The sequence below is a fragment of the Enterobacter sp. ECC-219 genome (assembly GCF_043966805.1).
In the GTDB taxonomy this organism is placed as follows: Bacteria; Pseudomonadota; Gammaproteobacteria; order Enterobacterales; family Enterobacteriaceae; genus Enterobacter; species Enterobacter cloacae_N.
Genome location: NZ_CP143680.1, coordinates 3,659,419 through 3,716,552, shown reverse-complemented (window position 1 = coordinate 3,716,552; position 57,134 = coordinate 3,659,419). Strand labels below are relative to the sequence as shown.

54 protein-coding genes (2 of these 54 only partly in view) are annotated in these 57,134 nt (G+C 55.3%); 35 read left to right on the top strand and 19 right to left on the bottom strand.

What is annotated here, in order from left to right; translation table 11 throughout:
- Together V1603_RS17640 and V1603_RS17635 are read right to left on the bottom strand one after the other, a co-directional pair.
- Positions 1-461: the 5' portion of a branched-chain amino acid ABC transporter permease LivH gene (locus tag V1603_RS17640; protein WP_395313022.1), read on the bottom strand. It extends 454 nt beyond the left edge of the window; the window shows 461 of its 915 coding nt (coding positions 1-461); the start codon lies at positions 459-461; its stop codon lies beyond the left edge, outside the window.
- 99 nt (positions 462-560) lie between these two features.
- Positions 561-1,682 carry a branched-chain amino acid ABC transporter substrate-binding protein gene (locus V1603_RS17635; RefSeq protein ID WP_116339017.1) on the bottom strand — a complete coding sequence of 374 codons (1,122 nt, stop codon included), beginning with the start codon at positions 1,680-1,682 and terminating at the stop codon, positions 561-563.
- A gap of 414 nt (positions 1,683-2,096) precedes the next feature.
- On the opposite strand from V1603_RS17635, the gene V1603_RS17630 reads away from it, so the two are divergent.
- Complete coding sequence (locus tag V1603_RS17630) at positions 2,097-2,765, top strand: YecA family protein (RefSeq protein ID WP_163329846.1); 669 nt, start codon at positions 2,097-2,099, stop codon at positions 2,763-2,765.
- 33 nt (positions 2,766-2,798) lie between these two features.
- Here the strand turns inward: V1603_RS17630 and tyrP are convergent, their stop codons facing one another.
- Positions 2,799-4,010 carry a tyrosine transporter TyrP gene (tyrP, locus tag V1603_RS17625; RefSeq protein ID WP_116339021.1) on the bottom strand — a complete coding sequence of 404 codons (1,212 nt, stop codon included), beginning with the start codon at positions 4,008-4,010 and terminating at the stop codon, positions 2,799-2,801.
- A 230-nt stretch (positions 4,011-4,240) separates the two neighbouring features.
- Here tyrP and V1603_RS17620 point away from each other — a divergent pair, with 230 nt between their 5' ends.
- Positions 4,241-4,582, top strand: coding sequence for a hypothetical protein (locus tag V1603_RS17620; RefSeq protein ID WP_163329848.1), 342 nt, complete (start codon positions 4,241-4,243; stop codon positions 4,580-4,582).
- A gap of 36 nt (positions 4,583-4,618) precedes the next feature.
- On the opposite strand, the gene ftnA is transcribed toward V1603_RS17620, so the two are convergent.
- Together ftnA and yecR are read right to left on the bottom strand one after the other, a co-directional pair.
- Positions 4,619-5,116: a non-heme ferritin gene (gene ftnA / locus V1603_RS17615; RefSeq protein ID WP_028013664.1), complete on the bottom strand. Its 498-nt coding sequence runs from the start codon at positions 5,114-5,116 to the stop codon at positions 4,619-4,621.
- A 203-nt stretch (positions 5,117-5,319) separates the two neighbouring features.
- The gene (gene yecR, locus V1603_RS17610; protein ID WP_116339025.1) at positions 5,320-5,658 is read right to left on the bottom strand and encodes a YecR family lipoprotein; all 339 of its coding nucleotides are present in this window, start codon (positions 5,656-5,658) and stop codon (positions 5,320-5,322) included.
- Positions 5,659-5,915: 257 nt separating this feature from the next.
- Here yecR and V1603_RS17605 point away from each other — a divergent pair, with 257 nt between their 5' ends.
- The 3 genes from V1603_RS17605 to V1603_RS17595 all read left to right on the top strand — a co-directional run bounded on the left by V1603_RS17605 (position 5,916) and on the right by V1603_RS17595 (position 7,116).
- Positions 5,916-6,554 (top strand): RpiB/LacA/LacB family sugar-phosphate isomerase, encoded by a 639-nt coding sequence (locus V1603_RS17605; protein WP_116339027.1) that lies wholly within the window; start codon positions 5,916-5,918, stop codon positions 6,552-6,554.
- A 118-nt stretch (positions 6,555-6,672) separates the two neighbouring features.
- Positions 6,673-6,756, top strand: a complete 84-nt coding sequence (gene azuC, locus V1603_RS17600) for a stress response protein AzuC (protein WP_014884364.1) — start codon at positions 6,673-6,675, stop codon at positions 6,754-6,756.
- A 108-nt stretch (positions 6,757-6,864) separates the two neighbouring features.
- Positions 6,865-7,116: a DUF2766 family protein gene (locus tag V1603_RS17595; RefSeq protein WP_395313021.1), complete on the top strand. Its 252-nt coding sequence runs from the start codon at positions 6,865-6,867 to the stop codon at positions 7,114-7,116.
- A gap of 41 nt (positions 7,117-7,157) precedes the next feature.
- On the opposite strand, the gene V1603_RS17590 is transcribed toward V1603_RS17595, so the two are convergent.
- Together V1603_RS17590 and V1603_RS17585 are read right to left on the bottom strand one after the other, a co-directional pair.
- Positions 7,158-8,501 (bottom strand): anaerobic C4-dicarboxylate transporter, encoded by a 1,344-nt coding sequence (locus V1603_RS17590; RefSeq protein ID WP_395313020.1) that lies wholly within the window; start codon positions 8,499-8,501, stop codon positions 7,158-7,160.
- 165 nt (positions 8,502-8,666) lie between these two features.
- The gene (locus V1603_RS17585) at positions 8,667-9,170 is read right to left on the bottom strand and encodes a non-heme ferritin-like protein (protein WP_116339031.1); all 504 of its coding nucleotides are present in this window, start codon (positions 9,168-9,170) and stop codon (positions 8,667-8,669) included.
- Between the two features lie 787 nt (positions 9,171-9,957).
- Here V1603_RS17585 and araF point away from each other — a divergent pair.
- The 5 genes from araF to otsA all read left to right on the top strand — a co-directional run bounded on the left by araF (position 9,958) and on the right by otsA (position 15,907).
- Positions 9,958-10,947: an arabinose ABC transporter substrate-binding protein AraF gene (gene araF / locus V1603_RS17580; RefSeq protein ID WP_008500409.1), complete on the top strand. Its 990-nt coding sequence runs from the start codon at positions 9,958-9,960 to the stop codon at positions 10,945-10,947.
- A 71-nt stretch (positions 10,948-11,018) separates the two neighbouring features.
- A complete protein-coding gene (gene araG / locus V1603_RS17575; protein ID WP_163329849.1) occupies positions 11,019-12,533 on the top strand; it encodes an L-arabinose ABC transporter ATP-binding protein AraG in 1,515 nt (504 codons plus the stop codon).
- 14 nt (positions 12,534-12,547) lie between these two features.
- Entirely contained in the window at positions 12,548-13,528 is a 981-nt protein-coding gene (araH, locus tag V1603_RS17570) for an arabinose ABC transporter permease AraH (protein WP_032644894.1), read from the top strand.
- Between the two features lie 176 nt (positions 13,529-13,704).
- Positions 13,705-14,508, top strand: a complete 804-nt coding sequence (gene otsB / locus V1603_RS17565) for a trehalose-phosphatase (protein WP_116339037.1) — start codon at positions 13,705-13,707, stop codon at positions 14,506-14,508.
- Entirely contained in the window at positions 14,483-15,907 is a 1,425-nt protein-coding gene (gene otsA / locus V1603_RS17560; protein ID WP_116339039.1) for an alpha,alpha-trehalose-phosphate synthase, read from the top strand. Before otsB ends, otsA begins: the two co-directional genes overlap by 26 nt.
- Positions 15,908-15,923: 16 nt before the next feature.
- On the opposite strand, the gene uspC is transcribed toward otsA, so the two are convergent.
- Entirely contained in the window at positions 15,924-16,352 is a 429-nt protein-coding gene (gene uspC, locus V1603_RS17555) for a universal stress protein UspC (protein ID WP_395313019.1), read from the bottom strand.
- Positions 16,353-17,149: 797 nt separating this feature from the next.
- On the opposite strand from uspC, the gene flhD reads away from it, so the two are divergent.
- The 6 genes from flhD (at position 17,150) to cheW (ending at position 22,579) form a co-directional block, all read left to right on the top strand.
- The gene (gene flhD / locus V1603_RS17550) at positions 17,150-17,500 is read left to right on the top strand and encodes a flagellar transcriptional regulator FlhD (protein ID WP_028013654.1); all 351 of its coding nucleotides are present in this window, start codon (positions 17,150-17,152) and stop codon (positions 17,498-17,500) included.
- Between the two features lie 2 nt (positions 17,501-17,502).
- Positions 17,503-18,081, top strand: coding sequence for a flagellar transcriptional regulator FlhC (gene flhC / locus V1603_RS17545; protein ID WP_013096051.1), 579 nt, complete (start codon positions 17,503-17,505; stop codon positions 18,079-18,081).
- 123 nt (positions 18,082-18,204) lie between these two features.
- A complete protein-coding gene (gene motA, locus V1603_RS17540) occupies positions 18,205-19,092 on the top strand; it encodes a flagellar motor stator protein MotA (protein WP_008500417.1) in 888 nt (295 codons plus the stop codon).
- Entirely contained in the window at positions 19,089-20,018 is a 930-nt protein-coding gene (gene motB, locus V1603_RS17535; RefSeq protein ID WP_061097847.1) for a flagellar motor protein MotB, read from the top strand. Before motA ends, motB begins: the two co-directional genes overlap by 4 nt.
- Before the next feature lie 4 nt (positions 20,019-20,022).
- Positions 20,023-22,056, top strand: coding sequence for a chemotaxis protein CheA (cheA, locus tag V1603_RS17530; RefSeq protein ID WP_166711591.1), 2,034 nt, complete (start codon positions 20,023-20,025; stop codon positions 22,054-22,056).
- A gap of 19 nt (positions 22,057-22,075) precedes the next feature.
- Positions 22,076-22,579, top strand: a complete 504-nt coding sequence (gene cheW / locus V1603_RS17525) for a chemotaxis protein CheW (protein ID WP_014884351.1) — start codon at positions 22,076-22,078, stop codon at positions 22,577-22,579.
- Positions 22,580-22,683: 104 nt separating this feature from the next.
- On the opposite strand, the gene V1603_RS17520 is transcribed toward cheW, so the two are convergent.
- Complete coding sequence (locus V1603_RS17520) at positions 22,684-23,943, bottom strand: dicarboxylate/amino acid:cation symporter (RefSeq protein ID WP_163329853.1); 1,260 nt, start codon at positions 23,941-23,943, stop codon at positions 22,684-22,686.
- Positions 23,944-24,372: 429 nt separating this feature from the next.
- Between V1603_RS17520 and V1603_RS17515 the strand changes: the two genes are divergently transcribed.
- The 11 genes from V1603_RS17515 (at position 24,373) to cheZ (ending at position 35,989) form a co-directional block, all read left to right on the top strand.
- Entirely contained in the window at positions 24,373-24,945 is a 573-nt protein-coding gene (locus tag V1603_RS17515) for a spore coat protein U domain-containing protein (protein ID WP_116339047.1), read from the top strand.
- 12 nt (positions 24,946-24,957) lie between these two features.
- Entirely contained in the window at positions 24,958-25,506 is a 549-nt protein-coding gene (locus V1603_RS17510; RefSeq protein ID WP_166711589.1) for a spore coat U domain-containing protein, read from the top strand.
- 16 nt (positions 25,507-25,522) lie between these two features.
- Positions 25,523-26,281 (top strand): molecular chaperone, encoded by a 759-nt coding sequence (locus tag V1603_RS17505; RefSeq protein ID WP_166711587.1) that lies wholly within the window; start codon positions 25,523-25,525, stop codon positions 26,279-26,281.
- Entirely contained in the window at positions 26,257-28,641 is a 2,385-nt protein-coding gene (locus tag V1603_RS17500; protein WP_302217960.1) for a fimbria/pilus outer membrane usher protein, read from the top strand. The genes V1603_RS17505 and V1603_RS17500 overlap by 25 nt, the downstream gene beginning before the upstream one ends.
- Entirely contained in the window at positions 28,638-29,597 is a 960-nt protein-coding gene (locus tag V1603_RS17495; protein ID WP_302217962.1) for a spore coat U domain-containing protein, read from the top strand. The genes V1603_RS17500 and V1603_RS17495 overlap by 4 nt, the downstream gene beginning before the upstream one ends.
- Before the next feature lie 84 nt (positions 29,598-29,681).
- Entirely contained in the window at positions 29,682-31,349 is a 1,668-nt protein-coding gene (gene tar / locus V1603_RS17490) for a methyl-accepting chemotaxis protein II (protein ID WP_116339057.1), read from the top strand.
- 44 nt (positions 31,350-31,393) lie between these two features.
- Complete coding sequence (tap, locus tag V1603_RS17485) at positions 31,394-32,995, top strand: methyl-accepting chemotaxis protein IV (protein ID WP_395313018.1); 1,602 nt, start codon at positions 31,394-31,396, stop codon at positions 32,993-32,995.
- A gap of 19 nt (positions 32,996-33,014) precedes the next feature.
- Entirely contained in the window at positions 33,015-33,881 is an 867-nt protein-coding gene (cheR, locus tag V1603_RS17480; RefSeq protein WP_163329858.1) for a protein-glutamate O-methyltransferase CheR, read from the top strand.
- Positions 33,878-34,927 carry a chemotaxis response regulator protein-glutamate methylesterase gene (locus tag V1603_RS17475; RefSeq protein ID WP_014884341.1) on the top strand — a complete coding sequence of 350 codons (1,050 nt, stop codon included), beginning with the start codon at positions 33,878-33,880 and terminating at the stop codon, positions 34,925-34,927. Before cheR ends, V1603_RS17475 begins: the two co-directional genes overlap by 4 nt.
- 17 nt (positions 34,928-34,944) lie before the next feature.
- A complete protein-coding gene (gene cheY / locus V1603_RS17470) occupies positions 34,945-35,334 on the top strand; it encodes a chemotaxis response regulator CheY (protein ID WP_008500431.1) in 390 nt (129 codons plus the stop codon).
- 10 nt (positions 35,335-35,344) lie between these two features.
- Positions 35,345-35,989, top strand: a complete 645-nt coding sequence (gene cheZ / locus V1603_RS17465) for a protein phosphatase CheZ (protein WP_047345948.1) — start codon at positions 35,345-35,347, stop codon at positions 35,987-35,989.
- Between the two features lie 46 nt (positions 35,990-36,035).
- Here cheZ and V1603_RS17460 read toward each other — a convergent pair whose 3' ends face one another.
- The 4 genes from V1603_RS17460 to V1603_RS17445 form a co-directional block, all read right to left on the bottom strand.
- Positions 36,036-37,199 carry a fimbrial protein gene (locus tag V1603_RS17460; RefSeq protein ID WP_395313017.1) on the bottom strand — a complete coding sequence of 388 codons (1,164 nt, stop codon included), beginning with the start codon at positions 37,197-37,199 and terminating at the stop codon, positions 36,036-36,038.
- On the bottom strand, positions 37,189-39,744 hold the full coding sequence (locus tag V1603_RS17455) for a fimbria/pilus outer membrane usher protein (RefSeq protein ID WP_395313016.1): 2,556 nt from the start codon (positions 39,742-39,744) through the stop codon (positions 37,189-37,191). Before V1603_RS17455 ends, V1603_RS17460 begins: the two co-directional genes overlap by 11 nt.
- 9 nt (positions 39,745-39,753) lie before the next feature.
- Positions 39,754-40,446 (bottom strand): molecular chaperone, encoded by a 693-nt coding sequence (locus V1603_RS17450; protein ID WP_233003077.1) that lies wholly within the window; start codon positions 40,444-40,446, stop codon positions 39,754-39,756.
- A 127-nt stretch (positions 40,447-40,573) separates the two neighbouring features.
- Entirely contained in the window at positions 40,574-41,149 is a 576-nt protein-coding gene (locus V1603_RS17445; RefSeq protein WP_233003076.1) for a fimbrial protein, read from the bottom strand.
- A 502-nt stretch (positions 41,150-41,651) separates the two neighbouring features.
- On the opposite strand from V1603_RS17445, the gene flhB reads away from it, so the two are divergent.
- From flhB to V1603_RS17420, 5 genes are all read left to right on the top strand, one after another.
- Positions 41,652-42,800, top strand: coding sequence for a flagellar biosynthesis protein FlhB (gene flhB, locus V1603_RS17440; RefSeq protein ID WP_041909432.1), 1,149 nt, complete (start codon positions 41,652-41,654; stop codon positions 42,798-42,800).
- Positions 42,793-44,871: a flagellar biosynthesis protein FlhA gene (gene flhA, locus V1603_RS17435; RefSeq protein WP_395313015.1), complete on the top strand. Its 2,079-nt coding sequence runs from the start codon at positions 42,793-42,795 to the stop codon at positions 44,869-44,871. Before flhB ends, flhA begins: the two co-directional genes overlap by 8 nt.
- Positions 44,871-45,263: a flagellar protein FlhE gene (locus tag V1603_RS17430; RefSeq protein WP_163329859.1), complete on the top strand. Its 393-nt coding sequence runs from the start codon at positions 44,871-44,873 to the stop codon at positions 45,261-45,263. The genes flhA and V1603_RS17430 overlap by 1 nt, the downstream gene beginning before the upstream one ends.
- Positions 45,264-45,525: 262 nt before the next feature.
- Positions 45,526-47,109, top strand: a complete 1,584-nt coding sequence (locus tag V1603_RS17425; protein ID WP_116339067.1) for an MFS transporter — start codon at positions 45,526-45,528, stop codon at positions 47,107-47,109.
- 4 nt (positions 47,110-47,113) lie between these two features.
- The gene (locus V1603_RS17420) at positions 47,114-48,253 is read left to right on the top strand and encodes a glycoside hydrolase family 105 protein (protein ID WP_395313014.1); all 1,140 of its coding nucleotides are present in this window, start codon (positions 47,114-47,116) and stop codon (positions 48,251-48,253) included.
- 35 nt (positions 48,254-48,288) lie between these two features.
- Here the strand turns inward: V1603_RS17420 and argS are convergent, their stop codons facing one another.
- Positions 48,289-50,022, bottom strand: coding sequence for an arginine--tRNA ligase (argS, locus tag V1603_RS17415; protein ID WP_116339071.1), 1,734 nt, complete (start codon positions 50,020-50,022; stop codon positions 48,289-48,291).
- Between the two features lie 239 nt (positions 50,023-50,261).
- Between argS and V1603_RS17410 the strand changes: the two genes are divergently transcribed.
- Complete coding sequence (locus V1603_RS17410) at positions 50,262-50,822, top strand: VOC family protein (protein ID WP_166711575.1); 561 nt, start codon at positions 50,262-50,264, stop codon at positions 50,820-50,822.
- Between the two features lie 77 nt (positions 50,823-50,899).
- Positions 50,900-51,643 carry a copper homeostasis protein CutC gene (gene cutC, locus V1603_RS17405; protein WP_395313013.1) on the top strand — a complete coding sequence of 248 codons (744 nt, stop codon included), beginning with the start codon at positions 50,900-50,902 and terminating at the stop codon, positions 51,641-51,643.
- A 262-nt stretch (positions 51,644-51,905) separates the two neighbouring features.
- Here cutC and cmoB read toward each other — a convergent pair whose 3' ends face one another.
- From cmoB to V1603_RS17380, 5 genes are read right to left on the bottom strand one after another with little or no spacing between them, the layout of a single operon-like run.
- Complete coding sequence (gene cmoB / locus V1603_RS17400) at positions 51,906-52,877, bottom strand: tRNA 5-methoxyuridine(34)/uridine 5-oxyacetic acid(34) synthase CmoB (protein WP_116339079.1); 972 nt, start codon at positions 52,875-52,877, stop codon at positions 51,906-51,908.
- Entirely contained in the window at positions 52,874-53,617 is a 744-nt protein-coding gene (gene cmoA / locus V1603_RS17395; protein ID WP_163329865.1) for a carboxy-S-adenosyl-L-methionine synthase CmoA, read from the bottom strand. Before cmoA ends, cmoB begins: the two co-directional genes overlap by 4 nt.
- Before the next feature lie 40 nt (positions 53,618-53,657).
- On the bottom strand, positions 53,658-54,053 hold the full coding sequence (locus V1603_RS17390) for an MAPEG family protein (protein WP_116339083.1): 396 nt from the start codon (positions 54,051-54,053) through the stop codon (positions 53,658-53,660).
- Positions 54,054-54,104: 51 nt separating this feature from the next.
- Entirely contained in the window at positions 54,105-54,923 is an 819-nt protein-coding gene (locus V1603_RS17385) for a DUF72 domain-containing protein (protein ID WP_395313012.1), read from the bottom strand.
- A complete protein-coding gene (locus tag V1603_RS17380; protein ID WP_166711571.1) occupies positions 54,920-55,486 on the bottom strand; it encodes a hydrolase in 567 nt (188 codons plus the stop codon). The genes V1603_RS17385 and V1603_RS17380 overlap by 4 nt, the downstream gene beginning before the upstream one ends.
- Before the next feature lie 264 nt (positions 55,487-55,750).
- Here V1603_RS17380 and aspS point away from each other — a divergent pair, with 264 nt between their 5' ends.
- Positions 55,751-57,134, top strand: partial view of an aspartate--tRNA ligase gene (gene aspS / locus V1603_RS17375; protein WP_061097871.1) — the 5' portion only. 389 nt of this gene lie beyond the right edge of the window; the window shows 1,384 of its 1,773 coding nt (coding positions 1-1,384); the start codon lies at positions 55,751-55,753; its stop codon lies beyond the right edge, outside the window.

Below are 57,134 nucleotides of genomic sequence, written 5' to 3'. Positions count from 1 at the left end.
ACTTTGGTGTAGGTTATCTGCACGAACCCGTCGCCAAAATGCAGGCGAATCACGCCGTCGAGCATGGTCGGCACCCCTTGCTGGCGCGGTCCCTGGCTCAGTTGGGCATAGTTTTGCAGGATAAGCGACATCCCGATGGCGGAGATAAGCGGCGCCAGTCGCGTGGAGTTGCGCAGCGGCTTGTAGGCGATACGCTCGATAGTCCAGCCGTACACGCCGGTTACCGCGATGGTGAACACCAGCGTACCCAGAATAAGCAGGGGGAATGACTCAAGCCCGAAGAAAGAGAGCAGCGCCAGGCCAATGGCGCAGAGATAGGCGGAAATCATATACACTTCGCCGTGGGCGAAATTGATCATGCCGATAATGCCGTACACCATGGTGTAGCCGATGGCGATCAGGCCGTAGACGGAGCCCAGCGTTAAGCCATTGATTAACTGTTGCAGGAAGAATGTACTCATTTTAGCGCGCTCGTTTTATAGGCTGCGCGAGCCGCGCAGCCTGATGTTTATTACGCGCCGACGGGCAGGCCCGCCGACGTTGAGCGTGACTCCGTCCCGTTACTCGACTTCCTTATATTTTCCCTTGTCGTCCCACTGGTAAACCACGTAGTCAGACACTTTCAGATCGCCTTTGTTGTCCCAGGCTTTTTTGCCCATCACCGTGTCGACGGAATTGGCCTTTAGCCACTCGCTGGCTTTGGCAGAGTCCTTGCCGCCGGTGGCCTTGAAGGCCGCGGCAATGGCCTGTACGGAAGCATAGGAGTAGAGGGTGTAACCTTCCGGCTCGAATTTACCGGCGCGGAATTTCTCGATAACTGCTTTACCGTCCGGGATCAGGCGCGGATCTTTACCGAAGGTCATATAAATGCCGTTGGTGTATTGCGGGCCGCCCGCCGCAGTCACCATCTCTTCGTTAACAATGCAGTCGCCGGAGAAGAATTTCGCCTGCACGCCCTGTTCACGCATCTGGCGAACCAGCGGGCCGGCTTCCGGGTGACAGCCGCCGAAGAACACCACGTCCGGTTTTTGGGCACCGATCTTCGTCACCAGCGCGTTAAAATCTTTTTCACCGCGGGATAACCCCTCATACATCACATCCTTGACCCCGCGTTTCGCCAGCGCCGCTTTGGTAGCGTCTGCCAGCCCCTGTCCATAGGTGTCTTTATCGTGAATGATGACCACGCGTTTGGCTTTCAGCTTGTCGATGATGAAGTCGCTGGCCACCTGGCCCTGCTGGTCGTCGCGGCCGCACATGCGGAACATGTCGCTCATGCCGCGCTCGGTGATCAGCGGATTGGTCGAGCCGGGAGTAATCGCGATGATGCCGGCGTCGCTATACACCTCAGAGGCGGGCATGGTGGAAGAGGAGCAGAAATGGCCGACCACGGCATTGACCTTATCCTGGTCGACTAAGCGGTTGGCGACGGCCACGGCCTGCTTAGGCTCGCAGGCATCATCCCCCTGAACCAGTTTGATCTTCTCACCGTTAATCCCGCCTGCAGCATTAATGTCTTCTGCGGCCTGCGTAGCGCCGTGCCAGTACTGATCGCCATAGGTGGCATTCGGTCCGGTGAACGGCCCGGCCACGCCAATCACAATATCTGCCCGGGCGGAAAACGCCGTCACCAGGCAACCGGCCAACACAAGAGAAAGGGGAGTTCTGATAAATTTCAGCGACATTATTATGTTCCTTAGCAAAGAGGTTTTTGCACCACGGCGTAAGCCTGAACGCCCAGGGCGCAGCCAATCCAAAAACACGAGCAAGAACAAAATGCACTAAACGAACGGCATCCTGCGTGATACGGCGAGGTTTCCATGCGCAGCGTCGCGCGAAGAACAGCAAGCAAAAACGTTGCCAGAATGGTTAACCCCTTGACGGGGATATGACATCTTTGAGTATAGAGTGCCGCGTTATCCCGCCCTGGGGCAGCAGAAGAAATTACAGCGGAGATCACACATCGTTAACAATAAAGCCCATAAGTTGTGCAACGGTCACGATTTGCACGCTTTTGCAGCAATAAAGACCTAAACTTCAGCCAGGGCAGGCGTGCGATCTGTGGTAGGATCCTTTCCTTTTTATCAGGAGTGTCCGCGATGACGGAAGGTCCATTAAATGAAAGCGAAATGGCGTGGCTGGAAGAGACGTTAATGTCTTACGGTCATGACGATGCGTCCGTGATTGACGTATCCGAACTGGACGGCATGTTTACCGCAGTGCTTTCCGGCCCTGTTGTCGTTGAGCCAGATGCCTGGCTGGTGGCGGTGTGGGGCGGGGAGAAATACATTCCGCGCTGGAAAAACGATCGTGAGATGAACCGTTTTATCGATCTCTGCTTTAAGCATATGAACGACATTGCCGAGCGCCTGAGCGAGTACCCGGATCAGTTTGAGCCGATGTTCGGCTATAACGACGTTGACGGGGAGAGTTACACCGTGGTCGAAGAGTGGTGCTATGGCTACATGCGCGGCGTGGCGCTGACGGACTGGTCAGCCTTGCCGGAATCCCTGAAGGCCGACCTCGAGGTGATTGCCCTGCACGGAACGGAAGAGAACAGCGAGAAGCTGGATGAACTGTCCGAAGAGGAGTATATCGCCAGCATCGAGCGCATCCAGCCTGCGGCCCTGCGCTTATACAACTACTGGGTGGAGAATCCGCAGCAGCCGGAAGCGAAGAAGCCTGTCGTGAACGGCACGAAGGTGGGGCGTAACGATCCGTGTCCTTGCGGCAGCGGGAAGAAGTTTAAGAGCTGCTGCCTGCACTGATAAAAAAGGGGCTGATGATAGCCCCTTTTATATTTAACCCACTTCCGGCAGCATCCCCGCTGCAATCAACACCTGCACCAGAATAATCATCACCCCGCAGCTAAACACAACGCACAACAGCGGTTTCCCGCCTGCCACGCGGTATCCCTGTTGAGGATGCTGCTGACGGCTTTTCCACGCCAGCAGGGAAGGGAGCAGCAGGGCCAGGACAGAGAGCGCCACTCCCGCGTAGCCCAGCGCCATCACAAACCCGCGCGGGTAAAACAGCGCAAAGGCCAGCGGCGGCAGGAAGGTAATGGCGCCGGTTTGCAACCGCCCGACGGCGGTATTGCGGCGCTGGAACAGGTCGGCAAGGTAATCAAACAGGCCGAGCGCCACGCCCAGGAATGAGGTCGCCAGTGCCAGGTCGGCAAACAGGTGCACCGCCAGCTCCACGTGCGGCGAGGTGACTACCTCGCGCAGGGACAACAGAAAACCGTTCAGGCCAGCATGCTGCGCCATCAGCCCGACGAAGGTTGAAGAGTCAATGCTGCCCAGCGTCACCAGCTGCCAGAAAATGTAGGCGATCAGCGGAATGGCGCTGCCGATGACAAAGACGCGGCGCAGCTTGCGAATATCACCGTTCATATAGCTGACGATGCTTGGCACGCTGCCGTGGAAGCCAAACGAGGTGAAAATAACCGGGATAGCGGAAAGCGCCAGACCTTTTTCCAGCGGCAGCGTCAGGAGGTTCACCTTGTGCACGTGCGGCGCCAGCAGCACCAGCATGACAACCAGAAACAGAATTTTAGCGCTGAAGAGAAAGCGGTTAAACAGATCGACCAGCGAGGTTCCCACGCAGACCACGCCCCCGCCGATGAGCGCAAAGAAGATGGCTCCCGTGGCAGGGGTAATGTCTGAGCCAAACCAGTCATTGACGCTGGAGGCGATGAGCTCTCCGGCACCGCTAATATAGGCGGCGGTCAGGGCATACATCAGGAACATCATGCTAAAGCCGGTGATCCACTGGCCGTAGCGTCCCAGGTAGCGCGCCGCAAGCGAACCCAGTCCGGTATCGGCGGGGACATGCTGGTATACCTCAAGCAGCAGCAGTGCGGTGTAGCACATTAATGCCCAGAGCGTGCCAAGCAGCAGCAGGGTCATTCCAAATCCCACGCCTGCTGCGGCCAGGGGCATTGCCAGCATTCCTGCGCCAATCGTCGTTCCGGCGACGATAAAAATACTTCCCAGGGTTCTGTTTTTCACGCTTTCCTCTACAACGATGGTGAATCGCGACAAATTCTGCGGCGCAGAGTAAGGGAAAAGCGGTAATTCGTCAAATCACCGTTACAAGTCGTGTAATGATTATTTTACACCCGGCTAACCCTCCGATCCTTTATGGGGTGATGCCTACTTCATAAGGGCAATATTACGGCGCGAAATTCAGGCGTAACGTAAACACCTTGTACAAATAATAAAATAAAGTGAGGGTTTTTATGGCGGGGGAGAATCTATTTACCGCGGCATGGAGCCGGGGAGGCAATCTGTTATGCCACGGTCACTGGATTATCAGCTGGCAGAATCAGCCCCTGACGCTGCCGGAGTCCCGACGCGAAAAAGACATGGGCACGTGGGCAATTTATTCGATTATCGATCCCGAGGATGAGGCGTTCGCCCAGGGACTACAGGAAGATGAGTGGATTATTGAGAACGTCGACTGGCTAACCGACCTGTTTTTCGAGGCGGGTATTCCGCTGGAGACGGCGAATTACCGCAATTTTTACCAGGCCGTGAATCCTCACGACTGGCGCTGCACCAGCTGCGCGGGGTGTATGTAAATTAACGCGGCGCCGGAAACCGGCGCCGCGCTGATATTAATTCTGCGTATCGAGAGTCGAAAGTTCTTTATCAATAAAGTAAAGTCCTTCGCCGGATTTACCCACCAGCGATAATTTATCCAGCACCGATTTAAACAGCTTCTCTTCTTCGTGCTGTTCAGCGACGTACCACTGCAGGAAATTAAAGGTTGGATAATCCTGGCCGATCATTGCCGCATGAACCAGTTCGTTAATTTTCTGAGTGATCAGCTGTTCGTGCTCATAGGTGGCGCGGAACAGTTCGTCGAGAGAATTGTACTCGGCAAAAGGCGATGCCACGTTCTCGATGCGCGGCAGGCTACCCGTATCGGTCAGATAATCGAACAGGCGCTGCATGTGGGTCATCTCTTCCTGAGCGTGACGACGCAGAAACGCTGCCGCCCCTTCGAAGCTGTGATAGCTGCACCAGGCGCTCATCTGCTGGTAGAGAAGGGATGAATAGAGCTCAAGGTTCATTTGCGCATTGAGCTTGTCGATCATTTCAGTTTTCAGCATGGTGGCGCTCCGGATTATTATTACGGGTTCATAATGAGCGACACTATAATTTGTTATTTAATTATTTGCAAAAAGTAAAATTAAATATTTATTAGTTCAAAATACGAATGGGAATAAAACGCATTGGCGATATTTATCTTTATTAATGCGAATTATTTTTGTTCTTAGTTAAATAAAGCGCCAGCACGCGCTGGCAGCTTTGATTAATACCAGGGGTTATTTGACTTAGGGTTAACGGCATACCCCATGCATTTATACTGAATGGTCACGCTCTCGTTCAGGCACAAAGAGCCGCTTGTCAGGGTACAGGTTTTGACGGGCTGTCCGTAGGCGGAGGCGGTGGCATACCCCATGTTCTGGCAGGCTTTTACCGCGGTTCCGTTATTAACATATTCGTCGGACCAGGCGTTTTGCAGCACTGCCTGGCCGTAGTCGAGGCGGACAATGCCGTTCGGGGCATCGAGGCTGCTGATTTCCGCCTGACGGTTAACGCTGCACCCTGCGAGCAGCAGGATAGCGCCGGCTACGATGACTCTTTTCATGGTTCGCTCTGAGTGGATGGAAATACGTTATCGTACCCGCAGATGCCCGCCGCAATCCCCCGAATAGCCGGACAATCTCTCTTCTCTCTTTGCAACGGACGACGTGAGGCGCTTTTGTCACAGATCTGTGAGCGCGCATTTATTTTTTTAAAACTATATTTCATTTACTTTGAAAGTGCGTTTGTTTGATAGTAGGGTAAATTATGAAAAGGTATCCATAGCGGGTTCGCCCGCAGCGCATCCCGGAGAGAGAGATAATGAAAATTGCACTGATGATGGAAAACAGCCAGGCGGCCAAAAACGCGGTGATACTGAAAGAGCTGAAAACGGTAGCTGATGAAAAAGGGTTTCCGGTATATAACGTCGGTATGAGCGACGAAAACGATCATCACCTGACCTACATCCACCTGGGCATTATGGCGAGTATTTTGCTGAATGCGAAAGCGGTAGATTTCGTGGTCACCGGATGCGGCACCGGGCAGGGGGCGCTGATGTCGTTAAACATCCACCCTGGCGTGATTTGCGGCTACTGCATCGATCCCGCAGACGCTTTCCTCTTTGCGCAAATCAACAACGGCAATGCGCTTTCGCTGCCGTTTGCCAAAGGTTTTGGCTGGGGGGCGGAGCTGAACGTTCGCTTTATCTTTGAAAAAGCATTCACCGGCCGCAAAGGGGAGGGTTATCCGCCAGAGCGTAAAGAGCCGCAGGTGCGTAACGCCGGTATTCTGAACCAGGTGAAAGCGGCCGTAGTGAAAGATAACTATCTGGACTCGCTGCGCGCCATCGATCCTGAGCTGGTAAAGACCGCTGTTTCCGGCCCGCGTTTCCAGCAGTGCTTCTTCGAAAATTGCCAGGATAAGGCGATCGAAGATTTTGTTCGCGGTATCGTGGGTTAACGATCTCTTCGAGAGTTAAATTGTGATGCGCATCACAAAAATATTGATTTTTGTGACCGTGGTCATATTATAGGCACATTGACGACAGCGTTGTATAACACGTTAATGGAGCATCACAATGAAACTGCGCAAAATCCTGAAAAGTATGTGGGCCAACTACTGCCGCACCTTTAAAGACGTGCCGCCAGGCGCCATGTTCTGACAGAAAAACCTGCTTCGGCGGGTTTTTTTATGTCTTGCGGCGATGAAGGGAAGATGTCAGGGGCCACGTTTTGATACTATGGCGGCCTTTGAATAAGGAGAAAGCCCCATGTCACAAAACCTGAGCGCCGATCAGGAACTGGTATCTGACGTTGTCGCCTGTCAGCTGGTTATCAAGCAAATTCTTGATGTTATGGACGTTATTGCGCCGGTTGAAGTGCGCGAGAAGATGTCCACTCAGCTGAAAAATATCGATTTTGCCAGCCATCCTGCTGCTGCCGATCCGGTTACGCTTCGCGCGATCCAGAAAGCCATCGCGCTCATAGAGCTGCGCTTCACGCCGCAGGGCGAGTCTCATTAAACCTGCGCACGGGCGACCGCGCGTGTCGCCCGTTGATGCGGTTAAAAGAAGGTTTGCACCAGCAGGTAGCTCGCCGCGCAGGCGCAGCTTACGCCAATTAACCCTGGCAGAATAAAGCTATGGTTAATAATGAACTTGCCGATGCGGGTCGTCCCCGAGCGGTCAAAGCCGATGCAGGCTAAATCGCTGGGGTAGGTCGGCAGGACAAAATAGCCGTATGACGCCGGAAAGAAGGCGATCAGCATTTTCGGATCGATGCCCAGCATCAACCCCATCGGCGCCACGGCCGTCAGGGCCGCGGCCTGGCTGTTCACCAGCTTCGACACCAGGAAAAGCACGATGGCATACGTCCACGGATGGCTTTTCACAACGCCTTCCAGCGCCAGCTTTAACTCGTCGAGATGCGCCTGGAAAAAGGTATCACTCATCCACGCCACCCCGAACACCGAGAAGATCGCCACCATGCCGGCCTTGAATACCGCGCCGTTTGAGATAGCGGAGGCATTGACCTTGCAGACCATCAGCATCACGGCCCCGGCAATGAGCATCATCATCTGAATGACAAGGTTCATCGACAGAGCCGTCATTTTGCCTTTCAGCTCGAAGGCGGGGCGCAGTTCAGGGAAGGCCCCGAGCAGAACCACCACCGCAATACCGGCAAAGAAAATCCATGTCGACCAGTAGGCCTGCTTCGGAAAACGCTGGTTCATCAACGTCTCCGTGCCGCCATAGATAAACTCGCGCTGCCTGGGATCTTTTAGTTTTTCCTGAAACTCGATGTCGTCAGCCAAATCTTTCCCGCGGCGTAAACTCCACAGGGCCGCAATTGTCACCCCGAAAAGTGAAGCGGGAACCGACACGGCGAGAATTTCCAGGATCCCCCAGGCGTGACCTATCCCATGCTGCGCGGCCAGGATGGAGACCAGCGACACGACGGCGACGGAAACCGGAGACGCGGTGATCGCCATCTGAGATGCCACCGATGCCACCGCCATTGGGCGTTCCGGTCGGATCCCTTTTTTAAGCGCGATATCCGCAATGATGGGAAACATGGTATAGACCACGTGCCCTGTGCCGCACAGAAAGGTCAGCATCCAGGTGGTAAAAGGGGCAAGTAGCGTGATGTGCTGTGGGTGTTTGCGCAGCAGGCGTTCAGCAAACTGCATCATGACGTTAAGGCCACCCGCCGTCTGCAGGGTGGCGGCGCAGCCAATCACCGCAAGAATGGTTAACATGACGTCAACCGGCGGCTTGCCGGGCTGAAGTCCAAAGACAAAACACAAAATAAAAAGGCCAATCCCGCTGATTAACCCAAGCCCCATGCCGCCGAAACGTGTACCCGTCAGCAGGCAGAGGAGAATGACAACAAACTCAATAGTGATCATGCTGCTCCCTCGTCAATGATTATGTAATTAAATAAATCATTACATTTTGTAAGGCTAATCATTGGGAGCGAGATCTGATTTGTTAAAATTCAGCAAAAGCAGAGGGTTGGTGAAAGGGGAGGGGAACCTGCCCCCCAGAATCAGGGAAAGGGCAGGTTAAAACGCTTAGTGATGCTGCACCGCCACCAGGTCGAGCAGGTGGCGGTCGGCCTGTTCCGGGCATAAACCTGCCTGTCGGGCATTATGGATCTCATCCACCAGCGTTTTCAGCAGCATACCGTCCTGCTGCTGTTCTTTGTCCATATCGCGTAAAAATTTAAGGGTGGTAATGTCATGCTGTGCTCTGGCTTCATCGGCCAGCCTGTTGAGCGTCGTGCAGCGTTGCTCATGCTCTTCCAGCGTTTTCTGAAACAGTTCTTCCAGAGAAGAGTAATTTTCGTTGATCCCATCGAGGGCTTTAACTACCGGGTTAGCCCCTGCGGCCTTCAGGAAGTTAAAGACGCGCATCATATGGGTGACGTTGCTTTGTGCCTGTGAGCGAAAGAACGTGGCAGAGCCCGTGAGGCTTTTCTCAGAACACCATGCGCTTAAGTGAAGGTGCAGATTCGAGGCGTAGAACTCAAGGTTCATCTGCGCGTTAAGTTTTTGCATCATCGTTTGGGTAGCCATACTCATATCCTTATAGACTGTGGGACGTGATGTCCGCTGCTTAACCTGACAGCCAGGCAAATGCGAAGAAAAACAGAAATGCAATTTCTGCAGTAACTGAAGTCGATCGAAAATTCACTTCCTGTGTTCGATATAAATAAGCATACCTTTGTCTTATGATTAAGAAAACTCTTAATTAGGCTGTGTTTACCATACATTACAAAGTTTAATATAGTACAAAAATACAAATATATAGCCACCAAATGAAAATTAATTAAGTTATTGATATTAAAAGGTAAGTGTCTTTTTGGTTGTACTGATTTATGTTCGTGAATATTTAGCCGGAATAATGCTCTGTAAAAAAAATAAATACAGATTATTCATTTCAAATATATGATGCGTTACTAAATTTGCGCTAAATCAATTTTTAAGGAATAACGCCTTTTTATGCCTCTTTCGCTTTTTTGATAAAAAGCATGGTTCCCTCGTCAGGCGATAGCCGCAGCGCCACCCCCGTAAGGCATCAGGGATTTCTTAGCTAATCTTATGGATTATTCTGCTGACCTCCCTTTCATTTGTCTGACAATTCATGCCATTTTTATGTCATTTTTCGCTGAATTTATGTACGCAATTACTGTAATTCTGCGGTGTGATGGGGCTCTCTTATGGATGATTAATTTCCCGCTAAAACTATCACCAGCAATAACGCTTATGACGAGGTAAGCGCTAATGCCTTGTTTTAAGTCCGATTAAATAAGAAGCACGCAAATCTTCCCTACAGAAAAGAATGCTAAAGCTGGAGTTTACCATGCACAAATTTACTAAAGCGCTGGCGGCCATCGGTCTGGCTGCCGTTATGTCACAATCCGCTATCGCTGAGAATTTAAAACTCGGTTTTTTGGTAAAACAGCCGGAAGAACCCTGGTTCCAGACCGAGTGGAAATTCGCTGATAAAGCCGGAAAAGATTTAGGTTTTGAGGTGATTAAAATCGCCGTGCCGGACGGTGAGAAAACGCTGAACGCCATCGACAGCCTGGCGGCCAGCGGCGCGAAAGGCTTTGTTATCTGTACCCCGGATCCCAAACTTGGGTCAGCAATTGCGGCAAAAGCCCGCGGTTACGACATGAAGGTTATTGCGGTTGACGATCAGTTCGTTAACGCCAAAGGCAAACCCATGGACAGCGTTCCACTGGTCATGATGGCGGCGACCAAAATCGGTGAACGTCAGGGGCAGGAACTTTATAAGGAGATGCAGAAACGCGGCTGGGATGTGAAAGAGACCGCCGTCATGGCTATCACCGCGGACGAGCTGGACACGGCGCGTCGCCGTACGACCGGTTCAATGGACGCGTTGAAAGCGGCCGGCTTCCCGGAAAAACAGATCTACAAAGTGCCTACCAAATCTAACGACATCCCGGGTGCCTTTGATGCCGCGAACTCCATGCTGGTCCAGCACCCGGAAGTGAAACACTGGCTGGTGGTCGGCATGAACGATAACACCGTGCTGGGCGGCGTGCGCGCGACGGAAGGCCAGGGCTTCAAAGCGCCAGACGTCATTGGGATCGGCATCAACGGCGTGGATGCGGTGAGCGAGCTGTCCAAAGCGCAGGCCACCGGCTTCTACGGCTCTCTGCTGCCAAGCCCGGACGTCCATGGCTACAAATCCAGCGAAATGCTCTACAACTGGGTAACCAAAGGGGCAGAACCGCCGAAATTTACAGAAGTGACCGACGTGGTGCTGATTACCCGCGACAACTTCAAAGAGGAACTGGCGAAAAAAGGACTGGGCGGTAAGTAATACGCTGTGATTGTGCCCCTTACTCGCCGTAAGGGGCCAGACGTACACACTACAGGAATCACGGAGTCGTTATGCAACAGTCTAATCCGTATCTCTCTTTTCGCGGCATCGGGAAAACGTTTCCCGGTGTTAACGCGCTGACCGATATCAGCTTCGACTGCTATGCCGGCCAGGTTCATGCCCTGATGGGGGAAAACGGAGCGGGGAAATCCACGCTGCTAAAAATCCTCAGCGGCAACTACGCGCCAACAACCGGCACGCTGGCCATTCGCGGCGAAGAGGTGGCCTTCGCCGATACCACGGCGGCGCTCAACGCTGGTGTCGCCATTATCTATCAGGAATTGCACCTCATCCCTGAGATGACCGTGGCTGAAAACATCTATTTAGGGCAGCTTCCGCACAAAAGCGGCGTGGTGAATCGTTCGCTACTTAATTATGAAGCGGGGCTGCAGCTTAAACACCTGGGTCTGGACGTCGATCCCCAGACGCCGCTGAAATACCTCTCCATCGGCCAGTGGCAGATGGTTGAAATTGCAAAGGCGCTGGCGCGTAACGCCAGAATTATTGCCTTTGATGAACCCACCAGTTCGCTCTCCGCGCGTGAAATCGAAAACCTGTTCCGCGTGATCCGCGAGCTGCGTCAGGAAGGCCGCACCATTTTGTATGTCTCGCACCGCATGGAGGAGATTTTTGCCCTGAGCGATGCCATCACCGTATTTAAAGATGGGCGTTATGTGCGCACCTTTACCGATATGCAGCAGGTTAACCATGATCAGCTCGTTCAGGCGATGGTCGGGCGCGATCTGGGCGATATTTATCACTGGAAACCGCGCGAGTACGGTCCTGAACGCCTGCGCCTGGACAACGTCAAAGCGCCAGGCGTGCGAACGCCGGTTTCGTTATCCGTTCGCAGCGGTGAGATCGTCGGGCTGTTTGGTCTGGTGGGGGCCGGGCGCAGCGAGCTGATGAAAGGACTGTTCGGCGGTACCCGCATTACCGCAGGCCAGGTCTCCATTGACGGCGAGCCGGTGGATATTCAGAAACCTGCCCATGCAATCAGGGCCGGAATGATGCTCTGCCCTGAAGACCGCAAGGCGGAGGGGATCATTCCAGTGCATTCGGTGCGCGACAACATCAACATTTCTGCCCGCCGTAAGTTTATCCGCGCGGGCTGCCTGATAAACGACGGCTGGGAGTCGAGCAACGCCGACCACCATATTCGCTCGCTGAACATCAAAACCCCCGGCCCGGAACAGCTGATTATGAATCTCTCAGGAGGGAACCAGCAGAAGGCCATTTTGGGCCGCTGGCTGTCGGAAGATATGAAGGTCATTTTGCTGGACGAGCCGACGCGCGGTATTGATGTGGGCGCAAAACACGAGATTTACAACGTGATCTATGAACTGGCAAAACGCGGCGTGGCGGTGCTGTTCGCCTCCAGCGATCTGCCTGAGGTGCTTGGCGTTGCCGACCGCATTGTGGTGATGCGGGAAGGTGAAATCGCCGGTGAATTACTTCATGAACAGGCGAATGAACAACAGGCGTTGAACCTCGCCATGCCTAAAGTCAGCCAGGCAGTCGCCTGAGTAAGGAGTTAATGATGTCCTCTGTTACTACATCCGGAGCGCCGAAGTCGGCATTCAGTTTTGGCCGTATCTGGGATCAGTACGGCATGCTGGTGGTCTTTGCCGCACTCTTCATCGCCTGTGCGATCTTCGTGCCTAATTTTGCCACCTTTATTAATATGAAAGGGCTGGGGCTGGCTATTTCCATGTCCGGCATGGTGGCCTGCGGTATGCTCTTCTGTCTGGCCTCCGGTGATTTCGACCTGTCGGTAGCCTCGGTTATCGCCTGTGCGGGCGTCACCACGGCGGTGGTGATCAACATGACGGAAAGCCTGTGGATTGGCGTTTTTGCCGGTCTGTTGCTCGGCGTCATCAGCGGTCTGGTGAACGGTTTTGTTATCGCACGCCTGAAGATTAACGCCCTGATCACCACGCTTGCGACGATGCAGATAGTGCGCGGTCTGGCCTATATCATCTCCGACGGCAAAGCGGTGGGGATTGAAGACGAGCGCTTCTTTACGCTGGGCTATGCTAACTGGCTGGGCCTGCCGGCGCCTATCTGGCTCACCGTGGCCTGCCTGATCCTGTTCGGCTTCCTGCTGAACCGCACCACCTTTGGTCGTAACACGCTGGCGATCGGCGGTAATGAAGAAGCGGCGCGTCTGGCAGGGGTGCCAGTCGTACGAACCAAGATTATTATCTTTGTGCTCTCGGGACTGGTCTCCGCCGCTGCCGGGATTATTCTGGCCTCGCGTATGACCAGCGGACAGCCTATGACCTCTATTGGTTATGAGCTGATCGTCATTTCAGCCTGCGTTTTAGGGGGCGTTTCCCTCAAAGGCGGCATCGGAAAAATCTCATATGTGGTGGCCGGTATCCTGATTTTGGGCACGGTGGAGAACGCCATGAACCTGCTGAATATTTCGCCGTTCTCTCAGTACGTCGTGCGTGGCCTGATCCTGCTGGCAGCCGTGATTTTCGACCGTTACAAGCAAAAAGCGAAGCGTACCGTGTAACTCCAGCGCTGACTTTTTATTGCTCAACTAATAACCATAGTTGACCCCTGAACCGCCTCGCCAGTTTTGCTGGCGGGGCGGTTGTCAAATGGCGAGGCCCATCACACTGTCTATACTTACATGGCTATGAAAGAGGTAAAGGCGTTTACCTCTCGTAAACCGTAAGGAGGATTAGGGTGGCTGACTTGTTAACCGCACCGCCTGTACTGCCCGGAAAATATGCTTTCTTTTTTGACCTCGACGGGACGCTCGCCGGGATCCAGCCGCATCCTGACGACGTGGTCGTACCGGATACGGTGTTAGAGAATTTGCAGCAGCTCTCTCGACTGAACGAGGGCGCATTGGCATTGATTTCAGGGCGCTCAATGGCCGAGCTGGACGTGCTCGCCAGTCCTTACCACTTTCCGCTAGCCGGTGTACACGGAGCGGAGCGCCGCGATATCCATGATCAACTGCATGTTGTATCACTCCCCGATACCTTAATTCAGGCGTTACAGACTGAACTCTCCTTAGCGCTGGCATCGCTCCCGGGCACGGAACTGGAAGCGAAAGGCATGGCGTTCGCCTTGCACTATCGGCAGGCTCCGCATCACGAAGCGGCGATCTTTGCGATTGCCCGCAGCGTGGCCGATGCACACCCGCAGCTTGCGCTGCAGCCGGGGAAATGCGTCGTTGAGATAAAACCTGAGGGCATTAATAAGGGCGCTGCTATTGCGGCGTTTATGGCGGAACCGCCATTTAAGGGACGTACACCGGTATTTTTTGGCGATGACCTGACCGATGAGGCCGGGTTTCGCGTGGTGAAACAGGCCGGAGGGATCGCCGTTAAGGTGGGGCCTGGTGACACTGTCGCTGAATGGCGTCTGGCGAATGTCGCCGGTGTCTGGCAGTGGATTTCTGATATCGCTAACCAGCAACAACAACAAATAGCGCAAAACAAAGGGGGAAACCATTATGGGTCGCTTAGTCGTCGTCTCTAACCGAATTGCACCGCCTGATGATAAAAAAGCCAGTGCAGGTGGCCTGGCGGTAGGGGTATTAGGTGCCTTAAAAGCCGCTGGCGGGCTGTGGTTTGGCTGGAGTGGTGAAATCAATGAACAAGAGAAACCGCTTAAAAAGGTGACGCGCGGGAACATTACGTGGGCATCATTTGCGTTAAAGGAGAAAGACTATGACGAGTATTACTCGCAGTTCTCCAACGCCGTCCTGTGGCCTGCGTTTCACTATCGTCTTGACCTGGTGAAATTCCAGCGTGAGTCCTTCGAGGGCTATTCGCGCGTAAATGCACTGCTGGCGGATAAACTGCTGCCTTTAATAGAAGAAGACGATATTTTATGGATCCACGATTATCACCTGCTGCCCTTCGCCCGGGAGCTGCGTAAAAGGGGAGTCAATAACCGGATTGGCTTCTTCCTGCATATTCCTTTCCCGACGCCGGAGATTTTCACCGCGCTGCCGCCGCATGAAGAGCTGCTGGAGGCGCTGTGTGATTATGACCTGCTGGGCTTCCAGACCGAAAATGACCGTCTCGCGTTTCTGGACTCAGTATCAGGCAAAGCGCGTCTGGTCACCAGGGGCGGTAAAAGCCATACGGCGTGGGGGAAAACCTTCCATACCGAAGTGTATCCAATAGGGATTGAACCCGACGAAATTGCGGAACAGGCTTCCGGCCCGCTGCCGCCGAAGCTGGCGCAGCTTAAGAATGAACTCAAGCATGTGAAGAATATCTTCTCGGTAGAGCGTCTGGATTATTCCAAAGGGCTGCCGGAACGCTTCCTGGCCTATGAAACGCTGCTGGATAAATACCCCCAACACCACGGTAAAATCCGCTATACCCAGATCGCGCCAACGTCGCGCGGGGAAGTCCAGGCCTACCAGGACATCCGTCATCAACTGGAGACAGAAGCGGGGCGCATCAACGGGCGCTACGGCCAGCTGGGCTGGACGCCGCTCTTTTATCTGAATCAGCATTTTGACCGTAAGATCCTGATGAAGGTCTTCCGCTACGCGGACGTGGGGCTGGTCACGCCGCTGCGTGACGGGATGAACCTGGTGGCAAAAGAGTATGTGGCGGCTCAGGACCCTGCGGATCCGGGCGTGCTGGTGCTTTCCCAGTTTGCCGGGGCTGCGAACGAACTGACCTCTGCGCTGCTCGTAAATCCTTACGATCGGGATGATGTGGCTAACGCCCTCAACCGCGCCCTGACAATGCCGCTGACGGAGCGAATTTCCCGCCATGCCGAAATGATGGAGACGATCCGTAAAAACGATATTAATCACTGGCAGGCGCGTTTTATCGAGGATCTACGCGAAATAACCCCGCAAAGTCATGAAGGCGATCTGCAAAAAAAGATCGCGACCTTCCCTAAACTCGCCTGATTTTCCTCTGGGGGGGTTAAGCCCCCCCAAGCGGTACTAACAGCACGTCTACCTCGCTTGAGGCGATAATAGATTTTGCCGCACAGGTAGCCCGCGATATAAAGCTGTGGTTATGGTTCCCGCAAATCACTAAATCAATATTCTGCTTGCGGCACATATCAAGAATATGGGCATTCAGTTCCCCCGTCGCAATAACGGTTTCATGTACAGGGTAATCTGCTTTTTCGACAAGCTCTCGCAGAAACTGCTGTGTTTCTTCCTGCAATACCTCACGAATATCTTCCAGCATGGGGGCCGCCAGCTGATTGTACATCTCGGGTTCGGCCTCAAGGGTGATGAGGCTGATGCGCGCATTATGGGGCCTGGCGATCGAAACGGCCCGGGCGACAAGCTGGTGGCTTTCGGGGGAAACAGCAACAGAAACAAGAAAATGGGAGTAACTCATGGCGCACTCCTTAAGATGTCTGACAGGCAGCGTTACATCACCATTACCGCGAATTTCCTGGTTCCGCAAGAGTTGAATACGACATTAGTGTGAAGCTAATCATAATTATTCATTAATTATTCTTATAAGAAGAATAACTAAAAAACGAGCCTAAATGAAAAAAAATTAACAACTTAACGTAAGTCACACAAATCTGCGCTTTCGCTATCAAATGGTTTTAACAAGTTATAAACGCATTTCAAATGATTACGCGCAGAAACAATTTTTTCGGCCGCTATGCATAACTATATGTTTTATAGAGGTAATCAAAATGTGTCCCTGAAACATATGGGATGTAAACGATTGCTGATGCTGCACGTAATGGTAAAAGCACGTTGCATGCCACTTTTGCTCACGCTTATGCATGAGTATTCGTCGATTAAGAATACAAAACAGTGCTGATTGAGCAAAAAATGAGCAAATTAGAAGTCATACTGATGGATTTATGGGGTGTATTCGCTTAAATTATGTGACGTGGATCACATTTTTTTTAAATTTGAGGGTGCCTGCATTGTATGTGGCAAATCTGACGAGTAGAGTTTGCGTCGAATTAGGAAAAATCTTAGTTATTTGTAAGAAATGATAAACCGTGTCAGAGATGTAACCCTGTTGCATCCCTTGCGCGTTTCGATGAATACAAACCTAGATTCAACTATGCATTTAGCCTTTTCTTTTTTATACCGGGTGATTTCCCGGCGACATCACGGGGTGCGGTCTTTCCGCATAAAAATAATAGTTGGTTATTCGGGATGGGAACAATGCATACATCCGAGTTGCTAAAACATATCTATGACATCAATTTGTCATATTTACTGCTCGCGCAGCGTTTAATTAGTCAGGACAAAGCGTCCGCGATGTTTCGTCTGGGTATTAACGAAGAAATGGCAACCATGCTGGGTGGGTTAACCCTCCCACAGATGGTAAAACTGGCGGAAACGAATCAACTGGTGTGCCAGTTCCGTTTTGATAATCCGCAGACGATAACGCGTCTGACGCAGGAATCCCGCGTTGACGATCTCCAACAGATCCATACCGGTATTCTGCTCTCCACTCGCTTGCTTAGCGACATCAGCCAGCCTGATGACGCAGCCCGTAAGAAAAGGGCCTAGCAATGAGCGAAAAAAGCATTGTTCAGGAAGCGCGTGACATACAGCTGGCCATGGAGCTGATTACGCTGGGTGCTCGTTTACAAATGCTGGAAAGCGAGACTCAGCTGAGCCGTGGTCGCCTCATCAAACTGTATAAAGAGTTACGTGGTAGTCCCCCGCCGAAAGGCATGCTGCCGTTTTCTACGGACTGGTTTATGACCTGGGAGCAGAATATCCACGCCTCCATGTTCTGTAATGCCTGGCAGTATCTTCTCAAAACCGGTTTGTGTAGCGGCGTAGACGCCGTGATCAAAGCGTACAAACTTTACCTTGAACAATGCCCACAGCAGGAAGAAGGCCCTCTGCTGGCGCTGACCCGCGCATGGACGCTGGTGCGTTTTGTTGAGAGCGGAATGCTTGAACTGTCGCGCTGCAATTGCTGCGATGGCAATTTTATTACCCATGCTCATCAGCCTGCAGGCAGCTTCGCCTGTAGTTTATGTCAGCCGCCATCCCGCGCAGTAAAAAGACGTAAACTTTCCCGGGATGCTGCCGATATTATTCCACAACTGCTGGATGAACAGATCGAACAAGCTGTTTAACCCGAACGTGTGGGCAAGATTCCAGCAGCGGTAAGCAATTACCGCTGCTTTTTTTTACCCCGCAAACGGTAAACGCTGCGAACTGGACGTCCTTGCCATAGTCACTAGCGGAAGGATGATGTCGTGCTTATCTTATTAGGTTACCTGGTAGTTCTCGGTACAGTTTTCGGCGGTTACATGATGACCGGCGGGCACCTTGGAGCACTCTATCAACCGGCTGAACTTATTATCATCGGCGGCGCAGGGGTAGGGGCTTTTATCGTTGGTAACAACGGTAAATCGATCAAGGGCACGTTGAAAGCAATTCCATTGCTGTTCCGTCGCTCGAAATACACCAAAAGCATGTATATGGATCTGCTGGCGCTGCTCTATCGCCTGATGGCGAAGTCGCGACAGCAGGGAATGTTCTCGCTCGAACGGGATATTGAAAACCCGAAAGAGAGCGAGATTTTTGCCAGCTATCCGCGCATTCTGGCGGACGCCATGATGCTGGATTTCATCGTCGACTATCTGCGACTCATCATCAGCGGCAATATGAACACCTTTGAAATCGAAGCGCTGATGGACGAAGAGATCGAAACCCACGAAAGCGAATCAGAAGTGCCGGCCAACAGCCTGGCGCTGGTGGGCGACTCCCTTCCGGCGTTTGGTATCGTGGCGGCGGTCATGGGGGTAGTACACGCCCTGGCCTCAGCGGATCGCCCGGCGGCCGAACTGGGCGCGCTGATTGCCCATGCGATGGTGGGTACCTTCCTCGGTATTTTGCTGGCTTACGGTTTTATCTCTCCGCTGGCAAGCGTACTGCGCCAGAAGAGCGCGGAAACCACCAAAATGATGCAGTGCGTGAAGATCACGCTGCTCTCTAACCTCAACGGTTACGCGCCACCGATCGCGGTTGAATTTGGCCGTAAAACGCTTTACTCCAGCGAGCGTCCGTCGTTTATCGAGCTTGAAGAACACGTGCGCGCGGTGAAAAACCCAAACCAACAGACGACAACTGAGGACGCATGAAAAACCAGTCCCATCCGATCGTCATCGTAAAAAAACGCAAGCACAAGGGCGGCGGACATGGTTCCCACGGCTCCTGGAAAATCGCGTACGCCGACTTTATGACCGCAATGATGGCGTTCTTTCTGGTGATGTGGCTGATCTCCATCTCCAGCCCGAAGGAGCTTATCCAGATTGCTGAATATTTCCGTACCCCGCTGGCGACGGCAGTGACCGGTGGGCAGCGTATCTCTAACAGCGAAAGCCCCATTCCTGGCGGCGGCGATGATTACACCCAGCAGAAGGGTGAGGTGAAAAAAGAGCCGAACATCGACGAGCTGAAACGAAAGATGGAGCAGGCGCGCCTGAAAAAGCTGCGTGGCGATCTCGATCAGCTGATTGAAGCGGATCCCAAACTGCGCGCACTGCGTCCGCACCTGAAAATCGATCTGGTCCAGGAAGGGCTGCGCATTCAGATTATCGACAGCCAGAACCGCCCGATGTTTAAAACCGGGAGTGCGGAAGTTGAACCTTACATGCGCGATATTCTGCGCGCTATTGCCCCGGTGCTGAACGGTATTCCTAACCGAATCAGCCTGTCGGGCCACACGGATGATTTCCCGTACGCCAGTGGGGAGAAGGGATACAGCAACTGGGAGCTTTCTGCCGATCGTGCCAACGCCTCGCGTCGCGAGCTGGTGGCAGGTGGGCTTGATGATGGCAAGGTACTGCGCGTGGTCGGCATGGCAGCAACCATGCGCGTCTCCGACCGCGGGCCGGATGACGCCATCAACCGTCGTATCAGTCTTTTAGTGCTGAACCAGCAGGCGGAGCAGGCCATCCTGCATGAAAACGCCGAAAGTCAGAATGAGTCACTGGACGATTTAAAACAGCCTGGGGCCGTCCCTGCGGCTGCCGTTCCAACATCGCCACCAGCCAATCCGAGGTGATAGCGTGAGCATGGATATTAGCGATTTTTATCAGACATTCTTTGATGAAGCCGACGAATTGTTGGCGGATATGGAGCAACATTTGCTCGATCTAGTGCCCGAAGCACCGGACTCCGAGCAGCTCAATGCCATCTTCCGCGCGGCGCATTCCATTAAAGGCGGAGCCGGAACGTTTGGATTTACCATCCTGCAGGAAACGACCCATTTAATGGAAAACCTGCTCGATGAAGCACGACGCGGTGAGATGCAGCTCAATACCGACATTATCAACCTGTTTTTGGAAACCAAAGATATTATGCAGGAACAGCTCGACGCCTATAAAAGTTCGGCAGAGCCTGATGCCGCCAGCTTTGAATACATCTGCAATGCGCTGCGCCAGCTCGCCCTGGAAGCAAAAGGTGAGGTCGCTGCAGCCGTTGTCCCTGCGGCAAAACTGAGCGTTGTTGATGCGGTTGCTGCTGAAGAGGCCGCGCCCGCTGCGCAAGCGGGCAAACTGCGCGTTGTGCTGTCACGCCTGAAAGAGAGCGAAGTTAACCTGCTGGAAGAAGAGCTGGGCAACCTGGCGAAGTTAAGCAATGTGGTGAAAGGCAAAGACAGCCTCGCGGCGACCCTCGATGACGGTATCAGTCAGGACGATATCGTGGCGGTGCTGTGCTTTGTGATTGAAGCCGACCAGATTGCTTTCGAAACGGAAACCCCCGCGGCAGAAGCGCCGGCTGCAGCAGAAGAGGTTGCCGTCGTTGCCCAGGCTGCGGCACCGGCTGTTGCGTCTGCGGCACCGGCGTTGAAGGCTGTGCCAAAAGAGACCGCAGCACCTGGCCGCGCTGAAAAACCGGCCGCGCGCTCCAGCGAGTCCACCAGCATTCGCGTTGCCGTTGAGAAGGTCGATCAGCTGATTAACCTGGTTGGCGAACTGGTAATCACCCAGTCCATGCTGGCGCAGCGCTCCAATGAACTGGACCCGGTCACGCATGGCGATCTGATCACCAGCATGGGCCAGCTGCAGCGTAACGCCCGCGATCTGCAGGAATCGGTCATGTCCATCCGCATGATGCCGATGGAATATGTCTTCAGCCGATTCCCGCGCCTGGTGCGCGACCTCGCCAGCAAGCTGAATAAGCAGATTGAACTGACCCTGATGGGCAGCTCAACGGAGCTGGATAAGAGCCTGATCGAGCGCATCATCGACCCGTTAACGCACCTGGTGCGTAACAGCCTGGACCACGGTATCGAACTGCCGGAAAACCGCATTGCCGCCGGGAAATCCCCGGTCGGGAACCTGATCCTCTCAGCGGAACATCAGGGCGGGAACATATGCATCGAAGTGACCGACGACGGTGCCGGTCTTAACCGCGAGCGCATCCTGGCGAAGGCCATTTCGCAGGGGATGGCGGTGAATGAAAACATGACCGACGAAGAGGTGGGCATGCTCATCTTCGCGCCGGGCTTCTCGACCGCCGAGCAGGTGACGGACGTTTCCGGGCGCGGCGTCGGCATGGACGTGGTGAAGCGTAACATCCAGGAGATGGGCGGCCACGTTGAGATCCAGTCTAAACAGGGTTCCGGCACCACCATCCGTATTCTGCTGCCGCTGACGCTGGCGATCCTCGACGGTATGTCGGTGAAAGTGGCGGACGAAGTTTTCATTCTGCCGCTGAATGCCGTGATGGAATCCCTGCAGCCGCGTGAGGAAGATCTGCATCCGCTGGCGGGCGGCGAGCGCGTGCTTGAGGTGCGCGGTGAGTACCTGCCGCTGGTCGAGCTGTGGAAAGTGTTCGAAGTGGACGGGGCGAAGACCGAGGCCACGCAGGGTATCGTGGTGATCCTGCAAAGCGCGGGCCGCCGCTACGCGCTGCTGGTCGATCAGCTGATTGGTCAGCACCAGGTGGTGGTGAAGAACCTCGAAAGCAACTACCGCAAGGTGCCGGGTATTTCTGCTGCCACCATCCTGGGGGATGGTAGCGTGGCGCTGATCGTCGACGTGTCGGCGCTTCAGGGATTAAATCGTGAACAACGTGTGGCGTACACAGCCGCCTGATTAAGTAGAAGGTAATAACATGACCGGTATGAGTAATGTAACGAAACTGGCGGGCGAGCCATCAGGGCAGGAATTCCTGGTCTTCACTTTGGGCGATGAGGAGTACGGCATCGATATCCTGAAAGTGCAGGAAATTCGCGGTTACGACCAGGTTACCCGCATCGCGAACACGCCTGCGTTTATTAAAGGCGTCACCAACCTGCGCGGCGTGATTGTGCCAATCGTCGATCTGCGCGTGAAGTTCAGCCAGGGCGACGTTGACTACAATGACAACACCGTGGTGATCGTCCTCAACCTGGGGCAGCGCGTGGTGGGTATCGTGGTGGATGGCGTATCTGACGTCCTCTCCCTGACGTCTGACCAAATCCGCCCTGCGCCGGAATTTGCGGTCACGCTGTCGACCGAATACCTGACCGGTCTGGGCGCGCTCGGCGAGCGTATGCTGATTCTGGTGAACATTGAGAAGCTGCTGAACAGCGAAGAGATGGCGCTGCTGGATATCGCGGCGAATCATGTAGCGTAGGTAAATGCAAAACGGCAACCGGGTTGCCGTTTTTTGTGTTTGCTCCCTCTCCTTGTGGGAGAGGGCCGGGGTGAGGGCACCAGGCCTCACCCTTTTTCATGCCCTTACGCTTCCTGCTTTACCAGCTCAGCTTCCGCTTCCCGCGCACCTTCATTCTGCGACAGCATCGCGGTCGCAATACCATTCCCCAGCACGTTAATCGCGGAACGCCCCATATCCAGGAAGTGGTCGATTCCCATCAGCAGCAGGATCCCCGCCACAGGAATATTAAAGCTCGGAATGGTCGCTGCCAGCACCACCAGCGAAGAACGCGGTACGCCCGCAATCCCTTTCGACGCCAGCATCAGGGTCAGCATCAGCACCGTCACCTCAGAGAAACTCAGGTGAATGTTGTACGCCTGAGCGATGAACATCGAGGCGAAAGAGCAGTACACCATCGACCCCACCAGGTTGAAGGAGTAGCCAATTGGCAGAACGAAAGAGGCGATGTTGCGCGAGCAGCCAAAGCGCTCCAGCTGCTCCAGCGTTTTAGGGTAGGCCGCTTCAGAACTGCTGGTAGTGAATGCGACCAGTACCGGATCTTTCAGCATGCTGACCAGGCGAAATACCTCTTTTTTAAGCACCATGTAACCCACGGCCAGCAGCACCATGCAGGTGAGAAGAATGGCAACGTAGTAGCCGCCAATAAAGGAGGCGTAGTTTAACAGGATGCCAAGACCCTGCGTGGCAATGACGGAGGAGATCGCCGCAAAGATGGCCAGCGGCGCAACGTACATCACGTAACCCGTTACCTTCAGCATGATATGGGAAACCACATCCAGCGCGGCCACCAGCGGCGCGTTGAATTTCTGCCCCAGCGACGCGCCGCCAATGCCGAAGAACATCGAGAACACCACAATCTGCAGGATCTCATTGTTCGACATCGCCCCTGCGATACTGGTTGGAATGGTGTGAGACAGGAACGCTTTCAGCGTCATCCCGCCCACGGCCAGGCCTGTATCTACCGCCTCGGTTGGGACCGTCAGGTTCAGACCGCTTCCCGGACGCTCCAGCGTGACGATAAACAGTCCAACCAGAATGGAGAGCACGGATGAGCTGATAAACCACACCATCGCTTTGCCGCCCACGCGGCCAATGGTGGAGGTTTCTCCCAGCTTCATAATGCCCACGGTAAGCGTGCTGAAGACCAGCGGCGCAATAACCATTTTGATCAGACGGAGGAAAATATCGGTCAGAAGGGTAATATTATCCGACCAGGCTTTGATGGCATCCGCAGATGCGTACTCGTGAATTGCCGCCCCTGAAAGAATACCCGCCAGCATGAATATCACGATGAAGAGTGTGAGTTTGTTTGCACTTGCCACGAAAAAATACCCTCTATGCGCTTCGGTTGTAGCCCGCGCCGATACATATAAATTTTTTATTGCGGCGCGGGAAATTATTCGGCACATAAATTGACGCAAAGCGTAGGGGGATACAACTCCTTTTTAATTTTTATTAATTTTGTTGTTAATCCCTGAACGATATATTGTGACGCTAATCACACTTTTATGGATATATCCTCAGTCAAAGTGCAGGAATATTCCTTTATTATTATTTAACCCCTTGTTTTATATCTACATATGATCCTGTCAGGGCATGGGTTTTGCCTGCCCCACGTCGGGTGGTCGAAGCGATATCCGTAAACTAAATTCTCAATAACCCCCTCAGAGGAAGGTTTAGCGGGGCTAACATCTTGAACGTTAAAAATAAAATGTCGCAAGGGAACAGAGACGTCTTCTGGAGGGTGGTAAATGAAAAGAAAACTCCTTTTGATCTGCGCAGGCACGTTGCTGACTGCGACAACGGCCCATCAGGCCCTGGCCGTCACCAGCAACGGCACCATTGGCGCCACGCTGACGCTAACAAACGGTTGTCTGATTAACGGATCGCCCGCCCAAAGCGGCATTAACTTCGGGATACTTGATTTCGGCACCCATCCCGCAACGTTTTCCACCCTGACCACGCAGCTAACCGGCGCCAGCGGCGGAAATACCTTCACCATTCAATGCACGACCGCCAGCTATTCGGTGGCGATCACCGGCAACACCAACTCCACGGCACCTGGCACCGTTGTCGGCTCGCCGGGAACGCCCGCGCGCTATCTGGTAAACACGACCAATACGGCGCAGGGGGTGGCTTACAGCCTGTACAGCGACAGCGGATTCAACACGGTGGTAGCTAATAACGCCGCGTTGCCGATCGCGTCCACGGCGGGGGGCGTTGACAGTTACACCCTCTACGGACGTATTACCGGCGGCGGTAACAGCGTTACGGTGGTACCGGGCACCTATACCGACACGATTAACGTCAGCGTGACCTATTAGATCTGCACTGCCATGAAGGCACTTTTTATAGGTCTGCGCAAAAGCGCAGAGGGACACGTGCAGCCTTTTTTCGCGCTAATCGTCGGGTTGTTGCTGCTCCCCACTGCGGGGGCGGTAACATCGCAATCCTTTAAGGTCAGCGCGACCATTGTACCGGGATGCGCAGTGGCTACCGGCAGCGGGGGAATTCTCGGTACGCTGGATTTTGGCACCCATAACGGCGTGGAAAGTGCGCCGGTGAGCACCAGCTTTGTACCAAACGGGGCCTTGTCCATCGCCTGCACACCGGGCGTGGCGCTGACTATGAGTATTAATGGCGGTCAGAATTATTCATCCGTTCGCCGAATGAAACGTACGAACGGGACGGAAATGGTCCCGTACCGGCTGTACAGCAGCAGTTCGCTGGCCGCGAACAGCGAAATCGGCGTTAACCAGGCGATACCGGTGACCTATACCAACAGCAATAACATCGCGCTGCCCCTTTTTGGCGTGGCGCTATTGACCGGGTTTAGCCCGGCAGGAACCTATTCCGATCAGCTCACCGTGACCTTGTCATGGTAATAAAGGGAGAGAGGCAATGAAGCCAATTATCAGGCATATGTGTCTGGCGGGTGTGTTGTCATGCGTCGCGGCGGCCGGACAGGCGCAGGCGGCGGCCACCATTCTGCTCTGGCCCATCGATCCCTGGCTTGCCGCCGATGCTAACGCCACGGAGTTGTGGATCCAGAACCAGGGGAACAGCGCAACGACCATGCAGGTGCGGATTGTGCGCTGGAAGCAGGAGGGCGGATACGAACGCTACAGCGCGCAGCAGGACGTGGTCGCCAGCCCGCCCATTGTCACCATCCAGAAAGGTAATAAGCAGCTGATTCGTCTTATTAAACAGGGCGCGGTTCCTGCAGGCGTTGAACAGGCGTACCGCATTATCGTGGATGAAATCCCGCAGCCTGACGCCAAAGCTGCACCCGCCATCGGTCTCAAATTACAGATGCGTTACTCCATTCCGCTGTTTGTTTACGGACAGGGGATCCCGACCCTGAAAGAGGGAGCGCATCACGCGCTGGTGGAGACCCGAAACCTGAGCTGGCGGGTGACGCAGGAGGGAGGACAACCTGCATTACAGGTGCGTAATCAGGGGGATGTGCACGTCAGGCTTAGCCAGGTGTCGCTGGTGCAGGGGGGGCAAAAACGCACCGTAGCGGAGGGATTACTGGGATACGTCCTGCCGGGCAGCACCCGTAGCTGGCCGATACCCGCTGGCGTTCGTCAGCCAGACCGGATGAGCGCGCAGATTAATGCCAGGGACGCACAATGGCAGTCGACGCCCGTCAACTGAAGCCGGCAATGATGATGCTGCTTTGCGTCAGTACCACAGCCTGGGGCGAACCCGGCGACGACAGTTTGCCGCCGCCTCCCCAGGCACAGGCGGTAAATGATGAAGCGGTCTTTCAGCTTGCCCTCGTGGTCAACCACTATGACACCGGTCTGGTGGTCCCCGTGACGCAGCGCAACGGCGCTTTCTTTATTTCCAGCGCCGATTTGCTGCGCGCCGGGCTGCCCCCGGAACATGTGCCCGCAGGAGAGGTGAATCTCTCCTCACTGAGCCAGGTTCGTGTGGAGTACGACAGCGCCGCGCAGCGCCTGCTGCTGACCCTTCCCCGGGACTGGATCGCCGCCCGGGTGACACCCTTTAGCGCGCAAACGGCGCAGTCCAAACCGCACTACGGGCGCGGCGCGCTGCTGAATTACGATCTCTACACCAACCACACGGAGCACACTGGCGGCCAGGCGTCGCTCTGGCATGAACTCCGCTACTTCGACGAGAACGGCTCGTTTTCCACCACCGGGTACGCCCGGAAAAATTTCACCGGAAACGACGGTCAGCAGGAAGGGTATGTTCGCTATGACACCACGCTGCTGATAACGAATGAGGATGACGCGACCACCTGGAGCGCCGGAGACGTGATCAGCGATGCCCTGAGCTGGACCTCCAGCGTGCGGATGGGCGGTATCAGCTACGGACGCGATTTCTCCCTGCGCCCGGACCTGGTGACATGGCCGCTGCCCGAATTTTCGGGGGAGGCCGCGGTCCCCACCTCGGTGGATCTCTTTATCAACGGCTATCGGTCCGGCTCAACTCAGCTTCAGCCGGGCCCCTTCACTCTGACCAATCTGCCCTATATCAACGGGGCGGGGGATGCGGTGCTGGTCACCACCGATGCGCTGGGACGCCAGGTGAGCACCACGCTCCCGTTTTATGTCACCAGTGATTTGCTTAAAACAGGGCTGAGCGACGGGGCCGTGACGCTCGGCAGCCTGCGCCGGAATTACGGCATCAGGAATTTTGACTACGGCCCTGCGGCAGGCAGCGGCTCGTATCGCTACGGGATGACGGACTGGCTGACGCTGGAGGGCCATGCGGAAGGGGCAGAAGAGCTGGCGCTGGGCGGGGCGGGGACGGTGATAAAGCTCGGCCAGTTTGGCGTGGTGAATTCCTCTTACTCACAAAGCCGCATGCGCGGGGACGACGGCGGGCAAATCAGCTGGGGCTATCAGTACAGCACCAGCGAGTTTAGCGTCGCGACCCAGCACACCCGTCGCGATCGCGGCTTTGGCAATCTCGCTCTCTATGACCAACCGACGGTATATGACGAAAATGACAGACCCATCGCCAGCTTTAGCCGCAATACGGACCAGTATTCTCTGACCTTCAATCTGGGGCAGTACGGCAATATTGGCGCGGCCTGGATCGGCGTGGAAAGCTTTGACAGCCAGAAAACTGAACTGCTGAATCTCTCCTGGAGCCGCAATCTCTGGGGGGCGAGCAGCATTTACCTGGCCGGCAGTCGGGACCAGCAGCGTGGGGACTGGACGGTCGCGCTGTCGCTGCAGGTGCCGCTGGGGGAACGCGACAGCGCTGCCGTCACCTTCGAAAACACCCCGGATGCAGGCAGCTCGCAGCGCATTAACTACAACCACTCTATGCCTTCTGACGGCGGGTTTAGCTGGAACATGGCCTGGGCCAACCAGTCAAAATCCAGTGATTATCAGCAGGGTACGCTGGGCTGGCGCAATAACAATATCGAACTGCAGGGCGGCGGCTATGGCGAGAGGGACACGATGACCTGGTGGGGCGAGGCGATGGGCGCCATTGTCCTGATGGACGGGGAGCTGTTCGCGGCGAACAAAATCAACGATGCGTTTGTGGTGATCAGCACCGACGGCCATCCGGACGTGCCCGTCAGCTATGAAAACCAGCCCGTCGGCAAAACGAATAACAACGGCTACCTGCTGGTCAGCGGGGTGTCGGCCTATTATCCGGCAAGCTACCGGATCGATACGCTGAATCTGCCGGCGGATACCCGGCTGAAGGAGACTGAGCGGCGGATCGCCATTCGCCGTCACAGCGGTTATCTGGTGGACTTCCCGATGGAGCAGGAGCGGGTGGCAAGCGTCATTCTGCACGATGCGCAGGGGCAGGCGATCCCGGTGGGAAGCCAGGTCCGACGTGCCTCGCGCAGCAATGCGGTGGTGGGGTATGACGGCATCGCGTGGCTGGAGAACCTCAGCGATGTCAACCCGCTTGAGGTGATCACCCCTGCCGGAAAACGCTGCACGGCGACCCTGACCGTGGGGGCCAATCCGGAGCACAAGCTGCAAACCTACGGTCCGCTGGTTTGTCGGGAGGGGCCATGACTCGCCTTCTGCTGTTGCTGTTGCTTTTCTCCGGCGGCGGCTGGGCGGCGTGCACCGTCAGTACGGTTAATGCGTCGTTTGGCAGCGTCACGTCGTTTGCGTTGAGCGGAAACGGGGAAGTGGAAACCACCGGCACGCTGGTGGTGGCGTGTGACGCCGTGCTCAATGTGCTGACCAACGACTCGGTGACCCTGAACTACACCGCAGCGTCGGTATCGGGCAACAGCCGCGCCACCATGAAACGCACGGATAACGCGGCCATCACGGACGTGATCCCCACCCGGCTGTGCGGATTATCGGGCTGCGCGAGCAGCAGCGAGGTGCAGATAAGTAATTCGTATACCTGGAGTGGGAACACACTGCTGGGGCTACTCGGGTCAAAACGGTACAACATACCGCTCTATTTTCGCACCGTCCCCGGACAAAACGTGACTGCCGGGCCTTATCAGGTGCTGCTGACCTTCAGCATCAACTACAACGTCTGCGCCGTCGGTCTGGGAAGCCTGTGTACATCTCCCCAGTCGGGAACCGCAACGACCAGTATTCTGCTTAACATGACCGTCACCAACGACTGCAGCGCCATGACCACGCCGGACGTAAACTTTAACAGCGCACCGCTGGTGCAAAGTTTTCCCAACGTTTCGCAGGCTATTGCCGTGACCTGTACCAAAGGCAGCACCTACACCATTGGCATTAATAATGGTGCCAACGCGCTGAACAACGTGCGGCGTATGGTGAGCGGCAGTAACGCCCTGAGCTACGACATCTATAAAGAAGCCAGCGGTAACCGCTGGGGCGGCAGCGGTGCCGAACGCTGGTCCAGCGCGACGTCGTCCCAGGTCAGTAGCGACGGGTTGCTGCGAACCTACAACTATACCGCTAAGGTCCTGACCAATCAGGCCACGCCACCCGCCGGCACCTACACCGATACGCTGATTGTTGACGTCGCGTTTTAACCCCGCGCTTTTCCCTTTCGCAAATGTAAAGTTCCTGTGGCCTGTGCCGATAACACCGTTAATAAATCTATGAGAAGGTGTTGTATGTTGAACCGTATCCGCGTTGTCACAATGCTCATGATGGTGCTGGTCATTTTCGCACTACTTCAGCTTATCTCCGGCGGGCTTTTTTTCTCGTCGTTAAAACAGAACCAGGACAGCTTCGCCGCCTCGAACGATCTCCGCCTTCAGCAGAGCGAGCTTACGTCAACGTGGGATCTGATGCTGCAAACGCGCATCAACCTGAGCCGCTCGTCCGCGCGCATGATGATGGATCCCAACAATCAGCAGAGCAGCGCGAAAACCGATCTGCTAAAAAATGCCCGGGCCACGCTGGCCGACGCGGCAAAACACTACGCCACCTTCAAACAGATCGCCCCGCAGCCCGCTATGGCGCAGGTGAGCCAGAATATTGATGAAAAATATAACGCCTACTATGCCGGGCTGACGGAGCTGATTCAGTTCCTGGAGAGTGGCAACATGGACGCCTACTTCGCACAGCCGACGCAGGGGATGCAAAACGCACTCGGCGCGGCGCTGGGGGAATACGCGAAGGCCAGCGGCGATTTGTATCACTCGGCCTTTACTGAAAGCCAGAATGACTACCGCTTTGCGAAATGGCAGATGGCGGTGCTGGCGCTGGCGCTGGTCATTGTGCTGATCGCGGTCTGGTACGGCATTCGCCACATCCTGCTGAACCCGCTCGGTCGCGTGATTGCCCATATCCGCGATATTGCCAGCGGTGACCTGACTAAAACGCTGACCGTGTCCGGGCGCAATGAGATCACCGAGTTGGCCAACAGCGTCGACCATATGCAGCGTTCATTGATCGAGACCGTCGCCAACGTGCGTAACGGGTCAGAGGCTATCTATACCGGCACCAGCGAAATCGCGATGGGCAATAACGACCTTTCATCCCGTACCGAGCAGCAGGCTTCCGCTCTGGAAGAGACGGCCGCCAGCATGGAGCAGCTCACGGCAACTGTGAAGCAGAACGCCGATAACGCTCGCCAGGCGTCTCAGCTGGCGGAAAGCGCCTCCGAGACGGCGCAGCGCGGCGGTCGCGTGGTGGATGGCGTGGTGAAAACCATGCACGAAATCGCCGACAGCTCGAAGAAAATCGCTGACATTATCAGCGTCATCGACGGCATTGCCTTCCAGACCAACATCCTCGCGCTCAACGCCGCCGTGGAAGCGGCGCGCGCGGGCGAGCAGGGCCGCGGGTTTGCCGTGGTGGCCGGGGAAGTGCGCAACCTGGCCAGCCGCAGCGCCAACGCGGCGAAAGAGATCAAAGCCCTTATTGAAGACTCCGTCTCCCGCGTGGATACCGGCTCGGTGCTGGTGGAAAGCGCCGGGGAGACCATGAATGACATCGTGAATGCCGTTACCCGCGTAACGGACATCATGGGTGAAATCGCCTCTGCGTCCGATGAGCAGAGTCGTGGTATCGACCAGGTTGCCCTGGCGGTATCGGAAATGGATCGCGTGACACAGCAAAACGCCGCCCTGGTGCAGGAGTCCGCTGCGGCGGCCGCTGCCCTGGAAGACCAGGCGAGCCGTCTGAAGATGGCCGTCTCGGCGTTTCGTCTCGCTTCACTCGCTGGAAATACGGTCACTTCGCAGTCGACGTACCGCGCGCCAGCCGCCGACCCGGCGGTTACCCGCATGCGTGCTGCAACGGCCGGACAAGATGAAAACTGGGAAACATTTTGACTGACAATTAGACCGCGGCTGCTTGCCGCTTGATGGGAGCGTGGATGTTAAATCGTATTCGTATCTCGACCACACTGTTTTTGATTCTGATCCTTTGCGGTGTGTTGCAGGTTGGCAGTAACGGGTTGTCTTTTTGGGCGTTTCGCGATGGCTATCAGAATTTGCAGGACGTTGAGGCGAGTAATCAGCAGCGCTCCGCACTGGCACAAACGCGTGCCGTGCTGTTGCAGGCAAGCACTGCGCTGAACAAGGCAGGAACCTTAACCGCGCTCAGCTATCCGCCGGATGACATTAAAGCGCTGATGGCAACGGCGCGCGACAGCCTGAAGCAGGCAGACGCACAGTTTAAGGCCTTCACGGCGCAGGCAGCCGACAGCGAGAAAGAGAAAGCGCTGAAGGCAGCCATGAAAAAGAACTTTGAGCAGTGGTTCAGCGATCTGGACCACCAGGCGACCTGGCTTGAGAACAACCAGCTTTCGGACTTTATGACCGCACCGGTTCAGGCGTCTCAGGCCGCGTTTGACGGCAGCTTTAACGCGTGGCAGCAGGATATTAACCGGTCTGTTCAGCGTGCAGGTGAAGCGAGCCGTATCAGCTATCACATGTCCGGCGTCATCTTTGCCGTCGTCGTGATCCTGGCGGGGCTGCTGACCGGCGGGGCGCTGCTCTGGGTGCGCAGAATGATTGTGCAGCCGCTGGCGATCGTCAGCAGCCACTTCGACAGTATTGCGAAGGGGGACCTGGCGCGTCCGGTGGCGGTGTTCGGCAAAAACGAAATATCGGCGATCTTTGCCAGCCTGAAGGCGATGCAGGGCGCTCTGCGGGAAACGGTATCCGACGTGCGTCAGGGCAGTTATGCCATGCACACCGGGATCTCTGAGATTGCGGCAGGCAATAACGATCTCTCGTCCCGCACCGAGCAGCAGGCGGCCTCGCTGGCGCAGACGGCGGCCAGCATGGAGCAGCTGACCGCAACGGTTAGCCAGAACGCCGATAACGCGCGTCAGGCGTCTGATCTGTCAAAACAGGCGGCGATGACGGCGAAGAAAGGCGGCGACCAGGCGTCCCATGTCGCCAGCACCATGCAGGAGATTGCCACCAGCTCGCAGAAGATTGGCGACATCATCAGCGTGATCGACGGTATCGCGTTCCAGACCAACATTCTGGCGCTGAACGCTGCCGTTGAAGCGGCGCGCGCCGGCGAGCAGGGACGTGGGTTTGCGGTGGTAGCCGGGGAAGTGCGTAACCTGGCGAGCCGCAGCGCCAACGCGGCGAAAGAGATTAAGGTGCTGATCGAAGAGTCGGTCTCGCGTGTTCAGCAGGGCTCAACCCTTGTGGATACGGCGGCGCAAACCATGCACGAGATCGTCACCTCCGTGACGCGGGTGAACGACATCATGGGCGAAATTGCCTCCGCGTCGGATGAACAGCGTCGCGGGATTGAGCAGGTTGCCCAGGCCGTCAGCCAGATGGATCGGGTAACGCAACAGAACGCCTCGTTAGTTGAGGAAGCGGCAGCGGCAACCGATCAACTGGCCAGCCAGGCAGATCGTCTGACCGGTCTGGTCGCGGTATTTAATGTGAAAGAGCACGTTGAAGCAGTAACAGAAGTCGGGCGGTCGCAGGCCGTGCCAGTTGTATCCTGAATGTAATTAAGAAGGCGCTATGACATCACCAATGCCCCCTGGGCAAACGTCATTATTGTTGCAGATGACACAGCGCCTCGCGCTGTCCGACGCGCATTTTCGTCGGATATGTCAGTTAATCTACCAGCGTGCGGGGATCGTGCTTGCGGATCATAAGCGGGACATGGTCTACAACCGACTGGTGCGGCGCTTGCGTACGCTGGGGCTGGATGATTTTGGCCGCTATCTGAGCATGCTTGAGGCCAACCAAAACAGCGCAGAGTGGCAGGCTTTTATTAACTCATTAACCACCAACCTGACGGCTTTTTTCCGCGAAGCTCACCACTTCCCGGTCCTGGCCGAGCACGCGCGCCGTCGCACCGGGGAGTATCGCGTCTGGAGTGCGGCCGCCTCGACGGGTGAAGAGCCGTATTCGCTGGCGATTACCCTGGCCGATACCCTGGGGATGGCGCCCGGGCGCTGGAAGGTCTATGCCAGCGATATCGACACCGAGGTGCTGGAGAAGGCGCGCAACGGCGTGTATCGCCAGGACGAGCTGAAAACGCTGTCACCGCAGCAGCTGCAGCGTTACTTCATGCGCGGTACGGGGCCGCATGAAGGCCTGGTTCGCGTACGCCAGGAGCTGGCGAACCTCGTCGAATTCGCGCCCGTTAACCTGCTCGATAAGCAGTACAACGTGCCGGGGCCTTTCGACGCCATTTTTTGCCGTAACGTCATGATCTATTTTGATAAAACGACGCAACAGGACATTCTGCGTCGGTTTGTTCCGTTGCTCAAGCCTGACGGTTTACTGTTTGCCGGGCACTCGGAAAACTTCAGCAACCTCGCGCGTGAGTTTAGCCTGCGTGGGCAAACGGTATATGCGCTGAGTAAGGAAAAAGCATGAGTAAAATCAGGGTATTGTCCGTCGATGATTCAGCGCTGATGCGCCAGATCATGACTGAAATAATCAATAGCCACAGCGACATGGAGATGGTGGCCACAGCGCCAGATCCGCTGGTAGCGCGGGATTTAATTAAAAAATATAACCCCGACGTGCTAACGCTGGATGTCGAGATGCCGCGCATGGATGGCATAGATTTCCTGGAAAAATTGATGCGGCTGCGGCCCATGCCGGTGGTGATGGTCTCCTCCCTGACCGGGAAAGGATCGGAGATCACCTTGCGCGCGCTGGAGCTAGGGGCGGTGGATTTTGTCACCAAACCGCAGCTCGGCATTCGCGAGGGGATGCTGGCGTACAGCGAGATGATTGCGGAGAAAATTCGCACCGCATCGCGCGCGAAGCTCGCGGCCCACAAGCCGATGGCCGCGCCGGCAACCCTCAAGGCCGGTCCGTTACTCAGCTCGGAAAAACTGCTGGTTATTGGAGCGTCAACCGGAGGAACAGAGGCAATTCGCCATGTACTCCAGCCATTGCCGCTTTCAAGTCCGGGTATTCTGATTACTCAGCATATGCCGCCAGGCTTTACCCGCTCGTTCGCCGAACGCCTGAACAAGCTGTGCCAGATCAGCGTGAAAGAGGCAGAAGACGGCGAGCGCGTGCTGCCGGGACATGCGTATATCGCCCCGGGCGACAAGCATATGGAGCTGGCGCGCAGCGGCGCTAACTATCAAATCAAAATTCATGACGGACCGCCGGTCAACCGGCACCGTCCGTCAGTGGATGTGCTGTTTCATTCGGTGGCGAAACATGCGGGGCGCAACGCCGTCGGGGTGATCCTGACGGGGATGGGCAACGACGGTGCCGCCGGAATGCTTGCAATGCACCAGGCTGGCGCCTGGACGATTGCGCAGAATGAAGCAAGTTGTGTGGTGTTCGGCATGCCGCGCGAGGCCATCAATATGGGTGGCGTGAGCGAAGTGGTCGATCTTAGCCAGGTAAGCCAGCAGATGCTGGCGAAAATCAGTGCCGGACAGGCAATACGTATTTGACTCAGGAGTATTATTTTATGGCGGATAAAGAGCTTAAGTTTTTGGTTGTGGATGACTTTTCCACCATGCGTCGCATCGTGCGCAACCTGCTGAAAGAGCTGGGCTTCAACAACGTTGAAGAGGCGGAAGACGGCGTTGATGCGCTGAACAAACTGCAGGCCGGCGGGTTTGGTTTTGTCATCTCCGACTGGAACATGCCAAACATGGACGGTCTGGAGTTGTTGAAAACGATTCGTGCAGACGCGGGAATGGCGTCTATGCCGGTGCTGATGGTCACTGCAGAAGCGAAAAAAGAGAACATCATTGCTGCAGCACAGGCGGGCGCAAGCGGCTACGTGGTGAAGCCATTCACCGCGGCGACCCTGGAAGAGAAGCTCGGTAAGATCTTCGAGAAACTCGGCATGTGAGGTGTTGGTGATGATGCAACCTGCAATGAAACCCGTTGAAGAACACTCGCCGAGCGACATCATCGTGCGCATCGGCAGCCTGACGCGCATGCTGCGTGACAGCTTGCGTGAACTGGGGCTGGATCAGGCCATTGCCGAAGCGGCGGAAGCGATTCCGGACGCCCGCGATCGTCTGGACTACGTTGTGCAGATGACCGCTCAGGCGGCTGAACGTGCGCTGAACAGCGTTGAAGCGTCGCAGCCGCATCAGGATGCGATGGAAAAGGGCGCAAAAGCGCTGAGTAAACGCTGGGACGAGTGGTTTGAGAACCCTATCGAGCTGGCGGATGCCCGCGAGCTGGTGACGGATACCCGTCAGTACCTGGGTGATGTGCCGGGCCACACCAGCTTTACCAACGCTCAGCTGCTGGACATCATGATGGCGCAGGATTTCCAGGACCTGACCGGTCAGGTGATCAAGCGCATGATGGATGTGATCCAGGAGATTGAGCGTCAGCTGCTGATGGTTCTGCTGGAGAACATCCCGGAACCGGCAGCCCGTCCAAAACGCGAGAACGAAAGCCTGCTCAATGGTCCACAGCTCGACGCCAGCAAGGCGGGCGTGGTGGCAAGCCAGGACCAGGTGGACGACCTGCTGGACAGCCTCGGCTTCTGATTGCGGCCTTTACCCTCAGGTTGTTTGCTCAACCTGAGGGATATTTTTAACGCAGATCCATTTTCACCGTCACGTTACCTTCAAAGCTACCCGGTGAGGGGGTGGTGTCTGTTGTGCTTACCGGCACGGCCTTAATTTTGACAACCCCATTTCCCTGCTCGTCCATGGTGACAGGAAATTCGTAGGTTCCATCCAGCGCGACATTCTGGCTATTTTCATCATACACTCGAATACCCAGATCGCTTCTTTCCAGTAACTTAGCAATGTATGGCGTGCTGCTATCCGCCACACCCTGATCGGCAGACAGCGTGAGCTTTATCCGATCGTTGTTGCCAACCGCGTTATCGTCGCAGTGATAGGAAATATCTACATCTTTAAGGGTATATCCCTGCGGGGGTTGCCCTTTGCTGGTGAATTGCTTGCTGACAATGCTGCCAAACTCTACCTCAATTGTGCTGCCCGCGTTGATTGTACAGCTTAACGGTGCGGAGAGGGTGCCGCCGAACCAGATATCTGACACCTGCTCTGCCTCAGCTGCGTCGCAGCTTCCGCCAGTGCCAATATAGAGGCAGGCGTAGTTCTGCGCGATAAGCGTCTGCGGGATAATTTCCTCGCCAAGAATCGGCTTTTTGACGTGCAGCATGACTGCAACAACATTCCAGCGGAATTTACGCTTTACTGCTGCAGCACCTGAAGGTTGAGTCTCACTGCTGCAGACTGTGCTCTCGCCTTCTGTTTTCGATAGACTCGATTCCAGAACGTAGAACATATTCCCCCTCGAGGTAGGGTACTCATTGATGGGTATTGCAGTTAAAGAGTTACCGTCCGGGGAATTGATCGCGTCAGCATAGCCGGTGATATCCGCATCAATTTTATCGGTCAGATGGCCATATCCACTCGTACCCGGACTGAGTGGGCTCCCAGCGTAGCTTTTTTCGTAGATGACACTCGACGAAAACACATTACCTGGACACGTACAGTTTGCATCCATCTCGGAACCCGCCCCAACCAGATGGCCGGGGACATCGTAATCATGATTTGCAACGTTCTCTGTCGATGTGAATTCATGATCGTATGAGATCGTGTAGGTTTGTGGTGCGCCGAAACAATTTTTGAGTACCGTAACGGCCAGACATGAATCCGTAAATGTCAGGCTCATTGCAGTTGCCAGTGAAGCCGTAGTGGCTAGTTTCTTTATATTATTTAGCATGTGATGATTCCTGCTGACATAGCACGCTAAGCGAGCGAATTCCGTTAGGCGTTTCAGTGTGTCGATCGCTCTGTGGCGAAATGCTGGAGACGCACTGTTGGTCCTGACCGTTGCCCCATTTCACCGTAAGCTGCGTTGTCTCGCCGATACCAGTAAGGTATACGGTACCGGTATCGTCAGCGATGCTGCTCATTGGGGGGAGCGTGCTGGTGACAATGGCGCCAAAAGGTACGCGCTGGCCATTTGGACGCGTCAGTGTTACCAGCATCCTGTAGCCTACGTGCGCATCGAAGTTTGCTGCGACAGCCGCGTTACGTGAAGGGATCACGGTCGCAGCCGTGTCGCTACTGTCCACGTTTTCAGGCAGGCTGGCTGTGTCGATACGAATGTAGTTTTCCTGATAGGGAGTCAAGGACGGAATAACGGCATTCCCCAGCCAGTCTGTCTGGATACCTCGCTGGTTCTGGAAACGAACACCGGCGGCGTCGTTGGCATTAACAATGGCAAACTGGCTACCCAGTGGTTGCGCCAGCGTCACGCCGTGCGGGTGCGCAACAATACCCCCGCTGATGCCGTAATTGAGCTGCTCAGAACTGTCAGAGGAGGCGTAATATCCAGCGTTCAGGTTGGCGTATCGTGAACGGTAGGTGCCATAAACACTGCTTGTGTCTTCTCCATCGTGATTTGAATGGCTTTGCTGCAGTGAATAGTTCAGCCTCTCGTCATCCAGCAACGTCCCGTTGACGCCAATATTTTGTCGTGTATAGCCGTTTTTAGTATTGCTGATGTTATAGCTGCTCCAGGCGCGGGGCAGCCACCGAGAGAGCGGTATGCTAAAGCCGAAGGAGACCATACGGTCGGAGTCCTCGCCGTTCGTTTTACTGTAGGTGTAAGCCATGTGATAGCTCACTCCGGAGAGAACGGTGTTGACGCCTAGCGATACGCTGCGTTCTTTTTTGGAGGTTCCCCAATAATCCTGTTGATAACCGTTCAGGTACACGCTTAAGGCGGAAATGTTCTGGCTGATGCTGGCCTGAATACGGTTGCGCTTGTTGTAGTTAAACATCAAGTCGTCTTCGTGACCGTCAAGCTTCTGATTAGCGTCGGCAAAACTGTAATATCCACGGCTGGAGTAGCGATAGCTGCCGAGGGTGAAGTTGGTATCGGTAGAGTCAATTTTACCGGAATAGAGCACACGCCATGACTGACCGGTATGCTCGCTACCGTCGTCAAGTTGCGCATCCGCCACGGTGACATCTGCAGACAGCGCACCCAAGGGCCCGAGCGCCACGCCTACACCCGTGTTGGCAGCGTTATAGTCTTTCGAAAGCGTCAGCCCGCCGAACCAGGTAAGCAGATTGTTTAAGCCGTATACCATACTTCCCTGAAGAAAGTCGGGTTCCTTTTGATTGGTGCCACTGTCTGAACGGTAACGTCCTGCCGTAAATTCATACTTCAGGTGTTCCGGGCGTTGCATGACTGCGATGCTGGAGTAGGGCTGGGTAAAGTGATGCTCGGTTCCATCAGCCTCTTTTATCGTAACCTCCAGATCGCCGCTGTTGGTGGTGGAGTAGAGGTCGTTAATCTCAAACGCGCCGGGTGCAACGTTCTGTTGATAAATGAGGTAGCCGTTCTGACGTACGGAGACCTCGGCATTTGAGCTGGCGATACCGCGAATCACCGGGGCATAGCCGCGCTGGCTATAGGGGAGCATCTCTTCGTCCGTGGCCAGGTTTACCCCCCGGTACTGGAGGCTATCGAACACTTCACCGCGGGTACTGCTCTCGCCCGCTGTGAACTGCGCTTTTAGTATATCAACGTCGTGCTGAAGGAACGTGTTAATGGTATCCCAGTGGCGATCATCATCCGATTTGCTCCACGTTGAGTAGTTGCGCACGCGCCATCCGCCAAGATTCGCCCCGGTTCTTAAATTCAGATACTGGTTTGTGCTGCTGTTGTCGCTGCTGTCTTTATTTTGTGATCCTGAAAAAGAGTAATCGCTGAACAAAACCGGCACACCGTCGTCCCAACGTGAAGGATCGACATAATCACGACCATTTCCTTTTATCGCCGCCTGCGGAATGCTCAGCTTTAGCGTCATTGTCGAGAAATCAAGTTGTGCTGATGCCAGCGGGATATAGTTGCCCAGAGAGTTTGGCAGTGTCCCGTCGGCCGGGAGCTTAATCAACTCTGGATAGCGATCGATATTAATCCCCCAACCGCGGAGCATATTCGGCGTCAGCTGTGGCACCAGCGCGCCTTCAGGTGAGCTGACGTAAGCGATATCCGCGTCGGTAAGCCTACGTTCGTTCATCATCACTCTTGAGGGATAGGTACCGGGCAGCTGGGCATTCGATTTCGAAAAGAGTGAGAGATCGATATCCTGTTGCGTCAACATATCCCCTTCCAGCGAAGAGGCGGAAAAGTGATACTCCCGGGCATCCGTTGAGCAGCTCGTGATAATCAGAATGCCGCCAAGGTAGCGGAGGAGTGGGTTTAGCTGAAAGATCCGCTGACCGGACAAAAAATTACGTCCTGTAATCATTGTGCTTGTTTAATCCTGCGCCAGGTTGGAAGTGTATTTTTCGGAAGCATTGCCGTAATCGGTGATGCAGCGCCAACTGACATTCGCTCCTTGTATATTGGCAGGTATCGGGATGGCGACGCTGGATTTAGGTCCCACCATATCGGCTTTTTCTATCTTCTTTGCACCCAGCGAGAGAGAATCAAAAATACTGTAAAATGCCCCATCGTTGATGACGGTAAGCTGCTGGTCATGGCGAACGAAGCGCAGGTTTTTGCATGACTCTGATGGCGAGCCGCTAAGTCCAACAGGGCGCCAGAAGAGTTTCAGGCGCGTTTTATAAATCAGGCGCAGAACATTCTTACCCTCTTCATCTCCAGGCGTGGCGGGTACGGTTCGCACATTAAGGTAGAACAATGTCTCTTTATCGACAGGCAGCGGGCGACCGCTCCAGGTTATTCGCAGACTTTGCTCTTTTTGCGGATCGAGACGAAAGAGAGGTGGCGTCACGATAAAGGGGCCCCGTGTTTTTCCATCCCCAGTATCCGTCCAGGATTGAATTAACCAGGGGAGTTCTTTTTCACTATTTAGTAAGGGCAGGGCTACTTCCTTTTTTGCGGCATCGTAAATTATGCGAGTACGGCCGATTTGTACCCCCGTGGCGTGACAAAAAGTGCTTGCAATAACGGGAATGCATAATAAGAGTTTTATTGATGTGCGCATGGAAAACCCCTCAATAAAGCAGGTTGAAAGAACGATAATAGTCCGAATGCGGACTATTATCTGAGCATGACTCCTTAAATGTCATGGCGTAAATATATTTATTAGCTGAATATTTGGCGATGGCTTATTAGCGATATAAAATATTCACCGTCATATCAGCATCGGCTGGACCGGCTGTTACCGTTGCCGCGAATGATTTATAGCGGGCGTTAAAGTCTGCCTTGATGGTATCAGAAGATTTCGTGGGCAGTTCAATGTAGACCTGTTCTTCAGAACCATCCATGGTGATCAACTGAGCATCGCTCCCTACAGGACTGACGGCAACGCCAATACCCGTCGCGGCGGTGTCACCTGTTGAGGTAATTTTGCTTACATCAAGCAGAGTATTCGTCTTCGTCAAGGTTGTTGGACCGTTAAAGGTCAGTTGAACCGCTGGCAATCCGTCGCTTTTTAATGGACAGTTGGCCAAAATAATAGAGAACGGAGTGAGCGTGGTTTCCTTTCCGACTTCTGTAAAAAGTGAGACCGGATAGGTACCAAGTGGAATCGTACTGTCTGTGCCGCTGTCCCCTTGAATCGTGCAGCTAGGTTCAATAATTTCACCCGTGAAGTGGATCGTCCCTGCATTCATTTCGGCAGCGAAACTGCCCATTGAAATGACAGCAAGCGTCACGCCCGCAAAAATGTTTCTTTTGAAATCCATCTACAAAAACTCCTGAAGTTGAAAACAAATTGGCATGCAACTTGATATATTTCTCGATTAACGCCGAGCAAAAGTATAGCGGGTAATTTTCATTAGGTAAGCGATGGGCAAGAATAATATTGTATATTGTAAACTATTAAAAATGACATTTGAATTGATTGAATTTAATGTTTGATACGCTGCGGTTATCTAATTTACATATTTTTATCATTTAAGAAATCAAGTGAGCGAAAAAATAAGCGTATTTTGATGATGTATTTACCAAATGCTCAGCAGGTGAGTATGTACTTAAATTTTACTAAATGCATTTTTAATAATTATTCATCGATGATGATTGGCTGTCAAAACCCACCTGAGCATTATTTAAACCATTTTTCCAGCCTTCTCCTGTACAGGCTCTTCTTAAAGTGTGTAAAAAGGCCCGCTTATAGGGTTTTATCAGCCCATTGACGATGCGCCACCGTGGCATGATACCCGTGACGTAATGGGCTGAGCATGTACTGTGGCAGAAGAGAACGACGACAAAACGGAAGCCCCCACACCCCACCGACTAGAAAAGGCGCGTGAGGAAGGGCAGATACCCCGATCCCGAGAATTGACCTCCCTGCTGATCCTTATCGTCGGGGTGTGCATTATCTGGTGGGGTGGGGAGTCGCTCGCCCGCAAGCTGGCGGGGATGCTCTCCACCGGCTTACGTTTTGACCACAGCATGGTCAACGACCCGAATCTGATCCTCAGCCAGATTATTCAGCTGATAAAAGGGGCCATGGTTGCGCTGCTGCCTCTGATTACCGGCGTAGTGCTGGTGGCGCTGGTCTCGCCGGTAATGCTGGGCGGCCTGGTCTTTAGCGGAAAATCGCTGCAACCCAAATTTTCGAAACTCAACCCGCTGCCGGGCATTGCGAAAATGTTCTCGGCGCAGACCGGGGCCGAGCTGCTCAAGGCTATTCTCAAATCGGTGCTGATGGGCAGTTCCGCGGGATTTTTTCTCTGGTACCACTGGCCCGAAATGATGCGCCTTATCAGCGAGTCGCCTCTTACCGCGATGAGCAACGCGCTGAATCTGGTCGGGCTTTGCGCGCTGCTGGTGGTGCTCAGCATTATTCCGATGGTGGGTTTTGACGTGATCTTCCAGCTTTATTCCCACTTCAAGAAACTGCGGATGTCACGTCAGGACATCCGCGACGAATATAAGCAGATGGAAGGTGACCCGCACGTGAAGGGGCGCATCCGCCAGATGCAGCGTGCCGCCGCCCGTCGCCGCATGATGGAAGATGTGCCGAAGGCGGACGTCATCGTTACCAACCCGACACACTATTCCGTGGCGCTGCGCTATGACGAAAACAAAATGAGCGCGCCGAAAGTGGTGGCGAAAGGGGCGGGGCTGATTGCGTTGCGCATCCGGGAAATTGGCACCGAAAACCGCGTGCCGATCCTGGAAGCGCCTCCGCTGGCGCGAGCCCTCTACCGCCACGCGGATATCGGACAACAGATCCCTGGACAGCTCTACGCCGCGGTGGCGGAAGTGTTGGCCTGGGTATGGCAGTTGAAGCGCTGGCGTCTGGCCGGCGGTCAACGGCCTGTCAAACCTGAGAACCTTCCGGTGCCTGCCGCGCTGGATTTTATGAACGAGAAGGACACTGATGGCTAATCTGGTGGCAATGTTGCGCCTGCCCGGCAACCTGAAATCGACTCAATGGCAGATCCTTGCCGGGCCGATCCTCATCCTGTTGATTCTGTCGATGATGGTACTGCCGCTCCCGGCATTCATCCTCGATCTGCTTTTTACCTTCAATATTGCGCTGTCCATTATGGTGCTGCTGGTGGCGATGTTCACCCAGCGCACCCTGGAGTTCGCCGCGTTCCCGACCATTCTGCTGTTTACCACCTTGCTGCGGCTGGCGCTGAACGTGGCCTCCACGCGTATCATCCTGATGGAAGGCCACACCGGCGCGGCAGCGGCAGGGAAGGTGGTCGAAGCCTTCGGCCACTTCCTGGTGGGCGGGAACTTCGCTATCGGTATCGTGGTGTTCGTTATCCTCGTTATCATCAACTTTATGGTTATCACCAAAGGCGCGGGGCGTATCGCGGAAGTAGGCGCACGTTTTGTGCTGGACGGGATGCCGGGCAAGCAGATGGCTATCGACGCCGACCTGAACGCCGGGCTTATTGCCGAAGATGAAGCGAAAAAGCGCCGCGCGGAAGTGACGCAAGAAGCGGACTTCTACGGCTCCATGGACGGTGCGAGTAAGTTTGTTCGCGGTGATGCCATCGCGGGCATCCTGATCATGGTGATTAACGTGGTCGGCGGCCTGCTGGTGGGGGTATTGCAGCACGGGATGGACATGGGCCACGCGGCGGAAAGCTATACGCTGCTGACCATTGGTGACGGTCTTGTTGCACAGATCCCGGCGCTGGTCATCTCCACTGCGGCGGGTGTTATCGTTACGCGCGTCAGTACCGACCAGGACGTTGGCGAGCAGATGGTTGGCCAGCTCTTCAGTAACCCGCGCGTGATGCTGCTGGCGGCTGCGGTGCTGGGACTGCTCGGCCTGGTGCCGGGGATGCCAAACCTCGTATTCCTGCTGTTTACGGCGGGGCTGCTGGGCCTGGCCTGGTGGATGCGTGGCCGCGAGATCAGGCCGGCTGCGGAACCGGTTCCGGTGAAAATGCCGGAGAACACCCAGGCTGTAGAGGCGACCTGGAACGACGTTCAACTGGAAGATTCCCTGGGAATGGAAGTGGGGTATCGCCTGATCCCGATGGTGGATTTCCAGCAGGATGGCGAGCTGCTTGGCCGCATCCGGAGTATCCGTAAAAAATTCGCCCAGGATATGGGCTTTCTGCCGCCGGTGGTTCACATCAAGGACAACATGGACCTGCCGCCCGCGCGCTACCGCATTCTGATGAAAGGGGTCGAAATTGGCAGCGGTGATGCCTACCCGGGCCGCTGGCTGGCCATTAACCCCGGCACCGCAGCAGGCACGCTCCCGGGCGAGCAAACCGTCGATCCGGCCTTTGGCCTGGCGGCAATCTGGATTGAAAGCGCGCTGAAAGAGCAGGCGCAAATTCAGGGATATACAGTTGTCGAAGCCAGTACCGTGGTGGCAACCCACCTTAATCATCTGATTGGCCAATTCTCGGCTGAACTGTTTGGCCGTCAGGAAGCGCAGCAGCTTCTCGACCGCGTGACGCAGGAGATGCCGAAGCTGACGGAAGACCTGGTGCCGGGCGTGCTGACGTTAACCACGCTGCACAAGGTGCTGCAGAATCTGCTTGAGGAAAAAGTGCCGATCCGCGATATGCGTACCATTCTGGAAACCCTTGCTGAGCATGCGCCGCTGCAAAGCGATCCGCACGAGCTGACGGCGGTGGTGCGCGTGGCGCTGGGGCGCGCGATCACCCAACAGTGGTTCCCGGGAACCGGTGAAGTCCAGGTTATTGGCCTCGATACGCCGCTTGAACGCCTTCTGCTGCAGGCCCTGCAGGGCGGAGGCGGCCTGGAGCCTGGGCTGGCGGATCGCCTGCTGGAGCAGACCCAGGAAGCGCTGGCGCGTCAGGAGATGCTGGGGGCACCGCCGGTGCTGCTGGTCAACCACGCGCTGCGCCCGCTACTGTCGCGCTTCCTGCGTCGCAGCCTGAACCAGCTGGTTGTGCTGTCGAATATGGAGCTGTCGGACAACCGCCATATCCGCATGACGGCGACGATTGGAGGAAAATAATGGGTAAATGGTTATGGATTTTGTTCTTCCCGCTGGCGGTTCAGGCTGCCGGGGAAGGCTCCTGGCAGGCAAGCAGCATGGGGGTGACCCTCAGCAACCGGGGGGTCGCCATGTCCTCTAACCCGCTGTCGCCTTCTGAAACGGTTTCTGGTCAGATGGGGATGGTGGTCTGGAACTACCGGCTGATTGGCCCAACCCCTGCCGGGCTTCGGGTGCGTCTCTGTTCTCAGACTCGCTGTACGGAGATCGACGGAGAAAATGGCACAACCCAGGCATTCAACGGCGTGCCGGCCATTGAACCCTTGCGTTTTATCTGGGAAGTGCCGGGCGGGGGACGTTTGATCCCGGCGCTGAAGGTGCAGAGTAATTCTGTCATCGTCAACTACCGCTAGCTGCCTGCCTTTTCACCAGCCATCAGTCAATTCTGATGGCTGTCTCGCAAAATTGACCTCCTCTTTTGATGCAACAGAAACGCTGTTTTATAAATTAGTGACACGCGTGACGCGACCCTTTGCATTTTTGCCATTCACCCTGCTCGTGATGGCAGAAACAGAAAGGTATCAGGACGTCGTTGCATTTACTGTAGCCGTGTAAAAACTCCCAGATGAGCCTTACCTGCAGGGAGTCTCCCAAATTTGATTAGGGTTGACGGCAATGAAAACACGTAAAATTGGACTCGCAAATTATCTTGCCTACGGAGCAGGCGATTTTCTTGGGGCAGGTACTACCGCCCTGACGGCGGCCTGGCTTTTGTATTTTTATACCACCTTCTGTGGACTCACACCGATTGAGGCAACCTTCATCTTTGCCGCTGCGAGGGTGCTGGATGCTGTTGTCAGCCCGTTAATGGGCTTTTTGACGGATAACTTCGGTACGACCTGGCTTGGGAAGCGCTTTGGTCGCCGTAAGTTCTTTATCCTGCTGGGTATTCCATGCGTGTTCAGCTACTCGTTGATGTGGGTGGGGGACATGAATTTCTGGTACTACCTGCTGACCTATCTGGTGTTTGATATTGTCTACACCATGATTCTGGTGCCTTACGAAACGCTGGTGCCGGAAATGACCGATGACTTCAAACAGAAAACCAAGTTCTCCGGGGCGCGTATCTCTATGGCGCAAATGTCCGCCATTCTGGCCTCCTTCCTGCCGGGGATCCTGCTCACGCAATTCGGGAAAGACAACGCGGTTTCCTTCTTCTACGCAAGCCTGGTCTTCTCCGTGCTGTGCGCGCTGATGCTGACCTTTGTCTGGTTCTTTACCTGGGAGCGCCCGCGTGAGGAGTGGTCTGAAGCGGCGCTGCGTGCTGAAGAAGAGAAGAAGAAGCTGACGCTGGGGCAGAGTCTCAATCGCCTGATCGTTGAGTTAAGCTCCACGCTGCGCATCAAGATTTTCCGTCAGCATCTGGGCATGTACCTCGGCGGCTATATCGCGCAGGACGTGTTTAATGCGGTATTCACTTACTACGTGGTGTTTGTGCTGATGCAGGAAGCCTCAATGGCGTCCAATCTGCTGGGCACGATGGCTATCTTCCAGTTCCTCGCCGTGATCGGGATGATCCCGCTGTGTATTCGCTTCGGACCTGCTCCGTCCTACCGCATGGTCGTGGTGCTGTTTGGCCTGGCGTCTCTTTCTTACGCCATGCTCTATTATGCGGGCCTGAGCGACGTCTATGCTCTGCTGTTGCTGATCTCTGCGGTTGCTGGGCTGGGCCGCGGCGGTATCAACTACGTGCCATGGAATACCTACACCTACATTGCTGACGTGGATGAAGTAATCACCGGCCAGCGCCGCGAAGGGATTTTCGCCGGCATCATGACCCTGACCCGCAAGGCGTCTCAGGCCGGTGCGGTGATGCTGGTAGGCATTGTGATGCAGATGTCCGGCTTTGTCAGCGGTCAGAAAGTCCAGCCTGCGGAAGTGAGCCACACCATTTTGACGATCCTGAGCGTGGGCACCGTCCTGGTGCTGTTCTGCGGTTTTCTTGTCTCCCTGCGCTTCAAGCTCAACTTGCAGACCCACAGCACGCTGCGCGAGGAGACCGCGAAAATGCGCGAGTGTGGTCATGCGATGCCGGAGTCAGCGACGCCACACGCCCGCGCTACCGTCGAGATGCTGGCCGGTATGCCTTATGAGTCACTCTGGGGCAATAACAACATCGGTTATCTGAATCGCAACAAACCAGCGGCACCTTCGCTGAAGGATCGCGCGGTACTCAATTCGACATACAACGGAGGTTAAGATAATGAAAGTTTGGCCTGTCAAACATAGCCCGTTATTGCGTCAGCCTGAACGTTTTATAGCCAGGGACGAGCTGAAATCGCTGATTCAAAAGGTGACGTATAACCTGGTCAATATCCACGACAAAACGGGTGAGTTTTTGCTGCGGCTGGACGACGGACGCGTAATCGACACCAAAGGCTGGGCCGGATGGGAGTGGACGCACGGCGTCGGTTTGTATGGCATCTGGCAGTACTACTGCCAGACCGGCGACGAAGAGATGCGCAATATTATCGACAGCTGGTTTACAGACCGCTTTGCGGAAGGCGCCACCACCAAAAACGTCAATACCATGTCGCCGTTCCTGACGCTGGCCTATCGCTACGAAGAGACCAAAAACCCGGCCTGGCTGCCGTGGCTGGAAAGCTGGGCGGAGTGGGCGATGGCCGAGATGCCGCGCACCGATTACGGTGGGATGCAGCACATCACCCTGGCAGAAGAGAACCACCAGCAGATGTGGGATGACACGCTGATGATGACGGTGCTGCCGCTGGCAAAAATCGGCAAGCTGCTCAACAAACCGGAGTACGTTGAAGAGGCGGTGTATCAGTTCCTGCTGCACGTGCAGAACCTAATGGACCGGGAGACCGGGCTGTGGTTCCACGGCTGGAGCTACGACGGTAAGCATAACTTTGCCCGTGCCCGCTGGGCGCGCGGCAACAGCTGGCTCACCATCGTGATCCCGGACTTCCTCGAGCTGGTTGATCTGCCGGAAAACAACGCCATGCGCCGCTACCTGGTGCAGGTATTGAATGCGCAGATTTCCGCGCTGGCAAAGTGTCAGGACGACAGCGGGCTGTGGCATACGCTGCTCGACGATCCACATTCTTATCTTGAGGCGTCCGCCACGGCAGGGTTTGCCTACGGCATTCTGAAAGCCGTGCGCAAGCGCTACGTTGGCGCGGAGTATGCCGAAGTGGCAGAAAAAGCGATTGGCGGTATCGTCAAAAATATTTCGCCGGAAGGCGAGCTGCTGCAAACCTCGTTCGGTACGGGGATGGGGAGCGATCTTGAGTTCTATCGCCAGATCCCGCTGACGTCGATGCCGTACGGACAGGCGATGGCGATACTCTGTTTGACGGAGTATCTGCGGAAGTATTTCTGATAATAAAAAACCCGGCGTCTGCCGGGTTTTTTGTATTACATACGTTCTACGGTTTCGATACCCAGGGTATCCAGACCCAGCTTCAGGGTCTTCGCCGTCAGCTGCGCCAGCTTCAGGCGGCTGTTGCGTACCGATTCATTTTCCGCAGACAGAATAGGGCAGTGCTCGTAGAAGCCGGAGAACAGACCCGCCAGATCGTACAGGTATGCACACATTACGTGCGGCGTGCCGTCACGCGCGACAACCGTCAGCGTCTCTTCGAACTGCAGCAGACGCGCCGCCAGCTGCGCTTCACGATCTTCCGTAATGGTTACTGTCGTATTCGCCAGCACGCTTTCATCAATGTTCGCCTTACGGAACACGGAGAGCACGCGGGTATAGGCATACTGCATGTACGGCGCCGTGTTGCCTTCAAACGCCAGCATGTTGTCCCAGTCGAAGATATAGTCGGTGGTGCGGTTCTTGGAAAGATCCGCGTATTTCACCGCGCCGATACCCACGGCGTTAGCCAGTTTTTCCAGTTCATCAGCAGGCATGTCCGGGTTCTTCTCGGCCACCAGGCGACGTGCGCGCTCCAGTGCTTCGTCCAGCAGATCGGAAAGCTTCACGGTACCGCCCGCGCGGGTTTTGAACGGCTTGCCGTCTTTACCCAGCATCATGCCGAACATGTGGTGTTCCAGCGGAACGCAGTCAGGTACGTAACCGGCTTTACGCACGATAGTCCACGCCTGCATCAGGTGCTGGTGCTGGCGGGAGTCGATGTAGTACAGCACGCGGTCAGCGTGAAGGGTTTCGTAGCGGTATTTCGCGCAGGCGATATCGGTGGTGGTGTAGAGATAGCCGCCATCCTTTTTCTGGATGATCACGCCCATCGGTTCACCTTCCTTGTTTTTGTACTCATCAAGGAACACAACCGTTGCGCCTTCGCTCTCTACCGCGAGGTTTTTGGCTTTCAGATCCGCCACGATGCCGGGCAGCATCGGGTTGTAGAGGCTTTCACCCATCACGTCGTCGCGGGTCAGCGTCACATTCAGACGGTTGTAGGTCAGCTGGTTCTGGGACATGGTGATGTCAACCAGCTTGCGCCACATTTCAAGGAAGTATCGATCGCCGCCCTGCAGCTTCACCACGTAGCTGCGCGCGCGCTCGGCGAAGGCTTCGTCTTCGTCGTAGTGCTTTTTGGCTTCGCGATAGAATCCTTCCAGGTCCGCCAGCGCCATTTCACCCGCGTTTTCCTGCTGCTGTTTTTCCAGGTAAGCAATCAGCATGCCGAACTGGGTGCCCCAGTCGCCCACGTGGTTCGCGCGGATCACCTTGTGACCGAGGAACTCGAGCGTGCGCACCGCGGCGTCACCGATGATGGTGGAGCGCAGGTGACCTACGTGCATCTCTTTCGCCACGTTCGGGGCAGAATAGTCGACAACCACGGTCTGCGCTTCCGGCTGGGAAACGCCCAGACGGTCAGACTTCAGCGCCGCGTCAACGTGGCTCGCCAGGAATGCAGGCTCAAGGAAAATATTGATAAAGCCCGGACCGGCAATTTCGGTTTTGCTGGCAATGCCGGAGAGATCCAGATGCGTCAGTACCTGCTCAGCGAGCTGTCGCGGCGGCATGCCCAGTTTTTTAGCCACTGCCATCACGCCATTAGCCTGATAGTCGCCAAACTGTACTTTTGCTGACTGACGAACCTGCGGTTCGCAATCCGCAGGCGCGCCTGCGGCAATCAGTGCCTGACTGACTTTTTCGGAGAGAAGAGCCTGAATATTCACCTGGATACCTTACGTTTTTGATGCGGGCTTACAACCGCCCGCGCCAGTTAAAGAATTTAGGGCGGGAGTATACTGCAAATGCCTTCTGGCGTCAGCATTGCGGGGCCTGAAGATTGCTCAGAATCCAGGCGGTGAAGGTGTGCATAATCATGCAGTCGCAAAAAGCCGGATTCTGCGGTTGGTCAAAACAGGGCAACAGAGTAAATTAGCGGCTTTGCGACATGAAAAGAGACTGATTTATGGCAAACTGGCAATCCATTGACGAACTGCATGATATTTCCGCAGATTTACCGCGCTTCACAAAGGCGTTCACAGAACTTGCCACCCGTCTTGGTCTGGATATCGCGCCGCTTGAGGCAGATCACATCTCTTTGCGCTGTCACCAGAATGCGACGGCTGAACGCTGGCGCCGCGGGTTTGAACAGTGCGGCGAGTTGCTCTCTGAGAACATCATCAATGGACGCCCCATTTGTCTGTTCAAACTGCATGAGCCGGTGAACGTGGCGCACTGGCAGTTCACCGTGGTTGAACTGCCGTGGCCGGGTGAAAAACGCTATCCGCACGAAGGCTGGGAGCATATTGAAATCGTCCTGCCGGGAGAGCCGGAGACGTTAAACACGCGCGCGCTGGCCCTGCTTTCTGATGAGGGTTTAAGCAAGCCGGGGATTTTTGTGAAGACGAGTTCACCGAAAGGCGAGCGCGAGCGTCTTCCTAACCCGACGCTGGCCGTCACTGACGGGCAGGTGACCGTGAAATTTCATCCATGGACCATTGAGCAGATCGTTGCCAGCGAAGCCTGAGAGTTGTGATTCGCCGCTGAGACCCGAAACGAGAGGCGTGCCATGATGGCGCGTTAAGCTGATTTAAGGAGGAGTAGATGGCGCTGCTGGAGATTTGTTGTTACAGCGTGGAGTGTGCCCTTACGGCGCAACAGATGGGAGCTGACCGTATCGAACTGTGCGCGGCCCCGAAAGAAGGGGGGTTAACGCCTTCATACGGCGTATTGAAGTCTGCCCGCCAGGCCGTCACCATTCCGGTCCACCCGATTATTCGTCCTCGCGGCGGCGATTTTTGTTACACGCCGGGCGAGTTCAGTGCCATGCTTGAAGATATCGCCCTTGTTCGTGACCTGGGGTTCCCCGGTCTGGTGACCGGCCTGCTTGATGAAGACGGTCACGTCGATCTGCCGCGGATGCGCCAGGTGATGGACGCCGCTAAAGGGATGGCCGTCACTTTTCATCGCGCGTTTGATATGTGTAAAGATCCGCTTCAGGCCTTTGAAACGCTTGGAGAACTTGGCGTGGCGCGCGTTCTGACATCGGGACAGCAGTCTTCGGCTGAAAAAGGACTGCAATTTATTACGGAACTAAAAGCACATTCCGGTGTTCCAATAATAATGGCGGGTGCGGGAGTCCGTGCCAGCAATCTGGAACGGTTTTTAAACTCCGGGGTGGAAGAGCTTCACAGCTCTGCGGGGAAATGGATACCTTCACCCATGCGTTATCGCAATACAGGGCTGTCAATGTCGACGGATGCTGAAGCGGATGAGTATTCACGCTACGGCGTAGAGGGAGAGTCGGTTGCGGAAATGAAGTCGCTGATTGAGCGTCATCACGTGTAGCAACGTACCGATTTTTACCGCGCATCATGTCGCCCAATATGATGCTTGCTTGTACCAGGCCCCTGCCAATTACACAGGGGCCTTTTTTTCTCCTTCATATTTCAAGCCGCAACTGCGTTGGCCGCCTCGCTCACCCCGGTCACCTACTGATGTAAGCTCCCGGGGATTCGCTGCGTTGCCGCCTTGCTGCAACTTGAACTATTTTGGAGAAAAAGTGCTACGAGTAGGCCGGGTAAGGCGTAGCCACCACCCGGCTAAAAGGCTACGGCTTGGTCGCAATCAACACCGCACGCATCGGGGCCGGATAACCTTCGATGGTTTTGCTGTGGTCGGTCGGGTCGAGGAACTGCTCCAGCGATTCGGTGATCATCCAGTCGGTGCGGCGCTGCTCTTCGATAGACGTCACGCAAACATCGGCAATGCGCACATCCACAAATCCGCACTTCTCCAGCCAGTTTTTCAGCGCCAGTGCGGACGGGATGAAGTAAACGTTGCGCATCTGCGCGTAGCGATCGCCCGGCACCAGAACGGCATGTTCATCACCTTCGATCACCAGCGTTTCCAGCACCAGCTCGCCGCCGCTGACCAGCTGATCTTTGAGCTGCCACAGGTGTTCAAGCGGGGAACGACGGTGATACAGCACGCCCATGGAAAAAACGGTATCAAAGGCTTTCAGGGCCGGCAGCTGTTCTATACCCAGCGGCAGCAGGTGCGCGCGCTGGTCGTTGCCGAGCAGTTTTCGCACCGCCTCAAACTGGCACAGGAAGAGCTGCATCGGGTCGATGCCGACCGCCAGATGGGCTCCCGCGCCAATCATGCGCCACATGTGGTAACCGCTGCCGCAGCCTACGTCCAGGATGGTGCGCCCGGTCAGGTCGGAAAGGTGCGGCAGTACGCGATCCCACTTCCAGTCTGAGCGCCACTCGGTATTAATGTTCACGCCGTACAGCGAGAATGGCCCTTTGCGCCACGGCATTAAATTACGCATCAGCGTTTCGATGCGGTTGATCTGCCCGGCCGGGAGCGGCTCTTCGCTCTCGGCGGTTACGCTGTGCAGAAGATCCAGTCGATGCGGCGTCAGTTCCGGCAGATACTCCACGGCATTTGACCACTGCTTTAACAGGCCGTGCTGCTGATCGCGCTGCCAGGCGGCAATCTGCGCCGGCAGGGTCTCCAGCCAGTGGGAAAGATGGTTTTTAGCAATCAGCTGATAGAAGTTGCTGAATTCAATCATGCCGCATCTCCCGCTTTCAGCGCCACCAGCGAACCAAAGTTAAAGCACTGGAACCACAGTTCGCTGTGCTCAAACCCGGCTTTCTGCAGGCGCGCTTTGTGGGTTTCCACGGAGTCCGTCAGCATCACGTTTTCCAGCATGCTGCGCTTCTGGCTGATCTCCAGCTCGCTGTAGCCGTTCGCCCGTTTGAAATCGTGGTGCATGTTGAACAGCAGCTCGCCTACTTTGGCATCCTCAAAGCTGAATTTCTCAGAAAGCACCAGCGCGCCGCCGGGATTCAGCCCCTGATAAATTTTGTCCAGCAGTAGCTGACGGTCTTCAGGCACCAGGAACTGCAGGGTAAAATTCAGTACCACCATCGAGGCGTTGTTAATCTCGATCTCACGGATATCGCCTTCCACCACGTCCACCGGTACGGGGGCTTTATACGCGTCAATATGGCGACGGCAGCGCTCCACCATGGCCGGGGAGTTATCCACGGCAATGATGCGGCAGCCTTCGTGATGAACGTTACGACGTACCGACAGCGTTGCCGCGCCGAGCGAGCAGCCCAGGTCGTAGACCTGCGTGCCGGGTTGAACGAAGCGCTCAGCCAGCATGCCGATCATAGAGATAATATTGGAATAACCGGGAACAGAGCGCTGGATCATATCCGGGAAGACTTCGGCTACCCGTTCATCGAAGGTCCAGTCGCCCAGGCTGGCGATAGGCGCGGAAAAAAGCGTGTCGCGATCTGACATAACGTAAAAATCCGGGAAAAATAAAGTGGCGTATTGTGCGCTAACGGAGGGAGAAAACCAACTCCCACGGCATATACCACAGGTTAGCCAGCACCATCAGCAAAAGCGAACACCATGTCGCGCTCATGCCGGAACGACGCCAGCGGAATAAGCGGTGGTGAAAGCCATAATAGTGCATGAGCCGGCCAGCTATCAGCAGCAGACCGCAAATATGCACCATCCAGGTTTCCGCGCCATTCATCTCCATAAACAGCAGCAGGATGAGGGCCACGGGAATATATTCAACCGCATTACCGTGAATGCGGATAGCGCTTTGCAGTTCGGAGAAACCGCCGTCGCCATAAGAGACGCGGTACTGCATTCTCAGGCGCACAACATCAAATGAAAATTTAATCAGCAGTAATGCACCTAACACCGCATACAGCGCGCTGACCATACTAACTCCCTGTTTTTGGCAGATGGCACTTCACTATGATAGGGGGTGATATCAGAAAAGAGAAGATTGTTGTGGGATGGACGGCGCGATGCCCACGGACGGCACCACAGCCTGCAAGGCCTGCCACAGAGCATCGACCAGTTCGGGCGCCTGAGCGATATCCGGCGTGTGTAAAAAGAGGTACGGCGTGGTGGTGTGTTCCCAGTTTGCGAGTTTTTGCAGCCAGACGGCGAACATCGCCTGATTTTGCTCCATGTTATCGCTGCCGATGAACCGAACCATCGGATTCTGCGCGGTCACGATGGCGTGGACCGGTACTTTCGGTTTTTTACGCTGAGCTTCAACGATCGCCTCGTTATGCGGTACCGCGCTGTGCACCGGGCGGCTATCGAGGATCACCCGGTTAACGGAACGTTCAAGCAGGCCGCGGTTGAGTGCTCTTTCTGCTTCGCCCTTCGCAAAGAAGTCCTGGTGTCGGACTTCCACGCCATAGGTGAATTCACCGGGCAGGGCATCCAGGAACTGCCAGAGCGCAGGCAGGTCGCGCGGGGCAAACGTGGCGGGAAGCTGGAGCCAGTATTGCCCAATGCGGTTCGCCAGCGGCGACATGCGCGCGAAAAACTCTTCCGTTAAGTCCCCGCAGTTTCGCAGCGCGGCCTGGTGGGAAATGGTCGCCGGAAACTTAAAACAGAAACGGAAATCGTCGGTCGTTTGCTCTCGCCAGCGTTCGACAATCTCGGCTTTGGGAAGCGCATACAGGGTGGTATTACCCTCGACGCAGTTGAAGTGTCGGGCATACTCTTCAAGGCTGGTGATGCCCAGGCGCACCCATTTCGGGTGCGACCACTGGGGAAGGCCCACGTACATCATAGCGCGCTTAAAATCTCATCCGTACTGCGCACGCGTCCGATGCGCGGGAAGATGTGGGTCATGCTGCCCCGATGCTGTTCTGCGGAGGCCGCGCTGCAGGCATCTTCGGCAATCACCAGGTTAAAGCCCAGCTCCCAGGCGTTACGGGCGGTCGATTCCACGCCGATGTTGGTGGAAATGCCGCACAGAATAATGGTGTCGATACCGCGACGGCGGAGCTGCAGCTCCAGATCGGTCCCGTAGAAGGCGCCCCACTGACGTTTTGTCACTTCGATATCGCTGTCGCGTTTGCCCAGCGACACCGGGTACGTCCACCAGTTATCCGGCAGGGCATGCGCGGGCGCCTGGGCATCAACGGGCTGTTTTAACGCCTCGGCGAAATCAGCGGACCAGCCGACGCGCACCATGACTACAGGGGCACCGCTGGCGCGGCATTTCTCGGCCAGGCGAGCGGCGCGGCTGACCACATCATCCGCAGCGTGCGGGCCACCGGCAAAGGGGAGGATCCCTTCCTGTAAATCAATCACCACAAGCGCGGTTTTGCGGGCATCAAGTGTTAACATCGTCACTCCAGGTAAATTAATCACTTCCGTAACACCTTACGACGTGATGACCTGTTATCGGTCGGATAATTTTGTTAATTTTTGTGAGAATGCGCAATAAGAGTGCAGCAAACGACCGTCTGGCGGTGGTTCGCTCTTATCGTCCGGCGGAATTTCCAGTATAATAGCCGCCTTTTTTCATCCAGTTGTGACATACAGAAAGCTGCGACATAGTAGCCTGCATACCAGGCGACATTTAGCCTGCGGCTAATTAAGGGATATCTCATGCGTACAGAATATTGCGGGCAGCTGCGTCAGTCCCACGTCGGACAGCAGGTTACCCTGTGTGGTTGGGTCAACCGTCGTCGTGATCTTGGTAGCCTTATCTTCATCGATATGCGCGACCGTGAAGGTATCGTTCAGGTGTTCTTCGACCCGGATCGCGCCGAAGCGCTGAAGCTGGCCTCCGAGCTGCGTAATGAGTTCTGCATTCAGGTCACCGGCACCGTGCGGGCGCGTGACGAGAAAAACGTTAACGCAGACATGGCGACGGGGGCCATCGAAGTGCTGGCGTCCGATCTGGTTATCATCAACCGTGCCGAAGCGCTGCCGCTGGATTCCAACCACGTCAACACTGAAGAAGCGCGTCTGAAATACCGCTACCTGGATCTGCGTCGTCCGGAAATGGCCCAGCGCCTGAAAACCCGTGCGAAAATTACCAGCCTGGTGCGTCGCTTTATGGATGACCACGGTTTCCTCGATATCGAAACCCCGATGCTGACCAAAGCCACGCCGGAAGGCGCGCGCGATTACCTGGTGCCATCCCGCGTTCATAAAGGCAAATTCTACGCGCTGCCGCAGTCACCGCAGCTGTTCAAACAGCTGCTGATGATGTCCGGCTTCGATCGCTACTATCAAATCGTTAAGTGCTTCCGCGACGAAGACCTGCGCGCTGACCGTCAGCCCGAATTTACCCAGATCGACGTGGAAACCTCCTTCATGACCGCCGAACAGGTGCGTGAGGTGATGGAAGCGCTGGTGCGTAGCCTCTGGAACGACGTGAAAGGCGTTGAGCTGGGCGATTTCCCGATTATGACCTTCGCCGAAGCGGAACGTCGCTACGGCTCGGACAAACCAGACCTGCGTAACCCGATGGAGCTGGTGGACGTGGCTGATCTGGTGAAAGCCGTTGAGTTCGCGGTATTCGCGGGCCCGGCTAACGATCCGAAAGGCCGCGTGGCGGCCCTGCGCGTACCGGGCGGTGCGGCGCTGAGCCGTAAGCAGATTGATGACTACGGCAACTTTATTAAGATCTACGGCGCGAAAGGTCTGGCCTATATTAAAGTGACCGAGCGTGCGAAAGGTCTGGAAGGGATCACCAGCCCGGTGGCGAAGTTCCTGAACGCGGACATCGTGGAAGCGATCCTTGAGCGCACCGGCGCGCAGGATGGCGACATGATCTTCTTCGGCGCAGACAACAAGAAAGTCGTTGCGGATGCGATGGGCGCGCTGCGTCTGAAGCTCGGCAAAGACCTGAACCTGACCGACGAAACTAAATGGGCGCCGCTGTGGGTTATCGACTTCCCAATGTTTGAAGACGACGGTGAAGGCGGCCTGACCGCGATGCACCACCCGTTCACCTCGCCGAAAGACATGACGGCGGCAGAGC

Excerpts from the sequence above, each read along its gene's own strand:
- V1603_RS17635 (WP_116339017.1), bottom strand. The coding sequence starts at position 1,682 with ATGTCGCTGAAATTTATCAGAACTCCCCTTTCTCTTGTGTTGGCCGGT.
- V1603_RS17630 (WP_163329846.1), top strand. The coding sequence starts at position 2,097 with ATGACGGAAGGTCCATTAAATGAAAGCGAAATGGCGTGGCTGGAAGAG.
- V1603_RS17620 (WP_163329848.1), top strand. The coding sequence starts at position 4,241 with ATGGCGGGGGAGAATCTATTTACCGCGGCATGGAGCCGGGGAGGCAAT.
- ftnA (WP_028013664.1), bottom strand. The coding sequence starts at position 5,116 with ATGCTGAAAACTGAAATGATCGACAAGCTCAATGCGCAAATGAACCTT.
- yecR (WP_116339025.1), bottom strand. The coding sequence starts at position 5,658 with ATGAAAAGAGTCATCGTAGCCGGCGCTATCCTGCTGCTCGCAGGGTGC.
- V1603_RS17605 (WP_116339027.1), top strand. The coding sequence starts at position 5,916 with ATGAAAATTGCACTGATGATGGAAAACAGCCAGGCGGCCAAAAACGCG.
- azuC (WP_014884364.1), top strand. The coding sequence starts at position 6,673 with ATGAAACTGCGCAAAATCCTGAAAAGTATGTGGGCCAACTACTGCCGC.
- V1603_RS17595 (WP_395313021.1), top strand. The coding sequence starts at position 6,865 with ATGTCACAAAACCTGAGCGCCGATCAGGAACTGGTATCTGACGTTGTC.
- V1603_RS17590 (WP_395313020.1), bottom strand. The coding sequence starts at position 8,501 with ATGATCACTATTGAGTTTGTTGTCATTCTCCTCTGCCTGCTGACGGGT.
- V1603_RS17585 (WP_116339031.1), bottom strand. The coding sequence starts at position 9,170 with ATGGCTACCCAAACGATGATGCAAAAACTTAACGCGCAGATGAACCTT.
- araF (WP_008500409.1), top strand. The coding sequence starts at position 9,958 with ATGCACAAATTTACTAAAGCGCTGGCGGCCATCGGTCTGGCTGCCGTT.
- araG (WP_163329849.1), top strand. The coding sequence starts at position 11,019 with ATGCAACAGTCTAATCCGTATCTCTCTTTTCGCGGCATCGGGAAAACG.
- araH (WP_032644894.1), top strand. The coding sequence starts at position 12,548 with ATGTCCTCTGTTACTACATCCGGAGCGCCGAAGTCGGCATTCAGTTTT.
- otsA (WP_116339039.1), top strand. The coding sequence starts at position 14,483 with ATGGGTCGCTTAGTCGTCGTCTCTAACCGAATTGCACCGCCTGATGAT.
- uspC (WP_395313019.1), bottom strand. The coding sequence starts at position 16,352 with ATGAGTTACTCCCATTTTCTTGTTTCTGTTGCTGTTTCCCCCGAAAGC.
- flhD (WP_028013654.1), top strand. The coding sequence starts at position 17,150 with ATGCATACATCCGAGTTGCTAAAACATATCTATGACATCAATTTGTCA.
- flhC (WP_013096051.1), top strand. The coding sequence starts at position 17,503 with ATGAGCGAAAAAAGCATTGTTCAGGAAGCGCGTGACATACAGCTGGCC.
- motB (WP_061097847.1), top strand. The coding sequence starts at position 19,089 with ATGAAAAACCAGTCCCATCCGATCGTCATCGTAAAAAAACGCAAGCAC.
- cheW (WP_014884351.1), top strand. The coding sequence starts at position 22,076 with ATGACCGGTATGAGTAATGTAACGAAACTGGCGGGCGAGCCATCAGGG.
- V1603_RS17515 (WP_116339047.1), top strand. The coding sequence starts at position 24,373 with ATGAAAAGAAAACTCCTTTTGATCTGCGCAGGCACGTTGCTGACTGCG.
- V1603_RS17510 (WP_166711589.1), top strand. The coding sequence starts at position 24,958 with ATGAAGGCACTTTTTATAGGTCTGCGCAAAAGCGCAGAGGGACACGTG.
- V1603_RS17505 (WP_166711587.1), top strand. The coding sequence starts at position 25,523 with ATGAAGCCAATTATCAGGCATATGTGTCTGGCGGGTGTGTTGTCATGC.
- V1603_RS17500 (WP_302217960.1), top strand. The coding sequence starts at position 26,257 with ATGGCAGTCGACGCCCGTCAACTGAAGCCGGCAATGATGATGCTGCTT.
- V1603_RS17495 (WP_302217962.1), top strand. The coding sequence starts at position 28,638 with ATGACTCGCCTTCTGCTGTTGCTGTTGCTTTTCTCCGGCGGCGGCTGG.
- tar (WP_116339057.1), top strand. The coding sequence starts at position 29,682 with ATGTTGAACCGTATCCGCGTTGTCACAATGCTCATGATGGTGCTGGTC.
- tap (WP_395313018.1), top strand. The coding sequence starts at position 31,394 with ATGTTAAATCGTATTCGTATCTCGACCACACTGTTTTTGATTCTGATC.
- cheR (WP_163329858.1), top strand. The coding sequence starts at position 33,015 with ATGACATCACCAATGCCCCCTGGGCAAACGTCATTATTGTTGCAGATG.
- V1603_RS17475 (WP_014884341.1), top strand. The coding sequence starts at position 33,878 with ATGAGTAAAATCAGGGTATTGTCCGTCGATGATTCAGCGCTGATGCGC.
- cheY (WP_008500431.1), top strand. The coding sequence starts at position 34,945 with ATGGCGGATAAAGAGCTTAAGTTTTTGGTTGTGGATGACTTTTCCACC.
- cheZ (WP_047345948.1), top strand. The coding sequence starts at position 35,345 with ATGATGCAACCTGCAATGAAACCCGTTGAAGAACACTCGCCGAGCGAC.
- V1603_RS17460 (WP_395313017.1), bottom strand. The coding sequence starts at position 37,199 with ATGCTAAATAATATAAAGAAACTAGCCACTACGGCTTCACTGGCAACT.
- V1603_RS17455 (WP_395313016.1), bottom strand. The coding sequence starts at position 39,744 with ATGATTACAGGACGTAATTTTTTGTCCGGTCAGCGGATCTTTCAGCTA.
- V1603_RS17450 (WP_233003077.1), bottom strand. The coding sequence starts at position 40,446 with ATGCGCACATCAATAAAACTCTTATTATGCATTCCCGTTATTGCAAGC.
- V1603_RS17445 (WP_233003076.1), bottom strand. The coding sequence starts at position 41,149 with ATGGATTTCAAAAGAAACATTTTTGCGGGCGTGACGCTTGCTGTCATT.
- flhA (WP_395313015.1), top strand. The coding sequence starts at position 42,793 with ATGGCTAATCTGGTGGCAATGTTGCGCCTGCCCGGCAACCTGAAATCG.
- V1603_RS17430 (WP_163329859.1), top strand. The coding sequence starts at position 44,871 with ATGGGTAAATGGTTATGGATTTTGTTCTTCCCGCTGGCGGTTCAGGCT.
- V1603_RS17425 (WP_116339067.1), top strand. The coding sequence starts at position 45,526 with ATGAAAACACGTAAAATTGGACTCGCAAATTATCTTGCCTACGGAGCA.
- V1603_RS17420 (WP_395313014.1), top strand. The coding sequence starts at position 47,114 with ATGAAAGTTTGGCCTGTCAAACATAGCCCGTTATTGCGTCAGCCTGAA.
- V1603_RS17410 (WP_166711575.1), top strand. The coding sequence starts at position 50,262 with ATGGCAAACTGGCAATCCATTGACGAACTGCATGATATTTCCGCAGAT.
- cutC (WP_395313013.1), top strand. The coding sequence starts at position 50,900 with ATGGCGCTGCTGGAGATTTGTTGTTACAGCGTGGAGTGTGCCCTTACG.
- cmoB (WP_116339079.1), bottom strand. The coding sequence starts at position 52,877 with ATGATTGAATTCAGCAACTTCTATCAGCTGATTGCTAAAAACCATCTT.
- cmoA (WP_163329865.1), bottom strand. The coding sequence starts at position 53,617 with ATGTCAGATCGCGACACGCTTTTTTCCGCGCCTATCGCCAGCCTGGGC.
- V1603_RS17390 (WP_116339083.1), bottom strand. The coding sequence starts at position 54,053 with ATGGTCAGCGCGCTGTATGCGGTGTTAGGTGCATTACTGCTGATTAAA.
- V1603_RS17385 (WP_395313012.1), bottom strand. The coding sequence starts at position 54,923 with ATGATGTACGTGGGCCTTCCCCAGTGGTCGCACCCGAAATGGGTGCGC.
- V1603_RS17380 (WP_166711571.1), bottom strand. The coding sequence starts at position 55,486 with ATGTTAACACTTGATGCCCGCAAAACCGCGCTTGTGGTGATTGATTTA.